The organism is Tindallia californiensis, assembly GCF_900107405.1.
GTDB classification, from domain to species: Bacteria; Bacillota; Clostridia; order Peptostreptococcales; family Tindalliaceae; genus Tindallia; species Tindallia californiensis.
The window spans coordinates 173,015-230,685 of sequence record NZ_FNPV01000002.1 but is presented as its reverse complement, the minus strand read 5'-3'; the positions used below and the strand labels follow the sequence as shown (position 1 = coordinate 230,685).

At 38.8% G+C, this 57,671-nt stretch carries 47 protein-coding genes and 1 riboswitch (2 of these 48 running past the window's edge); of the genes, 45 read left to right on the top strand and 2 right to left on the bottom strand.

The window, feature by feature from the left end:
• From csaB to BLV55_RS03200, 5 genes are all read left to right on the top strand, one after another.
• Nucleotides 1-1,021, top strand: partial view of a polysaccharide pyruvyl transferase CsaB gene (gene csaB / locus BLV55_RS03220; RefSeq protein WP_093311051.1) — the 3' portion only. Its footprint begins 53 nt before the window's first position; the window shows 1,021 of its 1,074 coding nt (coding positions 54-1,074); its start codon lies beyond the left edge, outside the window; it ends in the stop codon at nt 1,019-1,021.
• Complete coding sequence (locus BLV55_RS03215) at nt 1,021-1,737, top strand: WecB/TagA/CpsF family glycosyltransferase (RefSeq protein WP_093311048.1); 717 nt, start codon at nt 1,021-1,023, stop codon at nt 1,735-1,737. The genes csaB and BLV55_RS03215 overlap by 1 nt, the downstream gene beginning before the upstream one ends.
• Before the next feature lie 19 nt (nt 1,738-1,756).
• The gene (locus tag BLV55_RS03210) at nt 1,757-2,620 is read left to right on the top strand and encodes a YitT family protein (RefSeq protein ID WP_093311047.1); all 864 of its coding nucleotides are present in this window, start codon (nt 1,757-1,759) and stop codon (nt 2,618-2,620) included.
• Between the two features lie 144 nt (nt 2,621-2,764).
• Complete coding sequence (locus BLV55_RS03205; protein WP_093311045.1) at nt 2,765-5,887, top strand: phosphodiester glycosidase family protein; 3,123 nt, start codon at nt 2,765-2,767, stop codon at nt 5,885-5,887.
• 167 nt (nt 5,888-6,054) lie between these two features.
• Nucleotides 6,055-8,466: an ATP-binding protein gene (locus BLV55_RS03200; protein WP_093311043.1), complete on the top strand. Its 2,412-nt coding sequence runs from the start codon at nt 6,055-6,057 to the stop codon at nt 8,464-8,466.
• Nucleotides 8,467-8,508: 42 nt separating this feature from the next.
• On the opposite strand, the gene BLV55_RS03195 is transcribed toward BLV55_RS03200, so the two are convergent.
• Complete coding sequence (locus tag BLV55_RS03195; protein WP_093311042.1) at nt 8,509-9,096, bottom strand: 5-formyltetrahydrofolate cyclo-ligase; 588 nt, start codon at nt 9,094-9,096, stop codon at nt 8,509-8,511.
• 247 nt (nt 9,097-9,343) lie between these two features.
• Here BLV55_RS03195 and ftsE point away from each other — a divergent pair, with 247 nt between their 5' ends.
• The 35 genes from ftsE to pyk all read left to right on the top strand — a co-directional run bounded on the left by ftsE (nt 9,344) and on the right by pyk (nt 50,282).
• Nucleotides 9,344-10,030: a cell division ATP-binding protein FtsE gene (gene ftsE / locus BLV55_RS03190; protein WP_093311039.1), complete on the top strand. Its 687-nt coding sequence runs from the start codon at nt 9,344-9,346 to the stop codon at nt 10,028-10,030.
• The gene (gene ftsX, locus BLV55_RS03185; protein WP_093311037.1) at nt 10,020-10,916 is read left to right on the top strand and encodes a permease-like cell division protein FtsX; all 897 of its coding nucleotides are present in this window, start codon (nt 10,020-10,022) and stop codon (nt 10,914-10,916) included. Before ftsE ends, ftsX begins: the two co-directional genes overlap by 11 nt.
• 29 nt (nt 10,917-10,945) lie before the next feature.
• Nucleotides 10,946-12,073 (top strand): murein hydrolase activator EnvC family protein, encoded by a 1,128-nt coding sequence (locus BLV55_RS03180; protein WP_093311036.1) that lies wholly within the window; start codon nt 10,946-10,948, stop codon nt 12,071-12,073.
• A gap of 131 nt (nt 12,074-12,204) precedes the next feature.
• Nucleotides 12,205-13,428, top strand: coding sequence for a S41 family peptidase (locus BLV55_RS03175; protein ID WP_093311034.1), 1,224 nt, complete (start codon nt 12,205-12,207; stop codon nt 13,426-13,428).
• A 49-nt stretch (nt 13,429-13,477) separates the two neighbouring features.
• Nucleotides 13,478-15,490, top strand: a complete 2,013-nt coding sequence (uvrB, locus tag BLV55_RS03170; protein ID WP_093311031.1) for an excinuclease ABC subunit UvrB — start codon at nt 13,478-13,480, stop codon at nt 15,488-15,490.
• Nucleotides 15,491-15,525: 35 nt separating this feature from the next.
• Complete coding sequence (gene uvrA / locus BLV55_RS03165; RefSeq protein WP_093311028.1) at nt 15,526-18,384, top strand: excinuclease ABC subunit UvrA; 2,859 nt, start codon at nt 15,526-15,528, stop codon at nt 18,382-18,384.
• Between the two features lie 38 nt (nt 18,385-18,422).
• On the top strand, nt 18,423-18,638 hold the full coding sequence (locus tag BLV55_RS03160) for a twin-arginine translocase TatA/TatE family subunit (RefSeq protein WP_207646013.1): 216 nt from the start codon (nt 18,423-18,425) through the stop codon (nt 18,636-18,638).
• A gap of 120 nt (nt 18,639-18,758) precedes the next feature.
• On the top strand, nt 18,759-18,941 hold the full coding sequence (locus BLV55_RS03155) for a twin-arginine translocase TatA/TatE family subunit (RefSeq protein WP_176968234.1): 183 nt from the start codon (nt 18,759-18,761) through the stop codon (nt 18,939-18,941).
• Between the two features lie 40 nt (nt 18,942-18,981).
• Complete coding sequence (locus tag BLV55_RS03150; protein ID WP_176968233.1) at nt 18,982-19,122, top strand: twin-arginine translocase TatA/TatE family subunit; 141 nt, start codon at nt 18,982-18,984, stop codon at nt 19,120-19,122.
• 9 nt (nt 19,123-19,131) lie between these two features.
• On the top strand, nt 19,132-19,869 hold the full coding sequence (tatC, locus tag BLV55_RS03145; protein ID WP_093311018.1) for a twin-arginine translocase subunit TatC: 738 nt from the start codon (nt 19,132-19,134) through the stop codon (nt 19,867-19,869).
• A gap of 299 nt (nt 19,870-20,168) precedes the next feature.
• Nucleotides 20,169-20,741 carry a TorD/DmsD family molecular chaperone gene (locus BLV55_RS03140; RefSeq protein ID WP_093311015.1) on the top strand — a complete coding sequence of 191 codons (573 nt, stop codon included), beginning with the start codon at nt 20,169-20,171 and terminating at the stop codon, nt 20,739-20,741.
• Between the two features lie 41 nt (nt 20,742-20,782).
• The gene (locus BLV55_RS03135; protein ID WP_093311012.1) at nt 20,783-23,029 is read left to right on the top strand and encodes a molybdopterin-containing oxidoreductase family protein; all 2,247 of its coding nucleotides are present in this window, start codon (nt 20,783-20,785) and stop codon (nt 23,027-23,029) included.
• A 23-nt stretch (nt 23,030-23,052) separates the two neighbouring features.
• Nucleotides 23,053-23,910: a 4Fe-4S dicluster domain-containing protein gene (locus BLV55_RS03130; protein WP_093311010.1), complete on the top strand. Its 858-nt coding sequence runs from the start codon at nt 23,053-23,055 to the stop codon at nt 23,908-23,910.
• Between the two features lie 44 nt (nt 23,911-23,954).
• Nucleotides 23,955-25,280 carry an electron transport complex subunit RsxC gene (rsxC, locus tag BLV55_RS03125; protein ID WP_093311007.1) on the top strand — a complete coding sequence of 442 codons (1,326 nt, stop codon included), beginning with the start codon at nt 23,955-23,957 and terminating at the stop codon, nt 25,278-25,280.
• 21 nt (nt 25,281-25,301) lie between these two features.
• Nucleotides 25,302-26,243 carry an RnfABCDGE type electron transport complex subunit D gene (locus BLV55_RS03120; protein WP_093311004.1) on the top strand — a complete coding sequence of 314 codons (942 nt, stop codon included), beginning with the start codon at nt 25,302-25,304 and terminating at the stop codon, nt 26,241-26,243.
• 309 nt (nt 26,244-26,552) lie between these two features.
• Entirely contained in the window at nt 26,553-28,466 is a 1,914-nt protein-coding gene (gene uvrC / locus BLV55_RS03115; protein ID WP_093311002.1) for an excinuclease ABC subunit UvrC, read from the top strand.
• Between the two features lie 35 nt (nt 28,467-28,501).
• Entirely contained in the window at nt 28,502-28,699 is a 198-nt protein-coding gene (locus tag BLV55_RS03110) for a PspC domain-containing protein (protein WP_093310999.1), read from the top strand.
• Between the two features lie 24 nt (nt 28,700-28,723).
• Nucleotides 28,724-29,644, top strand: coding sequence for an HPr(Ser) kinase/phosphatase (gene hprK, locus BLV55_RS03105; protein WP_176968232.1), 921 nt, complete (start codon nt 28,724-28,726; stop codon nt 29,642-29,644).
• Nucleotides 29,645-29,802: 158 nt separating this feature from the next.
• Nucleotides 29,803-30,276 (top strand): NADH-quinone oxidoreductase subunit NuoE family protein, encoded by a 474-nt coding sequence (locus BLV55_RS03100; protein WP_093310994.1) that lies wholly within the window; start codon nt 29,803-29,805, stop codon nt 30,274-30,276.
• An 18-nt stretch (nt 30,277-30,294) separates the two neighbouring features.
• Nucleotides 30,295-30,669 carry a (2Fe-2S) ferredoxin domain-containing protein gene (locus BLV55_RS03095; RefSeq protein ID WP_093310992.1) on the top strand — a complete coding sequence of 125 codons (375 nt, stop codon included), beginning with the start codon at nt 30,295-30,297 and terminating at the stop codon, nt 30,667-30,669.
• A gap of 26 nt (nt 30,670-30,695) precedes the next feature.
• Nucleotides 30,696-32,492: an NADH-quinone oxidoreductase subunit NuoF gene (nuoF, locus tag BLV55_RS03090; protein WP_093310989.1), complete on the top strand. Its 1,797-nt coding sequence runs from the start codon at nt 30,696-30,698 to the stop codon at nt 32,490-32,492.
• Nucleotides 32,493-32,534: 42 nt separating this feature from the next.
• Nucleotides 32,535-35,207 carry a formate dehydrogenase subunit alpha gene (fdhF, locus tag BLV55_RS03085; RefSeq protein WP_093310987.1) on the top strand — a complete coding sequence of 891 codons (2,673 nt, stop codon included), beginning with the start codon at nt 32,535-32,537 and terminating at the stop codon, nt 35,205-35,207.
• An 86-nt stretch (nt 35,208-35,293) separates the two neighbouring features.
• Nucleotides 35,294-36,085, top strand: a complete 792-nt coding sequence (gene fdhD, locus BLV55_RS03080) for a formate dehydrogenase accessory sulfurtransferase FdhD (RefSeq protein WP_093310985.1) — start codon at nt 35,294-35,296, stop codon at nt 36,083-36,085.
• 50 nt (nt 36,086-36,135) lie between these two features.
• Nucleotides 36,136-36,585 (top strand): ferritin-like domain-containing protein, encoded by a 450-nt coding sequence (locus tag BLV55_RS03075; protein WP_242870014.1) that lies wholly within the window; start codon nt 36,136-36,138, stop codon nt 36,583-36,585.
• A 99-nt stretch (nt 36,586-36,684) separates the two neighbouring features.
• A riboswitch (molybdenum cofactor riboswitch) is annotated at nt 36,685-36,813 on the top strand.
• Nucleotides 36,814-36,883: 70 nt separating this feature from the next.
• Nucleotides 36,884-37,846: a GTP 3',8-cyclase MoaA gene (gene moaA, locus BLV55_RS03070; RefSeq protein WP_093310983.1), complete on the top strand. Its 963-nt coding sequence runs from the start codon at nt 36,884-36,886 to the stop codon at nt 37,844-37,846.
• 3 nt (nt 37,847-37,849) lie between these two features.
• Complete coding sequence (locus BLV55_RS03065) at nt 37,850-38,272, top strand: hypothetical protein (protein ID WP_176968231.1); 423 nt, start codon at nt 37,850-37,852, stop codon at nt 38,270-38,272.
• Between the two features lie 62 nt (nt 38,273-38,334).
• Nucleotides 38,335-39,258: a UDP-N-acetylmuramate dehydrogenase gene (gene murB / locus BLV55_RS03060; protein ID WP_408645566.1), complete on the top strand. Its 924-nt coding sequence runs from the start codon at nt 38,335-38,337 to the stop codon at nt 39,256-39,258.
• A 76-nt stretch (nt 39,259-39,334) separates the two neighbouring features.
• Nucleotides 39,335-40,186 carry an RNase adapter RapZ gene (gene rapZ, locus BLV55_RS03055; protein ID WP_093310975.1) on the top strand — a complete coding sequence of 284 codons (852 nt, stop codon included), beginning with the start codon at nt 39,335-39,337 and terminating at the stop codon, nt 40,184-40,186.
• A 19-nt stretch (nt 40,187-40,205) separates the two neighbouring features.
• The gene (gene yvcK / locus BLV55_RS03050; RefSeq protein ID WP_093310972.1) at nt 40,206-41,468 is read left to right on the top strand and encodes a gluconeogenesis factor YvcK family protein; all 1,263 of its coding nucleotides are present in this window, start codon (nt 40,206-40,208) and stop codon (nt 41,466-41,468) included.
• A gap of 95 nt (nt 41,469-41,563) precedes the next feature.
• Complete coding sequence (locus tag BLV55_RS03045; RefSeq protein ID WP_093311484.1) at nt 41,564-41,983, top strand: NUDIX hydrolase; 420 nt, start codon at nt 41,564-41,566, stop codon at nt 41,981-41,983.
• Between the two features lie 47 nt (nt 41,984-42,030).
• Nucleotides 42,031-42,987 carry a DNA-binding protein WhiA gene (gene whiA / locus BLV55_RS03040; protein ID WP_093310970.1) on the top strand — a complete coding sequence of 319 codons (957 nt, stop codon included), beginning with the start codon at nt 42,031-42,033 and terminating at the stop codon, nt 42,985-42,987.
• Nucleotides 42,988-43,113: 126 nt separating this feature from the next.
• A complete protein-coding gene (gene yqeB, locus BLV55_RS03035; RefSeq protein WP_176968230.1) occupies nt 43,114-43,926 on the top strand; it encodes a selenium-dependent molybdenum cofactor biosynthesis protein YqeB in 813 nt (270 codons plus the stop codon).
• Nucleotides 43,927-43,947: 21 nt separating this feature from the next.
• Complete coding sequence (locus BLV55_RS03030) at nt 43,948-47,487, top strand: DNA polymerase III subunit alpha (RefSeq protein ID WP_093310966.1); 3,540 nt, start codon at nt 43,948-43,950, stop codon at nt 47,485-47,487.
• Between the two features lie 44 nt (nt 47,488-47,531).
• A complete protein-coding gene (pfkA, locus tag BLV55_RS03025) occupies nt 47,532-48,491 on the top strand; it encodes a 6-phosphofructokinase (protein ID WP_093310963.1) in 960 nt (319 codons plus the stop codon).
• Between the two features lie 33 nt (nt 48,492-48,524).
• Nucleotides 48,525-50,282, top strand: coding sequence for a pyruvate kinase (pyk, locus tag BLV55_RS03020; RefSeq protein ID WP_093310959.1), 1,758 nt, complete (start codon nt 48,525-48,527; stop codon nt 50,280-50,282).
• 147 nt (nt 50,283-50,429) lie between these two features.
• Here the strand turns inward: pyk and BLV55_RS03015 are convergent, their stop codons facing one another.
• Entirely contained in the window at nt 50,430-51,761 is a 1,332-nt protein-coding gene (locus tag BLV55_RS03015) for a GerMN domain-containing protein (protein WP_093310957.1), read from the bottom strand.
• Between the two features lie 256 nt (nt 51,762-52,017).
• On the opposite strand from BLV55_RS03015, the gene rlmD reads away from it, so the two are divergent.
• The 5 genes from rlmD to BLV55_RS02990 form a co-directional block, all read left to right on the top strand.
• Entirely contained in the window at nt 52,018-53,370 is a 1,353-nt protein-coding gene (gene rlmD / locus BLV55_RS03010) for a 23S rRNA (uracil(1939)-C(5))-methyltransferase RlmD (protein WP_093310954.1), read from the top strand.
• Nucleotides 53,371-53,692: 322 nt separating this feature from the next.
• Nucleotides 53,693-55,072 carry a nucleotide-binding domain-containing protein gene (locus BLV55_RS03005; RefSeq protein ID WP_093310951.1) on the top strand — a complete coding sequence of 460 codons (1,380 nt, stop codon included), beginning with the start codon at nt 53,693-53,695 and terminating at the stop codon, nt 55,070-55,072.
• Nucleotides 55,073-55,089: 17 nt separating this feature from the next.
• Nucleotides 55,090-55,989, top strand: a complete 900-nt coding sequence (locus BLV55_RS03000) for an SMODS-associated NUDIX domain-containing protein (RefSeq protein ID WP_093310949.1) — start codon at nt 55,090-55,092, stop codon at nt 55,987-55,989.
• Between the two features lie 167 nt (nt 55,990-56,156).
• A complete protein-coding gene (locus BLV55_RS02995) occupies nt 56,157-57,089 on the top strand; it encodes a recombinase family protein (protein WP_093310946.1) in 933 nt (310 codons plus the stop codon).
• A gap of 53 nt (nt 57,090-57,142) precedes the next feature.
• A protein-coding gene (locus tag BLV55_RS02990) for an ADP-ribosyltransferase (protein ID WP_242870028.1) crosses the window boundary here: on the top strand, nt 57,143-57,671 show its 5' portion. Its footprint extends 146 nt past the window's final position; 529 of the gene's 675 nt are visible here — the first part of the coding sequence; its start codon is at nt 57,143-57,145; the stop codon falls past the right edge of the window.

Genomic DNA, 57,671 nt, shown 5'->3' with positions numbered 1-57,671 from the left:
AGCGATCTTGGAAGCGATTGTAGAGTCTTTTCGAGCAGAAATTCCGAGGGTTCAGCTAGCAGCACTTAGCTATAAAGCCAGTGAAACAGAAAAACGATATCAAATTGAAGCCGTTAGCCGTAATCAATTTTGGCAAGTTGTTAAAAAAATAGGCCATTCCGATGTAGTGATGAGCGGCGGTGGGTCGATTCTACAGGATATTACCAGCAGCAGGTCCTTGCTATATTATCTTGGGATTATCTTGTTAGCAAAAATGGCTGGAAAAAAAGTTGTCTTTTATGGAAATGGATTTGGCCCGATCAATCGACCGTTTAATAAGTGGTTAGCAAAGATGATCATTAATAAAGTTGATTTGATAACGCTACGTGACAATGAATCGAAAAAAGTAATGGAATCCCTTGGAATATCGAGAGCAATAACAGTAACGGCGGATGCGGCCTTTAATTTAGAAGCTCTCAATTGTCAAGAAAACCTGTCTTTTAAGGAACCGATCGTCGGTATTTCGATTAGAAACTGGAAGGGCAAAGAAAACTACTGTAGAGTAATTGCACTATGTGCTGATCAACTAGTAAAACGTGGTTATCGGATTCTTTTTCTACCAATGCATCACCCTTCTGATATAAGGATTTCTGAAGAAGTGGCATCAATGATGGAGTCACCTTCAACGATCCTCGATCATCCGATGAAGCCTAGAGAGATGATTGCGCAAATGAGTAAGCTAAACTTTCTGATAGGAATGAGACTGCATTCTCTTATCTTTGCAGCCATAGCTGGAACACCAATGGTTGGACTCTCTTATGAATCGAAAGTCTCGAGCTTTTTGAACCAGGTACGCCAACCGTGCGCTGGTTATGTGGAATCTTTAACAGAACAAGAAATAATGGAATCAATCGATTTACTCATCAAAGAACGGAAAGGTTACGTAACAAATTTGACAGAGGCAAAAAAAGAGTTAAGCATTAAGGCTCGAGAAAACGCTAAAATGCTTAGAGAATTCATGGATAAAGGAGAAAAGTGGTAATGAAATCAATCGATATAATGGGAGTTCCTGTATCAACTGTCAATCATTCGCAAATACCACTTATTATTGATGACTTTATGAATGAATGCCAGTGCAATCTTATTATGACACCTAATCCGGAAATGGTGATGGAAGCACAGAAAAATGAGGCATTAATGAAAGCACTGCATGCCTCGGACTTAGTACTAGCTGATGGAATTGGACTGGTGATTGCTTCGAAAATAAAAAGAAAAGGGATTAAGGAGCGAGTGACAGGCATTGATACAATGGATCAAATTCTTTCTTATTGTCATCTGCACAACAAGAAAATTTTTCTCTTAGGGGGAAAACCCGGAACTTGCGAACAAGCGGCACTTAATATCAATCAAAAATATGCTAATATTGAGATTGTTGGAACTCACCATGGGTATTTTGAAAATAGCGAGACAGAAGAAATGATCAAAATGATTAACCTGTCTGAAGCAGATGCTTTGTTTGCTGGTTTAGGATTTCCAAAGCAGGAAATATGGATTAGTGAAAATCAGCACCGGTTTACCTGTAAACTGGCGATGGGTGTTGGCGGAAGTCTTGATGTATATGCGGGCAATGTGAAAAGAGCTCCTCTTATCTTTCAAAAGACTGGTTTGGAATGGTTTTATCGGTTGATAAAAGAACCATGGAGGGTGAAGCGAATGGCTGTGTTGCCCCAATTTTTGTGGGAAGTATTGTGGAGATAAAGGAAAGGTAGTGATTGGCATGAAAAAAAGTTCGGCGTTACTGGAGTATTCAGTAATTACACTGGGCAGTGCAATGATGGCATTTGCCTTACATTTTTTTTTGGAACCTAATACGATTGCGCCTGGTGGCGTTACTGGATTAGCCGTTGTTATTCAAAAACTGATGGGCATTCCTATGGATATTACAAATCTGGCAATCAACGTTCCGCTATTTATTGCAGGAATAATGATTTTAGGGAAAGCCTTTGGAGCAAAGACAGCTTATGCAACCATCATGCTGTCCTTATTTTTGAGACTCTTTATTATTTTTTTTGGTGCTGATTATACGATTACTTCAGATATCCTCCTTGCAGCCATTTATGGTGGTGTAACCTTAGGAGTAGGGATTGGTTTAGTATTCAAAATGGGTGGTACGACAGGAGGGACCGATTTAGCCGGTGCGATGCTTAATCATTATATCCCTACTTTAAGCATTGCGAAACTAATGATGATACTCGATTTAATGATTGTTGCTTTTGCGGGAATGGTAGAAAAAAAGATGGAGACAGCCTTATATTCGGTAATAGCCTTATACATTGTTGTAAAACTGGCTGACTTTATTGTTGAAGACTTGAGTTATTCCAAAGCATTTTATATTATTTCTCAAAAATCCGATATCATTGGCAAGCGGATTATTGATGAGCTGGATCGAGGAGTTACTTCGATTAATTCAAAAGGAATGTACACCGGCGAAGAGAAAGAGATGCTTTTATGTGTCGTGAGTCGGGCGCAAGTGATAAAATTAAAAAAATTAGTGTATGAAGAAGATCCTTATGCTTTCATGATGGTGGCAACGATTCACGAAGTGTTGGGTGAAGGTTTCAAGGAAGTAGATTCACTGTAGGCACATAAGCGTGCCAAAAGCCCTATCTTGAAATAGAAAAGAATTTGTAAAACAACTGTAACCATATGATTGGTTCCTTTTACTATAATGGTGTAGAGCAACTGAGTAGATTAGATGATCATCAAATAAAGACGGAGGGATCAAATGAAAGCCTGGAAAAAAGTGTTATTAATCGCATCAGTGACGGGAGTATTGTTGATCAATAGCTTGATGCAACCTGTGTTTGCCAGTGGATATCTATATGAAGACAGGCAAAAAAATAATATTGGTAGTGGGGTTACTCATGAGCGAGTGCTTCGTTTCGGAGAAAACGGATGGCTGCATATGAACGTGGTTACGATAGACTTGAAAAACGATAAAAGTGAAATAGATTTACTGCAAAGTTCGCAGGGAGTATCTCATAAAGAAACACTAAGCCAGATGCTGACACAGAAAGAGAATCCTATTGCGGCTATTAACACAGACTTTTTTTATGTGACCAATCCGGACTCTCCCTTAGGGATAATGGTAAGGGATGGTCAGGTAGTTAGTAGTCCGGTAACGGTAAAGCCGTTTTCGGCATTAGGAATTACAAAAGATCGAGAAGCTATGATCGATACTTGGCAAAACAATATGTATATTTCCTCTGAGAGAGGAGGAATCTTCAGTGTTAAAGCCTATAATAAGATCACTTGGAATTATCACCAGACAACGATCATGGACCGGAACTGGGGAGAAAAAAGTCCAGGAGCATCAGACGAATATCCTGATCTAGTGGAAATTGTAGTTAAGGATGGACAGGTGCAGGAGGTAAGAAGAGGATTACCCGCTGTTACCATTCCGGAAAATGGCTATGTACTACTGGCCTCCGGTCAAGAAGGGAACGAACTTTACGAAGCCATTAAGCCTAGCGAAAAATTAACTTTCCACCCTCAGATGATACCCAGTTTGGAAGGAATTGAATTAGCTGTTGGCGGTGGCACGCCGCTGGTACGAAATGGTCAAATTGCTTCTTTTACAGAACCGGTAACAGGCAATCATCCAAGAACAGCTGTAGGAATTGATAATAGCGGATCAAAGTTACTCATGGTAACGGTGGATGGACGGCATACCTCTTATCGAGGTGTCAATGGAGAAGTGTTAGCAAGACTAATGATAGAAATGGGTAGTTTTAATGCCTTGCTAATGGACGGAGGTGGCTCTACCACGATGATGGTCAGAAGTCCAGGTGATGCGAAAGCAGCACTGGCAAATACCCCCTCTGATGGAGGACAGCGGAGAATAATCAATGCATTGGCCGTTTCTTCTGCTAGTAATGGCTATGATGATTTAGGGGGCATTGTGTTAGAGGCAAGCCAAGATGTAATCTTTAAGAGTAATGGTATTGCTTTGGAAATAAAAGGGTATGATGAAGCCTACAGGCCAGTTGCAGTTGATGTTAATCAAGCTGAGTTTCGTATACTGGAAGGCGAAGGTCGTGTAGAGTCTGGTAAATTAATACCCGATGCTTCAGGTAAATTGGTAGTTGAAGCAACCTATAGGGATAAAAAAAGCCAAATGGACTTTCGTGTCATCGATGAATTGGCCGCCATTCAAATTCATACTCCATCCTACTATATGAACAGAAATGATGAAGTGAAACTAAGGGTGGAAGGCATCGATCCGGATGGTTATCGAGCACCTTTAAGCTTTGAACAGGTAAGCTGGGAAGACAGCAACCAATTAGGAAGTTTTGAACGAAGTGTTTACAAAAGTGCTGATCGAAATGGAGTAACCGTTCTGAAGGCCAGCTACAATGGACATTCGGCGGCTATTCCGATGGCCGTAGGGTCTCAAGACACAAAACTACCAGCCTTTAGGGAGTATACCCCTGGATTTTTAGGGTATCCTGAGCAGGTAACAGGAAATGTGTCAATTGCCGGGAAAGGCAAAACAAATAATCACTCGATACAACTGGATTATGACCTGACAGGATCTGTAGAGACGACGGCGGCTTATATCACCTTTGGCAATGACTACCCTCTTCCTGCGGGCACCAGTGAAATTGGTGTTTGGGTGCATGCTGAAGAAACGGCACCACACTGGATTAGAGCTCAGGTTCAGGATGGAAGTGGCGCTAATCACACCGTTGATCTGAAGCAAGGGATAGACTGGAGCGGCTGGGAGTATGTGAGTGGGTCTTTGCCCAGAAACTTAAAAGCTCCTTTGAAACTACATCGGTTATACGTTGTGGAACCAGATCCTTTCTTTAAGACTTCAGGAACCTTATTATTTGATGGGATGGAAGCAATCGCGCCTTTAAGTTTACCCACACTAACGGCTGAAGAAACTGGAGGACAGGTAAGAGATAGAAGAAACAGATCCATAGAGAAGGCTGACAAAAAGTATGCCATTACCTCTGATCTGCAAGTAATAGCAGGTGGGACTACGATTATTAGTAAGGATCAATCTTTTGCTTCTGCTGAAGAGTCAGACACCATATTCTTAAAATTAGATGGTCATCAGCAAGGCATCAGGCAAACCAATTATCAGCAATGGCCATGGCTAAAAAACAAGCTTACAAATGTGACGGCTAAAAACATTGTTATACTAATGAATGGTCCTATTTGGGGTCCGGAAGGATTTAGAGATGAATTGGAAGCAGAACTGCTCAATGATCAACTGGTCAGTCTGGTAGATTCAGGTAAAAATGTATTTGTCTTTTATAGTCAGGGATCTAGAGGGACTGAAATACGAGAAGGAGTACGATATGTAGGTTTAGGAAAAAGTTCAGAGCATCTAATGAATCTATACCTTGAATCGAAGGAACTATTTTACAAAGCAAGCGATGATACCAGTATTGAAATACCGAATGAACAAGAGGAAAAAAAGGAAGACACCGAAGACAATAAGGAAGCCATTGATGAAACAAAAAGAGCTGTTGTGTTTTGGGTTGGACAGAACTATTATATTTCCGATAATGAACGGGTAGACCTGGATGCGGCTCCTTACATTAATGAAGACCGGTTAATGGTACCGGTAGCTCATGTTTCAAGAGCACTCGGTATTCCCAGAGAAAATGTGGGATGGGACGGCGAAAAATCGATGGCGATCATTGAAACATTAGAAGGAAATATATTACAGATGAGTATTGGAAGTTCCAAACTATATATTGATGGTGATTCTATCGAAATGGGCAGCGAAGCAGAAATAAGAAATGATCGAACTTTTGTACCTATTTCTCGCTTTGCCAGAGCGATGAATGTAGATTATATATGGAATCCTGACCGACAAACCGTTTCCTTTTAAGCAGATTAAGCAAAAAAAGAAAAACAGCATATCCTAGGTTTTTAGCATCTGTCCGGAAAAGACAGATGCTTTTTTATGCTTTTGTGAATGATTTGGTCGAAACATGGTATAAGAGAGATAAAGGGTTCGTAGGTTATGAAGGAAACATCTAAAGGAGGACTTGTTTTATGGAAAAATACAAAGTGGACTGGCGACAATTAAACAGCTTTTGTTCGATGGAAAATTTTGATTTTGAAACAACGCAAGAGTTAAGACCCTTAAAAGGTATTATTGGGCAAGATAGGGCTGTGAAATCTTTAGAGTTTGGTTTGAAAATGAATAAAAAAGGATATAATATTTATATTTCTGGCCTTAGTGGAACAGGGAGAAGCAGCTATTCTGAATCTATTGCTCGGTCTTATGCGGAGAGTATGCCTACACCGCAGGATTGGGTATACGTTTACAACTTTAAGCACCCAGATAAACCGAAGTCACTTGGCATGGAGGCAGGATTAGGTCGTCAATTTAAAAAAGACATTGAATCTATGATCGAGCAAATTCGAAATGAAATCATAACAGCTTTTCGAAGCACGGATTATGAATCGAAAAAAACAGAGCTGGTAAAAGAATATCAAAATAAAAACAAAGAAATATTGAAAAAACTTAATGAAATAGCGGCTGAATATGGGTTTATGTTCAAAGAAACAGAGCATGGACTTGTAACAATTCCCTTAGTAGAAGATCGTCCGATGAGCCAGGAAGAGTATGAAAACCTGTCAGCGGAAAAAATGGATGAGCTTCGTGAAAAATCAAACGAACTTAGTTTGAAAACCTTTGAGCATTTCAATGAGATAAAAGATCTAGAAGAGCAGCTAAGACGCAAAGTTAAAAAACTGGATGAAAAAACAGGATACGATGTCATTAATTATTACATTAAAAAACTTTTAAATCGGTATAATCACAGGAAAGAAATAAGAGAATATATTAATGAATTAGAAAGAGATATCGTTGAAAACATTCATCGGTTTAGAAAAGGGGAAGATTCTTCTCAAGAAAAAGGAAACGCCTTCTTTATTAAAAAATCGGGTGATGACCATTTTCATCTTCGTTATAAAGTGAATCTGCTGGTGGATCACAGTGAAACGAAACATGCTCCTATTATTAATGAAAACAATCCTACTTTTTACAATTTAATGGGAGCCATTGAATATAAAAATGAAATGGGAGCATTGAAAACCGATTTCACTCAAATTAAAGCAGGGTCATTGCATATGGCTAATGGTGGGTTTCTACTACTGCATACAAGAGAAATATTACTACAGCCTTATGCATGGGATACGTTGAAACGCGCCTTAAAGACTAATGAAATCAATATTGAAAACCTGTCACAACAGATGGGACTCATTGTAACATCATCACTAAAACCAGAGCCTATTCCTTTGGATATAAAAGTAATCTTGATCGGGGATGCGTATACCTATAGCTTGCTTTATGCACTGGACGAAGACTTTAAAAAACTATTTAAGATTATGGCGGATTTTGATACAGAAATGAGCCGAGATCAGGAAAATATGGAAAAAATGGCTGCCTTTATAGCAACTCACTGCGAAGAAGTAGGACTTAAGGATTTTGACCGATCGGCCGTATGCAGAGTGATTCAATACAGTTCAAGGTTGGCGGATCATCAGGAAAAGTTAACTTCTCGCTTTAGTCAGGTAGTGGAAGTGTTGTATGAAGCAGATCAATGGGCTACGGAAGACTATTCAGATACCGTAGCTGTGGAACATGTTGATAAATCCATCGAAGAGAGGATTTACAGAAACAACAAATACGAAGAAAAATTAAACGAATTATTCCAGGACGGCACCCTTTTGATGGATGTCACGGGAAATAAAACCGGTCAAATTAACGGTTTGGTTGTTATGGGCTCTGGGCAACATTCTTTTGGAAAGCCGTCACGCATCACGGTCACCACTTATCGCGGAAAACCGGGCATTATTAATATCGAACGGGAAGTGGCGAAAAGCGGTCCGATTCACTCAAAAGGAGTATATGTCCTTAGTGGATATCTAGGTAAAAAATATGCACAAGAACATCCGATTTCTCTTTCGGTGAGCATCAGTTTTGAACAAAACTATTCTATGATTGATGGAGACAGTGCATCCAGCACAGAGTTATATGGGATATTATCAAGCATTTCCAATGTTCCTATCAAACAATCGATTGCGGTTACAGGCTCTGTTAATCAAAATGGCGAAATTCAACCAATAGGAGGAGTAAACGAAAAAATTGAAGGATTTTTTGATGTGTGCAAGCGTATGAGTTTTACGGGGGACCAAGGTGTTATTATTCCTAAACAAAACATGAAAAACTTAATGCTGAAGGATGAAGTAGTAGAAGCTGTAAAAGACGGCGAGTTTCATATATATGCGATCAGTCATGTGGAAGAAGGGATTGAAATCCTTACAGGAGTTCCTGCAGGAACAGAAGATGAAAATGGAAATTATCCGGAAGGTACCATTAATGCGATGGTTCGCAACAGGTTAAAAAGAATTCATAAAGAAGACAGCAAGAAGGCTAATGATTCCAAGGATGCGTAACAGATTGAAAGTAAAGTCATGCCTAGTATCTAAGAAGGCTCTCTATGAATGAGAGCCTGTTTTTTTGCAATTGATTATTTCTGATTCGGTAATAATCCGCTGAACTGGGATGTCATGTGGTTCTCTGGGAACGCGTGGCACTAACTGAAAATCATAGACTAAGGAAATAAGGTGAGCATTTTGTCGAAGCTTTGGTAAAAATCGATCATAGTATCCAGCTCCAAATCCTATTCGATAACCCTCTCTGTCAAAAACCACACCAGGTACAATGACCAGATCAAGTATCTGTGGATCTGAAGGGCGTAAAGCCTCGGGCTTTGGTTCCAGCAAACCAAAATGAGCAACCTGAAGATCTTGAGAAGGTTCTATAAGCTCAGAAACCGTTAAATGATGGTTGGAAGGGTTGGTAACAGGGATATAAATGTGCTTATTCTGTGCTAAGAACAATTCAATAAGGGAGAAGGTCTGAACTTCATTTCTGAAATCTAGATAAATCATCATATGGTTTGCCTTTTTCCATGCTTCTGTTTGAAACAAATGGTGATGAATAGAAGTACTTTTTTGTTTCACCTGATCAACTTTTAAAGATTCTCTTTGGGCAATCATTTTTTTTCGAATCGTTTGTTTCATGAAAAAACTCCTTTCTTTGCTCGTGTCTGAATACTAGCACCTTAGATGGCTAATGTACTAGTATAAGGCTGTTAACATAGTGGACAGTCCATGTCGTTTCATCATAAAAGGAAATAAGTATCAGCAAAAACACTGATTAGCAAATCGAATGAGACATTATATTCATTTTAACAGACTTCTTGCAATTATGCCTAGGATAAGGTTATAATGAAGATTGAATCAGACTAATTTCAGGAGTGATTGCTCTTTGATCGAATTCAGTAGCATAACCAAAGTATATGATAACGGCATACACGCACTTAAAAATATTAACTTAAAAATAAATAAGGGAGAATTTTTGTTCTTGGTAGGCCCAAGTGGAGCTGGAAAATCAACGTTTATTAAACTTTTGCTACGGGAAGAGCAAGCAACATCGGGCAAAATAATTGTTGATGGAGAAGATATCACCAAATTATCTCAAAGACAAATTCCTTACCTGAGACGTAAAATAAGTGTTGTCTTTCAAGATTTCAGATTACTGGAAGATAAAACCCTTTATGAAAATGTTGCTTTTGCAATGCAAGTAACTGGTGCTTCGCCGAAAGAAATAAGAAGGCAGGTACCGATGATGTTGGGAATGGTAGGTTTAAGTGACAGAGCGAAACAGTATCCGCACCAGCTTTCTGGTGGTGAAAAACAGAGAGTTTCCATTGCGAGAGCGATTGTTAACCGGCCGATTATTCTGATAGCGGACGAGCCAACAGGAAACCTGGATCCGGATACAGCGTGGGAAGTAATGAAAGTACTAAGGCATATCAGTAGAAGAGGGACAACCATTCTGATGGCAACCCATGCAAAAGACATTGTAGATGTGATGCAGCAAAGAGTGATTGCCCTTGAGAAAGGGAATATCGTGCGGGATGTCCAGAGGGGGATTTACGGCTATGAAACTTAGATCCTTTCAGTACATACTGCAGCAAAGCTTTAAGGGAATCTGGCGCAATAAAGGGATGGGTGTTGCTTCTATCAGCTCTGTGGCGGCCTCTTTGACCATACTGGGGCTAATGATGATTTTAGTTTTGAATATGGGGCATTTGGCAAGCCTTGCTCAAACACAGTTTGATAGTATGCAGGTATACTTAGAAGACGATCTTTCCTCTCAGGAAATTGATGTCCTTGGATCTAAGATAGGTGATGTCCAAGGCGTGTCTTATGTTCATTACGAGTCGAAAGAAATGGCACTGGCCAATATGAAAGAAAGATGGGGCGAACAGGGCCATTTACTGGACTCTTTAGACAATAACCCGCTGCCTAACTCCTATATTGTACATGTCCATCATATTCGTTACTCAGACGGTGTTGTGAATGAAATAGGCCGACTGACTGGAGTGGATGAAATAAGGTATTATAGAGATATTATAGATAACCTTATCCGCATTGCAGGTCTTGTCAGGACTGTAGGCTTGATCGTAATGACGGTGTTGATTCTAATCGCCACCTTCATCATTTCGAATACGATAAAACTAACCATTAATGCCCGAAAAAGAGAGATAAGAATTATGAAAGATGTTGGCGCTACCAATTGGTTTATCAGATGGCCTTTCTTTCTGGAAGGTACCATTTTGGGTTTAGTGGGTGCCATGATTGCGGTAATCATTGTGTATGTTGGGTATCAAACTATTTTTGACATGGTAACTACAAGGTTTTTTGTTATTTTCAGCGCATACCTTCTATCCGTGGAAGAAATGATGCAACGTACGGTAATTATGTTTGCTGTTCTTGGATCTGGAGTAGGTGCGCTGGGTAGTATTATATCCCTGAGGAAACATCTTGAGATATAAGAAAATGTGCTGTAGAAGGAGGAATTCATTTGCGAAGAGTACATAAAATAACGCTGACATTACTCGTTCTGATTGCTATTGGCTTTACACAAGTGACATTCGGGAGTGAGGTTGAACAAATCAACCGCCAACTACAGGAGCTTCAAAATCAGCGACAAAGCATAGATTCGGCCATTCGAGAAAATACAAGAGAGCAGCGAAGCGTTACGGAACAATTAAACTACTTAAATGGTGAAATACAAAAAGCAGAGGAAGAAGTAAACTCTCTTAACAATCAGATTGGTGATACAGAAAATCGAATCCTTGAAACTCAATTAGCATTGGAAGAGGCCATTGAAACTATCGAGGAAAAAGAAGAACTACTAGGAAAAAGATTGGATGCAATGTATCGGAATGGAAATGCTGCCTATGCAGAAGTACTGTTTAATTCTAAAGATTTTTCTGAACTGCTGAGTAATATGGATATGGTAAAGCTTATTGTTGAAAGTGACATTGAATTGATTCAATTTATGGAAGATCAAAAGATCCTGATTGAAGATAAGAAAGCCGAACTTGAAGCAAATCGACGGTACTTAGCAGAACTGAAAAGGACTGTTGAAAATCAACGGGAGTATTTGGTAGTTACCAGAGGTGAACAACAAAGGCTTCAATCTCAGCTTGCGGAAGACAAACAGGAATTAGAAGCACAATTGGATCAGTTGGAACAGGAAGCGCGAAACTTAGAGCAGGTGCTGGTAAACCTTCAATCGGATAGGGATTATGAAGGGGGAGAAATGCGCTGGCCGGTGCCTGGCCATTCTCGCATATCGTCACCTTATGGCAATAGAATCCATCCAATCCTTGGGACGAACCGGTTTCACTCAGGTATTGATATCCCTGCTCCTACAGGAACCGATATTATCGCCGCAGGCCCGGGAACGGTAGCTTTTTCTGGCAGTCGTGGCGGTTATGGTAGAACCATTTTTATTGATCATGGTGGTGGCATTATCACTCTTTATGCTCATTGTGACCGATTGATCGTTTCTGAAGGAGAGCGGGTAACAGCAGGCCAGGTAATTGCAAAAGTGGGGAGTACAGGGATGTCAACAGGCCCTCATCTTCATTTTGAAGTTAGAAAAAATGGTAAATACGTAGATCCAATGCCATGGCTGCAATAATTTGAAGTGAGAAGCATCTCTCAAAAGAGAGGTGCTTTTTTTCTAAGCATTTCAGAGTGGTAGTCAGCTTATAAAATATGAGATACAATGATTGATAAAAGGGTAGTAATAATTTGAAAAGGGGAAATTTGATGATAAGCAAAAGAAAAGCTTTTACAACGATGGTTATACTGGTGGTTTTTACGGCATTTATAACCTTTAGTGTCAGCAATATGATGGCACTAAACATTGGGAACAAGATGATTATCAGCCATGAAATGTATCAAAAGCTTATTGAGGAAAATGACAATATGGGAAAAGTAGTCCAGTTAAAACATTTTCTTATGGAAGAGTATTATGAAGAACTGGAAGAAGAAATCCTTATTGACGGTGCTATTCATGGTATGTTTGAAGCTGTAGGAGATCCTTATACTACTTATTTAGATGCTAAAGACATGTCGGATATGTTGATGAGTACTCAAGGTGTTTATGGAGGAATTGGAATTATTGTTACAGCAGATGAAGATGGATATGTTTCCGTTGTATCTCCTATTGAAGATACTCCCGGAGAAAGAGCCGGATTAACCACAGGTGATCGGATTATTAGCGTTGATGATGAAGATGTATCAGGAAATCGGTTAGATGATGCTGTTTCGCTAATGAGAGGCGATGCAGATACAGAAGTCAAGCTGGAAATCATGAAAAGGAACCAGGAAAAAGCTGTAGAAATATCTGTTGTGCGAGAAATCATAAGAATTCAGTCTGTACGCGCGGAGATTATGGAAGATAAGATAGGTTATATACGTGTTACAAATTTCGATGAGAAAACCGCTTCTGATTTTCAATTTGAAATGGATGAATTGACAAGACAAGGAATAGATCGTGTTATTTTAGACTTAAGAAACAATCCGGGCGGGCTATTAAGTTCGGCAATACGTATGTCGGATTTATTACTGGACGAAGGCTTAATTGTATACACAGAAGATAGGCATGGCAATCGTAAAGAAGAATATGCCAGTGAAGGACATTATGAGATGGCATTAGTGGTATTGATTAATGAAGGATCTGCCAGCGCATCCGAAATACTGGCTGGTGCTTTGCAAGATCATGAAAAAGCGATCCTTGTTGGTGAACAGTCATTTGGAAAAGGACTAGTACAGGAAATGCAACAACTTCCTGATGGAACAGGGTTTAAGTTTACGGTTTCTGAATACTTTACTCCTTCTGGGCGCAGCATTCATGACAAAGGTATTGAACCAGATCATGTAGTGAGAATATCGGAAGAAGAATTGTTGGAAAGTCAGGGACAGGACTTGGAACTGCAGGATGACATTCAATTACAAAAAGCAATAGAGTTATTACAACAACGACAGTAATAGCAAGATAGCGACAGTAAATTTCTTGATGAGTAAAGGTGATTTTGATATGAAACCATTCAAAGTTTTTGCAGATTTTCAACCAATGGGCGATCAGCCTAAAGCAATAAAAAGTCTCAGTAAGGGGATTGAGGAAGGATTAAAACATCAAACACTCTTAGGGGTAACGGGCTCGGGCAAAACGTATACGATGGCAAAAGTAGTGGAACAGGTACAAAAGCCAACGCTGGTTATTGCGCATAATAAAACCCTGGCGGCTCAACTTTGCAGTGAGTTCAGAGAGTTTTTTCCAGAAAATGCGGTTGAGTATTTTGTCAGCTATTATGACTATTATCAGCCGGAAGCTTATGTGGCGCATAGCGACTTGTATATTGAGAAGGATGCATCAATCAATGATGAAATTGATAAATTGCGACATTCGGCAACCACAGCTCTTTTTGAAAGAAAAGATGTTTTAATTGTTGCGAGTGTTTCCTGTATATACGGCTTAGGAGATCCGGAAGAATATGAGGAGCTGGTAGTATCTCTTCGTGTTGGCATGGAGCGGAATCGTGATGATATTGTAAAGAAATTAATAGATATTCAATATCATCGAAATGATATTAATTTTACAAGAGGTACTTTTCGGGTAAGAGGAGATGTGTTGGAGATATTTCCAGCTTCCGCCTCTGAAAATGCACAACGTGTTGAGTTTTTTGGTGATGAAATAGATCGAATAACGGAGATAAATGTTTTAACAGGCGAAGTGATAGGATCGCGGCAGCATCTGGCAATTTTTCCGGCATCCCACTATGCGACAAGAGCCGATAAAGTGGAAAAAGCGGTAGGAAGTATAGAGAAAGAACTAGCAGATAGGATCACTTACTATAAAGACCAAGAAAAATATTTAGAGGCTCAGCGAATAGAACAAAGAACAAAATATGACATCGAAATGCTTCGTGAAATGGGCTACTGTCAAGGTATAGAAAATTATTCCAGGCATTTGACAGGAAGGCCGGCAGGTAGTCGACCCTTTACATTAATCGACTACTTTCCAGATGATTTCTTGCTGCTGATTGATGAATCCCATGTAACAATACCTCAAATCAGAGGAATGTATGGAGGCGATCGATCGCGCAAAGAATCTTTAATCGATTACGGATTTAGGTTGCCGTCGGCACTTGATAACCGGCCATTAAATTTTCCTGAATTTGAAAAAATGATCCATCAGGCTGTATATGTTAGCGCAACACCTGGTCCTTATGAAATGGAACACAGCCAAAATATAACAGAACAACTTTTAAGACCAACCGGATTAGTAGATCCACCGATTGATGTAAGGCCAGTAAAAGGTCAGATAGATGACTTGCTGGGAGAGATTCATCTTTGTATCGAGAACAATCAAAGAGTTCTGATTACCACATTAACAAAAAAAATGTCCGAAGACCTAACTCGCTATTTAACAGAAGCAAATATCAAAGTTCGTTATTTGCACTCGGATATCGATACGATGGAACGCATGGAAATTATCCGGGAGCTGCGGCTTGGAAAGTTTGATGTTTTGGTAGGGATTAATTTATTGAGAGAAGGGTTGGATCTTCCGGAAGTGGCGTTGGTGGCAATCCTGGATGCTGATAAAGAAGGCTTTTTAAGATCAGAAATATCATTAATACAAACCATTGGAAGAGCGGCTAGAAATGTTGATGGAAAAGTCATCCTTTATGGAGATAAAATAACGCCTTCGATGAAACGGGCAATAGATGAAACGGAACGTCGACGAGAAATTCAAATAAAACACAATCAAGATCATGGGATTACCCCCAAAAGCATTATGAAAAAAGTAAGAGATGTTATTGAAGCAACAAAAGTAGCGGAGGAAGTTGAAGAATATCAAACGGCTTCAAAAGGAAAAGGCAAGCCTTTGCAAGGGAAAGCAGCACAAAAACAGATCAAGCAGCTTGAGAAAGAAATGAACGAAGCCGCTAAAAATTTGGAATTTGAGAAAGCAGCAGCCCTTAGAGATGAAATCATGTGGATTAAAAACATAGAAGCGGAAAATGGCTTAATGGACAAAAAGAGATAATGAATAAAAAGAGATAAAGTGAATGAGGTGCAGATGTGGCAAAAAATGAAATCGTTATTAAAGGTGCAAGAGAGCACAATCTTAAAAATATCAATATAACCATTCCGAGAGAAAAATTGGTAGTAATGACAGGTTTATCCGGTTCAGGAAAAACATCCTTAGCATTTGATACCATTTATGCTGAAGGACAAAGACGGTATATTGAAAGCCTTTCGTCCTATGCTCGGCAATTTTTAGGACAAATGGAAAAACCGGATGTGGATTATATCGAAGGCTTAAGTCCTGCCATTTCTATTGATCAAAAAACGACCAGTAAAAATCCTCGCTCTACGGTAGGGACGGTTACGGAAATATACGATTATTATCGCTTATTATTTGCAAGAGCCGGAACGCCTCACTGTCCGGTATGTCATGAAGAAATAAGTCAAATAACCATTGAAGAAATGGTTGATCAAATAATGAATATGGAAGAAAGAACAAAAATTCAGATTCTGGCACCGGTAGTCAGAGGAAAAAAAGGTGAGCACCAAAAACAACTGGAACAAATACGAAAAGATGGATTTGTGCGTATTCGGGTCAATGGTGAAATACGCGAAATATATGAAGAGATTAAACTGAATAAAAACAAAAAACATCATATTGAAATCGTTGTGGACAGGATTGTGGTTAAACCGGGAATTGAACAAAGAGTAGCTGATTCTTTAGAGACGGCCCTTAAATTTACAGAAGGCCTTGTGCTAATAGATGTAGATAATGAAGAAGACATCCTGTATTCTACTCACTTATCCTGCCCGGAACATCACATTGGAATGGAAGAACTGAGTCCGAGGATGTTTTCTTTTAATAATCCATATGGCGCTTGTTCCGTATGTAAAGGCATTGGCCATATGAAAGAAGTGGATCCTGATTTAGTCATTCCGGACAAAAACTTAAGCATCAGAGAAGGCGCTATTGCTGCCTGGGGAAGTGCTAATGGTCAGCAATCGGAAGATGGGTACTATTTTAAGATGATAGAACAAATGGCGGCCTATTACCATATAAGCTTAGACAAACCGATTAAAGACCTTCCTGATAACTTTTTGAAAGCATTGCTGTATGGATCTGATGACGTGATTCATTTTGAATTTGAATCAAGATTTGGCGGTAAAAAGCAACACTCCTCCATTTATGAAGGTGTTATTCCGAATCTTAGCAGAAGATACAAAGAAACAAACTCGGAGTATATGAGAGACCGAATTGAATCTTTTATGAGTGAAAGCCCATGTCCATCCTGTAAAGGGGCAAGGTTACAAGATATTTCACTAGCCGTAACCGTAGGAGGCTTTAACATTAATGAAATTACATTAATGTCTGTTAAAGAGTCGGTTGACTTTTTTAATAAGCTAACGTTAAGTGATCAGAAAATGATGATTGCCAAGCAGGTTTTTAAGGAAATTAAAAACCGATTGTATTTTCTGCAAGATGTTGGATTAGACTACCTAACCCTTGCTAGAAGTGCAGGGACACTTTCAGGTGGAGAGTCCCAGAGGATCAGGTTAGCAACACAAATTGGCTCCAGTCTGGTAGGTGTTTTGTATATCCTGGATGAGCCGAGTATCGGTTTGCATCAAAGAGATAATGCCAAGCTTTTGAAAACCTTGCGCAACTTAACGGATCTTGGGAATACTGTTATTGTCGTAGAACATGATGAAGATACTATCATGAATGCTGATCATTTAGTGGATATAGGCCCCGGTGCAGGCATACATGGCGGACAACTGGTTGCTCAGGGAACCGTTAAAGAAGTTATGGAGACAGATGCGTCAATTACTGGGAAATATCTCAAAGGAGAAAGATTTATACCAGTACCTGATACCAGAAGAAAAACTGATAACGAATGCCTTCAAGTGCTTGGAGCGGCAGCAAATAATTTAAAAAACCTGGATATAACGCTCCCTTTAGGGCTTATGACCTGTGTTACAGGTGTTTCTGGTTCAGGGAAAAGCACACTGGTAAATGAAGTGCTTTATAAACGGATGGCACAAGAGTTTTATAAAAGTAGAGAAAAACCAGGTAGACATCAAGCAATTGTGGGTATGGAACATATAGATAAAGTGATTAAAGTAAGTCAAGATCCTATTGGGCGAACACCCCGCTCTAATCCGGCTACCTATACAGGTGTTTTTGATCATATTCGGGATTTATTTGCACAGACTCCGACGGCTAAAATGAGGGGATATCAAAAAGGTAGATTTAGTTTTAACCTGAAAGGTGGGCGTTGTGAGGCGTGTAAAGGTGATGGCATTATCAAGATAGAAATGCACTTTTTGCCAGATGTATACATCCCCTGTGAGGTTTGTAAAGGGAAACGATACAATAGAGAAACCCTAGAAGTAAAATATAAGGGTAAAAATATTGCGGATGTTTTGGAGATGAATGTGGAAGAGGCGCTTTTATTTTTTGAAAGCATTCCTGTTATAAAAAGAAAACTACAGACCATGATGGATGTCGGACTCAGTTATATTCAGCTAGGACAGCCATCCACCCAGTTGTCTGGCGGGGAGGCACAGCGAATAAAACTATCAACGGAGCTAGGGAAAAAACACACCGGCAAAACTTTTTATGTGCTGGATGAGCCAACGACTGGTCTTCATATAGCAGATGTTGAAACGTTAATCATTGTGTTGCAACGTTTGGTTGATGCAGGCAATACAGTAGTGGTGATTGAACATAATCTGGAGGTTATTAAAACAGCTGACTTTATTATAGATCTTGGTCCGGAAGGCGGAGCCGGTGGTGGAGAGTTGGTTATTGCTGGTACACCGGAAGAAGTTGCAGCGTGCAAAAAATCCTATACAGGAAGATTTTTAAGCGCGGTTTTGAATGAAGGTCGGGATCAGTTAAAGGCACAATGAACGAACAATGAAAGCGGAAAAAAGGAAGGAAGATGAATATGGGAAGAATAGGGTTTCAAGAACTAGCACTTGTATTTGGTCTAGCGCTATTGATTTTTGGACCGGCAAAGTTACCGGAAATTGGAAAATCTCTGGGTAAAGGGATTAGAGAGTTTAAAAGCGCTACCATAGAAAAAACTTCAGAAGAAAAAACAGAGAATAAAGCAAAGGAAGAAACTTCGGAGCCAACTGAAGATCGCGAAAATGATCAATAAGGAACTTCATTAAGTCGATTGCATCGCGAAGATAATATGATATAATGAAGCTAGAGTGAACCATTGTTAACAATAATAACAGCGTACTATTAGGGGACGACTGGAAGGTGAGGTGGAATAATGGGACGAATAGGATTTCAGGAAATTTTATTAGTATTTGGCCTGGCGCTATTGATTTTTGGACCTTCTAAACTACCGGAAATAGGAAAGTCTTTAGGGAAAGGCATTAGGGAGTTTAAGTCGGCAACCAAAGAAATGACTGATAGCGTGAGCATAGAAGATACTTCTTCAGATAAAGAATGAAGAAGCTTGAAAGCAGGTGATGAGTGTGAGGTTTGGCTTTATGGAGATTTTGTTAGTTCTTGGTTTAGTACTACTAATTCTTGGACCTGGCAGGTTTAGTCTTTTAGGAAAATCTGTAAAAAAAAGCGTGAAAGATTACAAAGATGAGTTGAAAGATGACGATACAATAAGTAGAAATTAGGTGGAGTACTTGGAGCGAGAGACAAAACATATGAGTTTAATTCAACATCTGGAAGAATTCAGAAGAAGATTGATTGTGTGCTTAATCGCTCTTTTGATAACCTCAGCTCTAAGCTTTCTTTATGTGGAAGAGATTAGGCGTCTTTTGATTCAACCAGCTGGCACTTTAGAATTGATTTATATATCGCCGCCGGAGGCCTTGATGGCAAATATAAGATTAGCAATTCTTGCAGGAATTATTTTAGCGATGCCTGTGATGGTGTATCAATTCTTGGCTTTTGTCATGCCGGCCTTGTATAAAAATGAAAAACGAATTTTATTTCCGGTTGTGTTTTTAATGCTGCTTATGTTTTCGACAGGGATATGGTTTGCCTATCGCATTGCGTTTCCTTTTGCGATTACTTTTTTTCTAAAGTTTGCATCTCAAGATTTGGTGCCGATGTTTACCATCACTCAATACATTGCTTTTGTGACACAGTTCATTCTGACCTTTGGACTGGTGTTTCAGTTGCCGTTGCTATTTGTGGTATTGGGTATGATGAATATTGTGAGTGCACCTTTTTTACGAAGAAATAGAAAGTATGTACTTCTGGTAATAGCGGTAGGCTCGGCATTAATTACACCACCGGATATTATCTCTCAATTAATGATCGGCGGTCCTTTGTGGCTGCTATACGAAATAGGCATTATCTTGGTAGCGATTATTCAAATTCGAAAAAGAAAAAAACAGGCATCAGAAAATCCTTAGGCGTTATGGCTTGATTGTTTGTGATGAAAAAAGCCTGAAGATTTTCTATGCTTGTTGTTGTGAAAAGAATAACAATAATCGCGGGTAAATTTGGAGAAAAGTTAAAGATTAAACAAAAGGAAAAGTAGTGCGAGGAGGTATGAGGAAGCGAACAATAGAAAAACATATATAAATATATCTTTTTATCAATACATGGCAAGAATGGGCATGACGGCGCTGTTTGAGAGGGAGATAGTGTGAGCGTTTTTAAGAAGAGAAAATAGTTAATCTTTTAACAAATAGATAGGGATGGTGATGAGATGATGGAAGCGGTTAATGACAGAGTTTGGCATTATTCCATTCTTTCCAGATTGATGGATGATCAGTTGAAATATGAAGACATTGAAAAGCTTGTAAGCTGCTTCAATGCTATTTCCTCAGAAAATACGGTTCCTGTTGAAAGGCTAAAGGAAAAAATGAATCAGCGACTTTTGACAAAACAAGAGGAAGACCTTGGTGTTGAATACGCTCATATCTTCATCATGCCAGAAGGCGTAAAGGCATATGAATCCGTTTATCGATCTAAAGATCAATTAGTGATGCAAGAACCATGGGAAAAAGTAAGAGCTTTTTATCTTAACCATGGATTGAAAATCGAAGGAAAAAAAAGACACCCAGAAGATCATGCCTCTGTTGAACTAGCCTTTATGGCTTTATTGTTAGAAAATAAACAAACAGAAGAAGTTCAAAAAGAGTTTCTCAATCAACATATTCTTTGTTGGATGCCTCAGCTTTTTAAGGATATAAAAAGTAATCCAAAAGCTGACTTTTATGCAACAGTAGCTGAATATGCAGATGTTTTTTTGGAACAGGAAAAGCGGAGATTTGATTGATAGCGTATCCTAACAGACTGAAAACAGGAGGGAAGAACAAGATGAATGAATCGAAGCAAAAGGAAATGAATGTTGATCGAAGAAATTTTCTTAAGCTAACCTTGGGAACTGGAGTAGCGGCAACAGCTGGACTGAGCATCCCTAAATTTGCACATGCTGAAGCGGAGCAAAGCTTGGTAGAACCACGGTCAAAAGTGGTAAACACATTTTGTAGCGTTTGTGGTGGTGGATGTGCGATCAAGGCTCACGTGGTAAACGATAGAGTGATTCATTTGGAAGGCAATCCAGATGATCAAGCAGCGCAGGGAAGGTTATGTGTTAAAGCTTATGCAGCTCCTAAAACCCTTTATGATCCCGATCGATTAAAATATCCAATGAAAAGAACCAATCCGGAAAAAGGAGAAGGAGTAGATCCGGGATTTGTTAAAATTACTTGGGAAGAAGCATTTGAAATGATTGCAGAAAACTTTAATAAATCCATTGAAACCTTTGGTCCGGAGTCTATTATCTTTTTTATGCGTAGTCAGGATTTTGCTAATCGACTAAGAAATGCCATTGGAACGCCAAATCATGTAGCTCACCAAAGCACTTGTTTTACGTCGCAGGTTGCAAGCTGGTACGCACAGCTTACGGGTGGAGGAAGACCCTATATTTACGACTTGGAGAATTGTAAATATATTATGGGCTTTGGTTTTGATGGGTTAGGTAAATCAAAAAACATGCATATTCGAAACATTACAAGAGCCTTATCCAATAATGCTAAAATGGTTATTTTAGACCCTTATATGTCTGTAACAGCCAGAAAAGCCCATGAGTGGATCCAAATTAAACCAGGAACAGATTTGGCTTTTGCTCTCGCCATGATTCATGTGATTGTTAGTGAAGGGCTTCATGATGCTGATTATGTGGAAAAGTATACATCTGGATTTGAATATTTAGAAGAGTTCTCTCGAGAATATACTCCAGAGTGGGCAGCGGAAATTACAGAAGTACCAGCAGATGATATTCGACGCATTGCGCGAGAATTTGCTACGGTAAAACCAGCTCATATTTTTACACATAAAAGAGACGCTGCCGGCCCTAATTACGCAAATAGCACACGGTTAGCTCAGGCAATTGTTATCTTAAATGCATTAGTAGGAACTATAGAGCGCGAGGGGGGGCTGCTGTTAGCTAGAAATTTCCCATCAGCTGACTTTGATGAAACCTTTCCAAGACCTGATTTTCCAGAACGTCGATCCGATCGTGTTGATGCCTGGGAGCAAAGAGAAATCATGAGTCGTTTTACAAATGGAGATTTTGCAACCGTAGCGGATGGCATCCTTAACGAAAAACCATACCCTACAAAAGCTGCTCTGGTGAGGAAGTATAATGTATTGGCTTTTCCGGAAGCAAAAAAAATGGTAGAAGCTTTCAAGAAATTAGACTTTATAGCGGTTTGTGAAATATACCCATCTGAAATGGCCATGATGGCGGATGTTGTCCTTCCGGAGCCTCATTGGTTAGAAACTTCGGGAGTTTCAACAAGAAACTTTTTCTCTAGATGGCCTCAACTGGCGGTTCGAACGCCGGTAGTTAACTTAGATTATGATACAAAAGGTTTTTCTAGCATTATTATTGAACTTGCTCAAGCTATGGGGCTGGGCCATTATTTTGAAGGTGCTTCGGGGGGAGCATGGAACAACGCCGTACTTGAGGCAGCTGGTACATCTTGGGATGAAATGAAAGATCACCCCACTGGACTATGGGGTGAAGAAAAACCCTTTGAGCCACGTGAAGAGTTTAATACCCCTTCCAGTAAAATCGAACTATACTCTACGGTAATGGAAGAAAATGGATTTGAACCTTTACCATACTGGCGCCCAAGGCGAGAAGGGCCAAACGATGAATATCCATTTAACTACCTGATCAATCGACCTCCAATGCATAAAATGACAGAATCTCAAAACAATACGCTGGTAATGGAATTGTATGGCGAAAACAACGCCATTATGAATCGGGAAACAGCGGAAAACATGGGCATTAAAGATGGAGATTTGGTTAATATAGAATCACGTGTTGGTAAAATCCAACTAAAAGCAAAGCTGACAGAAGGAATTCGTCATGATTGCGTCTGTGTTTTTCATGGGTTTGGTCACTGGAGTCGCAAGTTGAAAGTTGCCTATGGAATTGGAGCTAATGATGGTGATTTAATTCCTTCAATGACACATGAAGAAATGAAAGAACTGCATGATCCGGGAGCTGCAGCCTGTATGACAGATTTTCCGGTAAAAGTGACCAAGGCTTAAAAATAGAGAGGAGGAGATAGGAGATGAGTAATCGTAAAGACCTTACTATGCTAGTGGATCATTCTCTTTGTATTGGCTGTGAAGCATGTACAGCCGTATGTAAAAGCATCTACGATGTGACTCCTAGCATCTTTAGAACTAAGATAAAAGAGCATAGCAGTGGCCAGTATTATTCAGGAAGTTCTGTAGGAAGTATGCGGAAAGTCTATAAAAAAGATGCCTGTTTTCATTGTACGGAAGCATCTTGTGTCATGGCCTGTCCTACAAGAGCTTGCCATAAAAACGAAGATGATCTGGTGGTGATCGATGAAAGGCTATGTATTAGCTGTAACTATTGTGCGAAAAATTGTCCATACCATGCCATCAGCTATGACCGACCAAATGCCGTAGTAGATAAATGTTCTTTATGTGAATCTAGAATAAAAGAAGGTATGGAACCGTTTTGTAGTACGGTGTGTCCGACGACGGCCGTTAAGTTTGGCTCACGGGACGAAATGATTGCTTATGCAGACAGACGGATTGAAGATCTTAAAAAACAAGGATATGTTCATGCAAATCTTTATGGAGAATCTGAATTTGGCGGTCAGAGAGTATTGAACCTGTTAGATGAAACACCCCAGCAATATGGGCTGCCAGTCAATCCGGAAATTCCCATGTCGCTTCGACTCTGGAGTTCTATGCCATTGCGTCCGGCAGCTTTATTAGCCGGTGCAGCTGTTGTGGGTTTTAATTTCTTGCACTCCAGAAAATACAGTCAAAAAGCGGAAGAAGTTCGTGAAAAACATAAAATGGCACCACACTGTCATTTCGCACCAGGCATCGATGAAGATGATGATATTGAAGCTTTGGAACGGAAAAAAGAAGAAGACAGAATGAAGTAAAAAAGCGAAAACCATATGTCGACTTTAAAGAAGGGGTGAATTGAATGGAGGCCAAATCTTTTAGTGGGGGAGTCCATGTTCCGCATTATAAAAGCTATACAGATCACTTGTCTATTCAAAAAATGTCGGTTCCTAAAAAGGTGATTATACCGATGCATCAGAGCTTAGGAGCACCTTGTGAGCCACTAGTGAAAGCTGGCGACAAAGTAGAAGTGGGGCAGAAAATTGGTGATTCGGATGAAATGATCAGTGCACCTGTACACTCTAGTGTCAGTGGTACGGTTAGGGAAGTAGAAACTCTCTGGTATTGTAGCGGAGATGTTGGAAAAAGCGTTATCATTGATGTGGAAGGGGATAAACAGGAGTTTGAGCCGACGGTAAAACGTGATCCGTCAAGCATGTCGAAAGAAGAGATTATTGAAGCGATCAGAGAAGCTGGTATTGTGGGGATGGGTGGAGCGTCCTTCCCGACAAGTGTTAATATTAATGTTCGTCAGCCAGTGGATTATTTAGTATTAAATGGTGCTGAATGTGAACCCTTTTTGACCTGTGACCATCGAGCGATGGTAGAGCGGGCTGACGAGTTGATTGCCGGTGCGGAAATTATCTCAAGAGTAATCGGAGCAAAAAAATGCATGATAGGGATAGAGGTTAATAAACCGGATGCAATAGAAATGCTAAAAGAGAAAACAAAAGATAATAAACTGTTTGAAATCGTTCCGCTTGCTGTAAAATATCCTCAGGGATTCAAATCAATACTGATCAAATCAGTAACCGGAAGAGATGTTAAAAGAGGAGCACGATCAGCAGAAATTGGATGTATTGTCCGAAATATAGGAACTACCATTGCTGTTTATGAAGCCGTTGTTTATGGAAAACCGTTAATTGAAAGAATTGTTACAGTGAGTGGTCCTGACATGCATCAGCCAGGAAACTTTATGACTAAAATTGGGACACCGATAGGACATATCCTTGAACACTGTAAGATTGAAGAGGTAGAAGGATATAAAGCTGTTATTGGTGGGCCGATGACAGGACAGGCGCAGGAAACCCTGGATGCTCCTGTGATTAAAAACAGCACCGGCGTACTGTTATTACCGAATGAAATCGTACGAGAACAATTACCCTTTAGTAATTGCGTACGCTGTGGAAAATGTGTGGAGAGATGCCCGATGCGTCTTTACCCAAATCAACTGAGTATGTATGCCGAGACGGAAAATTATGAAGGATTAGAGCAGTGGAATATGATGGACTGTATGGAGTGCGGAATTTGCGTCTTTAGCTGTCCGGCGAATAGGCCGATTTTAGAGTTTATAAAAGTAGCTAAACCGGTTGTTAAAAAAAGAGAAATGGCAAAAAGAAACGCTTAACAGAAAAGGAGGAAATCCATTATGAGTCAAGCGGGAAAACTGCCGGTATCATCGGCACCCTACCTTAAAGATAATTATTTTTTAGAAACAGCGATGAGAGACGTAATGATTGCGCTGCTTCCCATTTCATTGGTATCTATTTTCTTTTATGGAGCGAATGCCATATTTTTAATAGCTATTTGCATGGCGACAGCAGCACTGACAGAAGTAGTTGTCCGTAAAATCATGGGAAAAAAACCATCTTTGTATGATGGTAGTGCTGTTCTTACAGGCCTTTTTGTAGCCCTTTTATATCAGCCGACAGCACCCTGGTTTTCGGCCGTAATGGCTACGGTGATAGGGGTAGGTGTTGCGAAAGAGCTTTCTGGCGGACTAGGTCTGAATCGTTTCAATCCAGCACTTTTTGGACGCGTATCCATGATTTTATTAACCCCTGTTTTTGCAGCATTTGCTCCTGACGCATTAACCTTAAGTTCTGTAGAAATTGTAACACAGGCATCTCCTCTAGCCTTATTGGGTAGTGGGATGGAAATGCCAAGCTATGGAGAAATGTTTATTGGATTTCAGGGTGGAGCACTTTCTGAATCTTCTCCATTAGCATTAATGGCGGGAGCAGCATACCTGAAATACCGAAAACATATCAAGCTTAGAGTGCCGCTGGTTATTTTTGCGACGGTGGTTGTTATTGCACTCGCAACAGGACAAGATCCACTTTATCACCTGTTGTCCGGTGGACTGATGATAGGGGCCTTATTTATGGCGACAGATTGGGTGACAGCGCCTATAACCTATAGTGGACGAGTTATTTTCGGACTGTGCATTGGCGTGCTGGTGATGATTTTTCGGGTGTTTTTACCACCGACAGAAGGGGTTGCTTTTTCTATCCTGATCATGAATGCTTTTGTTCCAGTTATTGATAAAGCGACCAGACACCTTGCTTTTCTTGAACCAAAGGAAGCGTGAAAAGCATAAAAAAGAATAAAAAAAGAATTCTATCCGGATCAGGGGCTCTGATCCGGAATTTTTATGATTATTCTGATAAACAGGATGCTTAGCTTCTGGTGGAGTTTTAACTCCTTCGGAAGGTTAGAATGCGTTATCGAGGGACGTAGCACTGTTTATCTACCTCTCGCAGAAGAGGGAGTCCTAGCGGTGGTAGTGATCGGACAGACAACAAGAAAGTTGGCATTATAGATAAAAAAGAGGTACAATAAAGAGAAAGCAGGTAGATTGATAATACAAAAAGTAAGCATCAGAATAAAATGAATAAAAATGGATAGAATAAATAAAGAAAGAATAAAACAAATGGGTGAAAAGGAAATGCTTAGAGAAAAATTAGATAACTTGCCAAAGCAACCTGGCGTTTATATCATGAAAAATAACAAAAAAGAAACCATTTATGTAGGAAAAGCTAGAAGTTTAAGGAATCGAGTGAGACAGTATTTTACAACAGCTGGACAAGCAACACCAAAAGTACGGGCGATGATGCAACACGTAACTGATTTTGAAACAATCATAACAGATACAGAAGTAGAGGCGCTGATTCTTGAGTGTAACCTGATCAAAGAAAATAGACCTAAATACAATGTGTTGTTAAGAGATGACAAAAGCTATCCTTACATCAAAATCACAAATAAAGAATTCTTTCCACGAGTCTTTAAAACACGGCAAATCATGAAAGATGGATCAAGGTATTTTGGTCCCTATACAGACGTAGGTGCTTTGAACGAAACGTTGGAATTGATAAGGCAGCTTTTTCCAATAAAAAGATGCAATAAAAAGATCAGCCAAAATTCAGGAAAAATTGATCGACCTTGTTTAAATTTTCACCTAAGACAATGTCTTGGACCTTGCCAGGGAAAGACTCATAAAGAAGAGTATCAAGAAATGATCCGCCAGGTAACACTGCTTCTGGATGGGAAAGAAAACAAGCTACTTAACGAATTGGAGCAGAAAATGAGGCAGGCTGCAGAAGAAATGCAATTTGAAAAAGCAGCCCTTTTTAGAGATCAGTGGACAGCACTTAAAAAAGTGACAGAAAAGCAAAAAATGGATCGAGGAAATGAATTAGACCAAGATGTTATTGCATTAGTGCGAGGAAATCACGAAAGTTGTGTTCAGGTTTTTTCTGTTCGTGATGGGAAAATTATCAACCAACATCATCACTTTCTGAAAGGTGAAGAGCAGGAAGAGAGTTCGAAAATTTTAGCTTCTTTTTTGAAACTTTATTACGACAACGCTCCTTATATACCTATTGAGCTATTGATGGCGGAAGAACCTGCTGATAAAGAGTTAATTGAACATTGGCTTACAGAAAAGAAAGGTCGAAAAGCAACTATCAAAACACCACAACGTGGCGAAAAAAGAAAACTGGTTGAACTAGTTCAAAAAAATGCAAATATATTAATAGAGCAACGTGAAAAATCAAGGCAAAAAAAGGAATCTGAAAGAATTCAGGCACTTCATGAAATAGCTGGCATGATTAATTTACAGCAACCACCTATGTTAATCGAAGCAATTGATATTTCAACAACAGCAGGAACAGAGCCGGTAGGGGTTATGGTAGTGTTTAAGGATGGAATCTCTAATAAAAGTGGGTATAGAAGATTTAAAATAAGAAATATTACCACCCCTGATGACCCAGGGAGCATTTATGAAGTTGTTAAAAGGCGATTTAAAAGAGGCTTAAACGAAGCTCAGGAAATTGCCGACGGAAACAAAGAAATGGATACATCAAGCTTTGCTTACTTTCCAGATTTATTACTAGTGGATGGTGGTGTAGGTCAGATTTCAGCTGCCTTAAGAGCGTTGGAAGAATGTAATGTTACTATACCTGTTGCGGGAATGGTGAAGGATGATAGGCATCGTACCAGTGCTTTGCTATATGAAGGTACAAAATATGATCTAAGAGCTTACAAGGAAGTCTGGCGGCTGCTATCAAAAATACAAGATGAAGTCCATCGTTTTGCCATCGAATTTCATCGCCAGAGAAGAAGTAAAGTATTGACAGAGTCAGAGTTGGACAGCATTGTGGGTATTGGTGAAAAAAGTAGGCGCCGATTATTGGAGCATTTTAAGGGGATTCAAAATCTAAAAAAGGCAACCTATGACGAAATTAAAGCCGTTGAAGGAATTAACACTAAGCAGGCTGAAGCTGTGCATTATTATTTTCACAAAAATGGTTAGAAGGATTAAAAGGATTATAAGGAGGTAATGTAAAGATGAAACGTCTTTATTTATCCCGTACAAATAAAAAAATATCTGGCGTTTGTGGTGGTATTGCCGAATACTTTAATATTGACCCTACGTTAGTGCGTCTAATATGGGTTGTTTTCACCGTGTTTAGCATGGGGTTTGGTGGTATTATTGCCTATATCATTGCGTTGGCTATTATTCCTGAGCCTCCAATATCGGAATGATTTGATAAAAAAAGGAGGGGCATTATGCCAATACCAGTTACTCAACTAATAAAAGATCAACAGCTAGAAGACCTAAATCCAGATGTTTCGTCAGAATCTTGTATTACTACCAGCGAGCTGGTTCGACCTGGTATTCAGCTTGCTGGCTACTTCGATTATTTTGCCTATGAGCGCATATTAATCTTAGGGAAAGTAGAACACTATTACCTGCAAACCTTACCGGAAGATCTTAGAAATAGCCGGTTTGATAAAATCATGTCATACCCTATTCCCTGTATGCTGGTTAGTAGAAGCATGGGCTTGCCTGTAGAACTGCTGAAAATTGCCAGTGAACATAAGCGGAAAATAGTGGGAAGTCATCTGAACACAACAAAACTTATTTCCCGGCTGATGAATTATTTGGAATTTCATTTAGCCGAAACGGTACAAATCCATGGTGTTTTGATGGATGTTTATGGTGTAGGGGTAGCTATTACAGGTAAGAGCGGTATTGGAAAAAGTGAGACAGCTATCGAATTAGTTAAAAAAGGACATTTACTAGTAGCTGATGATACCATAGAAGTTAAAAAAATTGGACATGACTACCTCGTAGGAGCAGCCCCGGATTTGACGAAAAACATGATAGAAGTCAGAGGAATTGGCATTTTAGACGTTAAAAGTCTTTATGGGGTTGGTGCAATAAAAAATCAAACGGGGATCGACCTTGTGGTACACCTGGAAGAATGGGATCATCAAAAAAGCTATGATCGTTTGGGGTTAGATGAATCTTGTCGGAAAATACTGGATGTGGACGTGGAAGAAGTGGTGATACCGGTAAAACCAGCTAGGAATTTATCTTTGATGGTTGAAGTGGCTGCAAGAAACCATCGACAAAAAATGATGGGTTATCATGCAGCTCAGGCCTTTAGTGAACGGTTAACAGAGTACATGAAAAAAGATAAATGACAAGATTATTTTAATTTGTTGTTTATTTTTTAACATGAAATCCTCATCTTATGATATAATATTGAAAAATTGGCATTATTGCCAGTGGATAAGTCAGACTATACTGACAACATCATGCATTATGGAATTTTAAGCTAATAATGAAGGAGGGTAACGAAATGCCAAAAGAAACCATGACAGCAGAGAACTTTCAAAAATTGGATGAGCTGATTATCCGTGAAAAAGAAACAAAAGGAGCCTTGATACAAGTGCTTCAAAAAGCCCAGGATATCTTTGGATATTTACCATTAGAGGTACAGCAAAAGATATCAAAAGGCTTAAAAATACCTATGAGCGAAATATATGGAGTAGTTACGTTTTATTCACAGTTTAACCTGGAACCTAAAGGTGACTATTTGATTTCTGTTTGCATGGGAACTGCTTGTTATGTGCGAAATGCACAACCAATTCTTGATGAGATTTCGAAGTTTACTGGAATAAAATCAGGTGAAACAACTCCGGATGGAAAATTTAGTCTTTTAGCTTGTCGCTGTATAGGAGCTTGTGGGCTGGCGCCTATTATAACAATTAATGAAGATGTATACGGAAGACTTGTGGTGGAAGATGTAAAAGAAATCATGGAGAAATATTAATCATGAAGGAGGATTGTCATGAAAACGATTGCTGAATTGGAAGCTATTCGTAAAAAAGCACAGGAAGATGTAAAGCTTCGAAGTGGTAGTGGTGATATCAGAGTGGTGGTAGGAATGGCGACCTGTGGGATAGCAGCTGGTGCTAGACCGGTTATGATGGCGATGATTGATGAAATTAATAAGCGAAATCTTCAAAATGTTACAGTAACTCAAACGGGGTGCATTGGTGCTTGCAGGCTTGAACCAATGTTGGAAGTTTATGAAGGCGATGATAAAACAACCTATGTTAAGCTGACAGCTGATTTAGCAAGACAAATAGTAGCGGAGCATTTGGTGAATGGCAAAGTGCTGAAAAGTCAGACGATTGGCATTTTTGAAAAAGAAGAAGCTTAAAATAAATATGGTAAGGAGGGCAAAATATGGAGTTGTACAGATCTCATGTGCTGGTTTGTGGCGGTACTGGATGCGTTTCCTCAGATGCTTTTAAGATCATAGATCTTTTTAATAAAGAGCTGGAGAAACATGGAATAGAGAAAGAAGTAAAAGTTGTTCAGACTGGTTGTTTTGGGCTTTGTGAAGCTGGGCCTATTGTTATTGTATATCCGGAAGGTTCTTTTTATAGCCAGGTGAAGTTAGATGACGTTCCTAAAATTACAGAGGAGCACCTGGTAAAGGGGAGAATTGTACAAGAATTAATCTATAAAGAGCCTGGTAAAAAAGAAGCAAGTGACAGCATTAATAATATGGGCTTTTACAAAAAACAACAACGGGTTGCGCTTCGAAACTGTGGAGTTATTAATCCGGAGATTCTTGAAGAATACATTGCTTACGATGGATATGCAGCCATGGCAAAAGTATTGACTGAAATGACTCCGGAGCAAGTAGTAGAAGAAATCAAGAATTCTGGACTGAGGGGTCGTGGTGGTGGTGGTTTCCCAACAGGATTAAAATGGGATTTCACACGAAAAGCGGAAGGCGATACGAAGTATGTGGCTTGTAATGCTGACGAGGGAGACCCGGGAGCATTTATGGATCGATCTGTCCTAGAAGGAGATCCTCATACGCTGGTAGAAGCCATGGCAATTGCAGCCTATGCCGTAGGAGCTGAATATGGTTTTGTATATGTTCGAGCGGAATATCCGATTGCTGTAAAAAGGCTTCAGATTGCAATAGACCAGGCAAGAGAAAATGGTTTGCTTGGAAAAGATATTTTTGAATCAGGATTTAATTTTGATATGGAGATTCGTGAAGGAGCAGGAGCCTTTGTTTGTGGTGAAGAAACAGCACTTATTCGATCTATTGAGGGTGGAAGAGGAATGCCGAAAGTAAGACCTCCCTTCCCAGCTGTCAAAGGTATTTTTGATAAGCCTACATTATTAAATAATGTAGAAACTTTTGCGAATGTACCACAAATCATTCTAAAAGGTGCCGATTGGTTTGCGAGTATAGGCACAGAAAAATCAAAAGGTACCAAGGTTTTTGCATTAGGAGGAAAAATAAACAACACCGGACTTCTGGAAATACCAATGGGAACCACTTTGAGAGAAACTATCTTTGAAGTTGGTGGAGGTATTCCGAATGGTAAAGCATTTAAAGCGGTTCAAACTGGTGGACCATCCGGCGGATGTATTCCGGAAGCACATTTAGATACACCGATTGATTTTGACAATTTAATTCAATTAGGATCTATGATGGGTTCTGGTGGAATGATTGTTATGGATGAAGATAACTGTATGGTTGACGTAGCGCGGTTTTTCTTAGACTTTACAGAAGAAGAGTCCTGTGGAAAATGTACACCTTGTCGAGAAGGAACAAAAAGAATGCATGAGTTATTGGATAAAATTACAGAAGGAAAAGGAACTCTTGCAGATGTAGACAAACTAGAGTCTTTGGCAAAAACCATTAAAAGTGCATCCTTATGTGGACTTGGACAAACAGCTCCTAATCCGGTCTTGTCTACCATTAAGTATTTTAGAAATGAGTATGAAGCACATGTCAATGACAAAAAATGTCCGGCAGGTGTTTGTCAAGCCTTGCTCCAGTTTCTGGTCATACCGGAAAAATGCAAAAAATGTGGAATTTGCGCCGCAAAATGTCCTGTGGATTGTATCAGTGGCGTGAAAGGGAAAGAAGTATACTTGATTGACCAGGAAAAATGTATTAAATGTGGAGCATGTTTGGAAGCCTGTCCGTTTGATGCCATTAAAAAAGGATAAGGTTAAATAGGTACTGACAAGTAAAGGAGGATGAGGATCAGGATGATAAATCTTACTATTAACGGTTTTGAAGTAGAAGTAGAGCAAGGAGCTACGATACTTCAAGCTGCCGAAAAAATTGGAATAAAAATCCCGACATTTTGTTATGATGACCGATTTAAGCCTCATGGATCATGTCGGATTTGCGTTGTAGAAGTGGAAGGTGCCCGCTCATTGATGACGGCATGCTGCATCCCTGCTACAGATGGAATGATAGTTCAGACAGAAAGCGAAGCGGTTGTAGAAGCTAGAAGAGAGATACTTGACTTAATTCTTGCAAACCATCCGTTGGATTGTCTTACTTGTGAAAAGGCTGGTAGATGTACTTTACAAGATCTCTGTTATCAATATGATATAGAAGAAACTTCTTATGATGGCGCAAGAAAAAGCTATGAAAAAGATGTTTCGAATGAGTTCTATACAGCTGATCAGACCAAATGCATCTTATGCGGAAAATGCGTATACATGTGTTCTCAGGTCCAAAACACAGATGCACTCTGTTTTGTGGATCGAGGTTTTGAAACTCATGTGGGAACTCCTTTTGAGCAAGGAATTTCAGAATCCACATGCGTTTCTTGTGGAAACTGTGTATCCGTATGTCCGGTGGGTGCCCTTATGCCAAAACGACGAGAAAAGTACAGGTACTGGGAAGTGGATAAAGTACAGACAACCTGCTCTTACTGTGGTGTTGGATGTCAAATGGAACTTCTGGTTAAGGACAACAAAATCATGGAAGTATTGCCGGTAACAGGACATTGCAACGAAGGATTGTTGTGTGTTAAAGGTAGATTTTCTTTTGACTTTGTTAGTCATTCAGACCGTCTCCAAAAACCACTTATTCGAAAAAATGGAGAGCTTACAGAAGCTAGCTGGGACGAAGCATATAACCTTATAACAAGTAAAATCAAAGAAATTAAAGAAAGTGACGGCCCAGACGCTGTTGCAGGTTTTTCTTCTGCTCGTGGCTTGACAGAAGATAATTATTTGATGACAAAAATGATGCGTGCGGCTATCGGGACCAACAATGTGGACCATTGTGCCCGCCTCTGACATTCCTCTACGGTTGCAGGTCTTGCAACGACATTAGGAAGCGGAGCGATGACGAACAGCATTGCCGATATCCAAACGGCGGATACCATGTTTATTACTGGATCAAATACAACGGAAAATCATCCGGTGATCGGAGCTCAGTTAAAACGTGCCATAAAAGCTGGCAAAAAATTAATAGTGGCTGATCCTCGAGAAATTGAAATGGCAGAATATGCCGACGTTTTCTTGAAAATAAAACCTGGGACAAGTGTCGCTTTGCACAATGCCATGATGAACGTTATTCTTGAAGAAGGACTGGAAGACAAAGCGTATATTCAGAATACAACAGAAGGTTTTGATGAACTGAAAAAAGTTGTTGAAAAATACACACCAGAATACGTAGCAGAAATATGCGAAGTCGATGCGGAAGATATACGAAAAGCAGCTCGCTTATATGGTGAAGCAGGTACAGCTACCATTATCTATTGTATGGGAATTACTCAGCATGTGACAGGAACAGAAAGTGTTATGACATTGTCGAACCTGGCAATGCTAACGGGTAATCTGGGTAAAGCTGGTGGTGGCGTGAATCCACTTCGTGGTCAGAATAATGTTCAGGGCGCTTGTGATATGGGAGCGCTTCCTAATGTATTTACTGGATATCAGCCAGTAACGAATGAGACGATTGTAAAGAAATTTGAAGATGCGTGGGGAGTTAAGCTATCAGATAAACCAGGTCTGACGATCACCGATACGGTTAAAGCCATTGAAGAAGATCGAGTAAAAATGCTCTACGTATTCGGTGAAAACCCAATGGTTTCTGATCCGGACACCCATCATGTTGAAAAAGCATTAAAGAAAGCATTTGTGGTCGTTCAGGATCTTTTCCTGACAGAAACAGCCGAGCTTGCTGATGTTGTGTTACCAGCAGCCGCTTTTGCTGAAAAAGATGGAACCTTTGTCAATACAGAAAGAAGGGTTCAACGTGTTAGAAAAGCTGTTGATGCACCTGGAGAAGCAAAGCCAGACTGGGTAATCTTTATGGAGATAATGAACAGGCTAGGCTATGAAAAACAGTATGACAGTGCAGAAGAAGTGTTTGAAGAAATTCGCCAGGTAACGCCACAGTATGCGGGCATTAGCTATGAAAGACTTGAAGAAAAAGGTATTGCATGGCCATGCCCAACAGAAGAACATCCGGGGACTCCCATTCTGCATATTGGAAAACCAGCAAGAGGAACTGGACTTCTGAAAGCCATAGAATTTGTTGAATCCAGCGAACTAGGTGATCCAGAATATCCATTGGTGCTTACAACTGGCCGAATTCTTTACCAGTATCATACTCGCAGCATGACTGGCAAAACCGATGGTATTAATAAAATAGCACCAGAATCTTATATCGAAATCAATCCAGCACTGGCTGCTCAAAAGGGCATTGAAGAGGGAGATTTTGTAAGAGTAAAATCCCGTCGTGGTGAAGTGAAAATCAAAGCAAAAATAACGGATCGGGTGGAAGAAAATGTTTTATTTATACCATTCCACTGGTCAGAAGGTGCGAATGTACTGACTAATGGTGAGGAGTTTGATAAATTCAGTAAAATACCAGGACTTAAAGTAACGGGTATTACCATTGAAAAATTAGCATAAAGAAAGGCAGTCGTGCTAAATTAGGAGTTAGCACGACTGCTTTAAAGATTTTCTGTGGTTAGCAGCGTTTAAAGGAGTAATGTTTAATGAGCGCCATATCAAAAAAAGTCAATATTATTCGAGTGCGCGACAATAGTGGTGAAGAAGTAGAGGATCAAGTAGCAAAAGAAAAACCCTTTACCCTCTATATCAATGATGAAGAATTTGTAACCCTTCTATGCTCAGGAGAAGATCTGGAGTACCTAATGATTGGGTTTTTATACTCAGAAGGCCTCATTAAAACCATGGAAGATATTGAAAGCATAAGGATAGAGGACGCAATGGGTTATGGACATATTACTATATCCGAACAAGTGTTTTCTAAAATGAAAATTCATGGAAAAAGAACATTGACCAGTGGCTGTGGAAAAGGGACTGTGTTCTATGATGTGTTGGATTCATTAACCGCAAAACCGGTAAAAGATCAGTTTCACGTAGAGGCAAAGCATATTTTGGAACTCTCGAATACATTTAATAAACAATCAGTTCTTTTTAAGGAAACGGGAGGCGTTCATGCCTGTGCTTTATGCGATGGAAAACAAATGCTTATTTTTCATGAAGATATAGGGAGACACAATGCATTGGATAAAACAATCGGTCATGCGATGAAAGACAATATATCATTGCAAGGAAAATGGCTCTTAACTAGTGGGAGAATTTCATCAGAAATGTTGATTAAAACAGCTAAGCAAGGAATAGCTATGATTGTATCCAGATCGGCGCCTACTGATTTGTCCGTTGAGGTAGCAGAACAAATGAACATAACCTTAGTGGGTTTTGCCAGAGGAAATAGAATGAATGTTTATGCACACTCAGATCGGGTAACATATTCTAAGTAATGGAGTGGCATCAGGCAAATAAGATGAAAACTTGATGGAGGTGGAGCGAAGTGAAAAATTATAAAGAGATATTAAAAATGGCTGTTGAAAACGAAGTGGAGGCCCATGAGTTTTACAAAGATGCGGCAGAAAAAATAGAGGATAAAACATTAAAATCTACCTTTAAGGAATTAGCAGAAGAAGAAAAAAAACATGAAATGATATTGAAATCTTACTTTGATAAAAAGCAGGATGAAATGAAGTTTGATGAAACAAAAGATTACAAAGTTGCCGAAACCGTTGAAGAACAAAAACTTTCTACAGATATGAGCTTTAAGGATGCGATTGCGCTTGCTATGAAAAAAGAACAAGAGGCAATGGATATGTACCAACAGTTTGCGAATGCAAGTGAAGAAGAACAACAAAAACAAACCTTTTTAGAATTAGTAAAAATGGAAAAAGGCCATAAAACGCGATTGGAAGATATCTATACAAACGCTGCTTTTGCAGAAGTCTGGTAATTCATCTGTAAAAGGTGCTAACCTATTGTGGATAGCACCTTTTAGTGGATATGTATACATTTGGCATGAGATATGTTATAATATTTACAATAATGTAGACAAGTTAATATTTTCCGAGCTGTTTATTTCTAAGGATGTTTTTCGAACGTCTATGAAAATCAGCCAAGGGTATAAAAAGAAATTTTTATGCCTCCCGCGATTGGAAAGGAAAAAATGCTGACTTCTAACAAGACACCTTTCCTGGCCGTCTTGTTTTTTTGTCTAAAAATAATAACTTAAATGAGTTAGGAGGGACGTAATGGCCGATCAGTATCAACGTAAAATTAACTATATGCGAATATCCATTACGGATCTTTGTAACATGAGATGTTTATACTGTATGCCGGAAGAGGGAATACAGAAAAAATCACATAAAAATATGATGAGCTATGAGGAAATGATAACTCTTGTTAAAGCCAGTGTTCCGTTAGGAATAAACAAGCTGCGCATTACGGGTGGGGAACCTTTGGTGAGGAGAGGGGTTGTTGACTTAATTTATTCATTAGCAGCCATAGAAGGCATTAATGAGATAACAATGACCACCAATGGAAGCCTTTTGGAAGAAATGGCAGAACCTTTGAAAAAAGCTGGGCTAACTCGGTTTAACATTAGCATTGATTCGTTAAAGGAAGAAAGATACAAGGAAATAACCAGAGGCGGAGAACTGAAAAAAGTGATGAATGGCATCGATAAAGTAATAGATTTGGGCATGATGCCGGTCAAGTTAAATACGGTTATGATTGGCGGATATAACGAAGACGAGTTGGATGATTTTGCAAACTTAACCTATGATCACCCGATAGATGTTCGTTTTATTGAGCTTATGCCAGTAGGGCAAGCAAGTCACTGGGCTAAAACAAGATTTATTTCAAATGAGACGCTTAGAAATAGGCTGGGACTTTTGCATCCCCTAAAAGGAAATTCAGGAAGTCCGGCAAAATATTATCAATTAGCTGGAGCGAAAGGAAAGATAGGGTTTATCAATCCTATCAGTGATCATTTTTGTGGCGAGTGTAATCGAATTCGTCTGACCAGTGATGGGAAATTAAAGCCATGCTTGCATTCGAATGTAGAGTTTGACGTATTGATGGCTTTAAGAAAAGATCCTCAAAATATTGAAAATTTTATTAGATCAGCCATTGATGCAAAGCCGGAGCGTCATCATTTAAATCAGGAAAACGCTATCTATAGTGAACGCAATATGTTCCAAATAGGAGGATGAATGGTGATCTGTGTAGTGAGTATATGGATAAAAGATCCTATGGTTGGCTGGTGTGAAAAATCATCTGTCCGGACGGAAGAAATCTGTGCAGGGTCAAAAGAGTCAGACATTACATTACAGTCATTACAAGATAGAGAAAAGCAAAAAAATGATTTACTACAAGGGTTTTGTCATCAGCGATTTAAGCCCAATATCATTCTTAGCAACATAAACGATGCTTATCGAAGGCCTGGCACTAAATTTCTTATAGGAAATGCCGGGCTTTTTGTTTTAGAAAAAAAAGCACAATGTCATCCAGACTGCCCTAAATACAAAAATACGCATGAAATATGCGACTGGAAAAAACAAATAATTTACGCCAAACCCTTCAATCAAAATCATATAAAAGTAAAGGATCCAATCAACCTGCTGATTGACCGATCATAAGGAAAAGTCTATAATGTTTATGACAGTCATTTAATAACTGATCATAACTATTGATTGCAGGAGTGAGATGTTTGAATAAAGCTAGATGGTTAACAAAGTTAGAAGAACAGTTTCCTGCTGAGCGGTTCAGACGAAACGAGCCAATGAGTCAGCATACCTCTTTTCAAATAGGAGGAAAGGCTGATGTTCTAATCATGCCTACTTCTAAACAGGAAATAATACACATTATTCGTTTTTGTAATAAGCATAACATTCCTTTAACCGTCATTGGAAAAGGGAGTAACTTGCTGGTAATGGATGCTGGAATTGAAGGGATCGTTATGAAAATTGGCAGCTGTATGAAAGCTCTTCAATTTTCAGATGAATACGTATATGCAGAAGCAGGCATTAGTCTTAATTGCCTTGCGAAAAAAATACAAGAAATGTCACTGGTGGGATTTGAATTCGCTTCAGGTATTCCGGGAACATTGGGAGGCGCTCTGACGATGAATGCGGGAGCCTATGGTGGCGAAATGAAAAATATTTTATCTGAATGCACCACTGTGAGCCTTGAGGGAAAAATAAATACCATCGATCATCCAGATATGAAAATGGGATATCGAAGTAGCCGGATACAGGCAACGGGAGAAATTATTGTGGAAGCAGTATTGAAGCTTCAAAGAGGAGACCGGGAGGAAATAAAGAATATAACCAATGATTATTGGAAAAGAAGGTTAACAAAGCAACCCTATGACTTACCTAGCGCAGGAAGTGTATTTAAGCGGCCGGAAGGATTTTTTGCTGGAAAACTGATAGAAGATTGCGGATTAAAAGGATGCACTGTGGGAAGAGCTAAAGTTTCAGAATTGCATGCTGGATTTATTGTAAATATGGGTGGGGCAACAGCTTCCGATGTCCTTACCCTAATGGAAATGATTAAAAACAAAGTAAGAGAAAAGTACGAGGTTGAACTAGAATCTGAACTAAGAGTTATTGGACGTTCATAACAGAAAACCTGGGTAAACCTGGTTGGTTTACCGAGACGTTAACGGTGGGAGTTATCAATAAAATGGAGTGTGAACAATGAAATTCGTAGTTATTACAGGTGTTTCAGGTGCAGGGAAAAGTTTAACGGTTAAGTTTATGGAAGATCTGGGTTTTTATTGTGTTGATAATCTGCCGCCTGCATTAATTCCTAAGTTTGCAGAGCTATGTGATAAAAAAAGAGGAATGGTTGGACAGATTGCTATGGTGATGGATATTCGAGGAGGTCTGTTTTTTGAAGATCTATTTCCAAGCCTGACGGCTTTTCGTAAGCTTGGTTATGAATATGATATCTTGTTTTTAGATGCCAGCGATGATGTTCTGATTAAGCGATTCAAGGAAACGAGGCGTGTCCATCCCTTATCTCAAAATGGATCCATCGAACAAGGCTTAAAAAAAGAAAGAGAAGAACTTCAATCTCTAAGAGAAATGGCATCCACTATTCTGGACACATCACGATTAACTCCGGGTCAGTTAAAAGAAGAATTAAGGCATATTTATCAAGAGGGAGATTTAGATAATTATTTTTTATTGAATATTACTTCTTTTGGTTTTAAGTACGGAATTCCCTTAGATGCCGATCTTGTGATGGACGTACGATTTCTTCAAAACCCTTACTATGACGATAGGCTTAGGGATTTAACGGGAAAAGACTCTGAAGTTCAGGAATATGTGATGAAAGATAGTAATGCAACGATTTTTGTTGAAAAATTAGAAAGCATGTTACGGTTTCTTTTGCCTAACTATATGAAAGAAGGCAAACACCAACTAGTATTAGCTATTGGTTGTACAGGAGGGAAGCATCGTTCTGTTACCATGGCGTTAGAACTTGAAAACCGCCTTCAAAAAGGTGATTTTAGAACCATTGTAAACCATCGAGACATCGATTAAAGAGGGTTGAGGGTATTACATGAAGTGGATTCACTGGTTAAAGCCAGGGTTGCAGCTAAAAAGATGGATTTTGATAGGCGTCCTAGGCCTGCTTTTAATTTCGATTCCAGCAGGTCATATTGTTGTATATTTTTTTGATATTCACTGGATGATAATGGTTTTATTCGGAGTTGCAGGCTGTTTTTTATTCGGTGTAGCTTTTAAGCGAGGGTTTACTTCTTTATTAAAAAACCTTCAAACAACTCCCTTTACTCAGGGTGTGCATAGAAACAGCAAACATATTCAGCGTATGATTTATGATAAACAAGTCTTAGCAAAAGGGCGAAAAGTAGTTGTGATTGGTGGTGGTACTGGCCTGTCTATCCTCTTGAGAGGGCTGAAGCAAATGACATCAAATATTACGGCCGTAGTTACGGTTGCTGATGATGGGGGTGGGTCTGGAATTCTTCGAGAGGATTTGGGGATGCTCCCGCCTGGTGATATAAGAAGCTGTATTTTAGCCCTGTCTGAAATGGAGCCAACCATGGAAAACTTGTTACAATATCGCTTTCAAGAAGGTTCGTTAAAAGGACAAAGCTTTGGAAATCTATTTATTGCTTCTATGAATGGGATCAGCGGAAGCTTTGAAGAAGCTATTAAGAAAATGAATGAAGTACTGGCTGTTAAAGGTCAGGTTTACCCAGTAACCTTAGAAAACATCACCTTATATGCTCAGCTTAAAAATGGTAAAATTATTAAAGGTGAATCTAAAATTCCTGAAAAGAGTTTAGAAGAAGATAGTCCCATTGATTTTGTGTTTTTAAGACCTAAAAAAGCGTCCACTTTGCCGGAAATTCTTAACGCCATTCAGGAAGCCGATGCTATTGTTCTTGGTCCGGGTAGCTTGTATACCAGTATTATTCCCAATCTTTTGATTAACCCTGTTGCTGAATCCATTAATAAATCAAAAGCGACTACCTTTTATCTACCAAATATTATGACGCAGCCAGGCGAAACGGATCAATTTAGTGTGAGGCATCATGTGGAAGCACTCTTAAAAAACACCGGCCTTAAAAGGATTGACTATGTCATTGCAAACAAAGAAAAAGTTCCGGTACAAATTGAAGAAAAATATGCGCTGGAAGGGGCAAAAATGGTTTTGCCTGATGAAAATGATAAGGTTGCATTAAAAGAACAGCAGATTCATTTAGTGGAAGAAGATCTGGTGGAAATTAAAAACGACTATGTTAGGCACGATGCCTATAAAACATCTAAATTCATTGAATATTACTTGTCGAACTAACGTATCCTCATAGCAGGTGCTTTTGGTAAGATACATGAAGATGACAGAGTGAAATTTACAGGAATGCCAGAGTGCTTCCTCAGCGAGGTGAAAAAATGCGATATGAAACCAGTGCGGGTGGTGTGGTGATATGCGGGAATGCCGTTTTACTACTAAAAAAATACAATGGAGACTGGGTGCTTCCGAAAGGCAAAGTAGAAAAAAAAGAAACGATACGGGAAGCAGCTTATCGAGAAGTATATGAAGAGTCATTAGTGAAAGCGGAAATCATTAAATACCTGGGCTCTATTCATTATGTGTATCAAGCAGGATGGGCAAAAAATGAAAAAATATATAAAACAGTGCATTGGTTTTTGATGAAATCAAAAATGTTAAGATGCTCTCCCTTAAAAAAAGAAGGATTTATTGACGCAAGATTTGTACATAGAGATAGAGTATTGGAAATGGTTAAATACTCTGATGAGCAAAAAATGATATTAAAAGCATTGTTAAACGATGTTGAAACAGTAAAGTGAAAATCAACTTGTTGGTTTATTTTGGTAAAAGAAAGTAGGGATTATAAATGTCTTTTTCTACGGATACAAAAGAAGAGTTGGCCAGAATAATCCCAGATAAGCGATGTTGCCAATTGGCAGAATTGTCCGGAATTATCGGTGCCATCGGTTCGATAGATTTGAAAGGAAGACAGGGTTTATCGGTTAGCTTAACAACAGAAAACCCTTCTACTGCTCGGAAGATTTTCAAAATGATTAAATCAACATTTTTTATTCATACAGAAATTCAGGTGACCAAAGCAAATCGTTTTCGTAAAAACAAGCAATATAGGTTAATCGTACAGAATACAGAAGCCAGCAAAAAGGTTCTTCAGAATACAGAGTTAATTAAAATTGAAAATGGCTGTATTTCATTACAATATGATAATCCAGTCAAACTGTTAAAAGATGAAGCATGCAAAAGAGCATTTTTGCGAGGAGCCTTTTTAGCTAGTGGTTCTCTCAGCTCACCAGAAAAAAACTATCACCTTGAGTATGTTTCTGATAGAGCTCAGCATCTTCAGCATATACAGCAGCTTTTAAAAAAATATGGTATCGAAGGCCGAATTATTGAGCGGAAAGGTTATCATGTGCTCTATATAAAAGAAGGAGAACAAATCGTTGACTTACTTAATATTATAGGAGCTCATAATGCGTTGCTAACCCTTGAAAACATTCGGATCTTAAAACAAATGAGAAATGATATTAATCGTATTGTTAATTGCGAAACAGCCAATTTAAGTAAGACAGTGCAAGCTTCGATGAAACAGGTAGAAATGATAAAGTATATTGATCAGCGAATTGGCATGGAACAATTACCGGAAACGCTTAAAAACATTGCCTTCATAAGACTTAAATATCCCGAGGCCAGCTTAAAAGAGTTGGGCGAAAAAATAGATCCACCGATAGGAAAGTCTGGTGTGAATCATCGATTTAGAAAGTTGGAGCAGATTGAAAAAAAGTTAAGAAATGGAAAAAAGAAATAAGAAAAATTTATCGTTCCTTTCATCCTATTTATGCTTCAACTTATAATAGAAATAGAGTATAATGGTAGAGAATACCAAGCGCCGCAGCTATATGATAGTCATGATCAAAGAAGGGGAGTGGATGGTATGTTGCGGGATATCGTTGCCATACGTGGTGGCGGAGAAGTTGGAACAGCAATAGCACATAAGCTTCGCAGAAGTGGATTTAAAGTATTTATCATTGAGAATAACAACCCGTTCTCCATTCGTCGGACTGTTTCTTATGCCCAGGCTGTATTTGACAATGAAATGATGGTACAGGGAATTAAAGGCATAAAAGTGGAAAATGTGGAAGGTATATTAGAAGTCTGGAAAAATAAACAAATACCGATTATTATTGATTCTGAATGCGAGGTCTTAAAAGAAATACCTGTTGATATTCTTGTAGATGCGATTATGGCAAAAAAGAATTTAGGGACACATCGGGACATGGCAGCTATTACGATTGCAACCGGACCTGGTTTTACGGCAGGGCAAGACGTGGATATTGTGATTGAAACAAAAGTAGGTCATGACCAGGGTCGTATCATTTTTGAAGGAATGGCAGAGCCAGAAACAAGTATGCCTGGTGAAAGTGATGGTTTTGAATATAATAAGGTTCAAAACTCGCCTTCTGACGGTATTGTTAAAACTTTTGCAGAGATTGGCGATCAGGTTTCCAAAGGACAGAAACTAGCCGAAATAGCAGGACATATCATACGTGCCCAGCAGCATGGGATGTTGCGTGGAATTGTAAAAGAAGGTAGTCGGGTCTGGAAAGACCAAAAGATTCTGGAGATTGATCCGGAAGTTAGCGAAGAACAATGTTACAGACTATCTCAAAGGTCTCGTGATGTGGCCGGTAGTGTTTTGGAAGCTATTATGTACCTTAAAAATGAAAAGAAAATTAATATCGATTAACAAAGAAAAAAGGTGATCTTTATGTTTACACACCTTCATTTGCATACGGAATACAGCCTTCTGGATGGATTTGCTACTATTCGCGAGTTGATGGACAGAGTTAAAGAGCTAGATATGAAGGCTGTTGCCATTACAGATCACGGCACCATGTTTGGTGTCGTTGATTTTTATAGAGAGGCTAAAAAAAGAAATATTCATCCGGTAATTGGTTGTGAAGTATATACAGCAGCAAGAAGGTTGGAAGATAAGGACCCTGCTCAGGATAAAGAACAGGGTCATTTAGTATTGCTAGCTAAAAACAATGAAGGCTATCAAAATTTGATGAAAATTGTTTCTTACGGATATCTAAAAGGATTTTATTACAAACCAAGAATCGATTATGAATTACTGAAGAAGCATTCAAAAGGTCTAATCTGTTTAAGTGCCTGCTTGGCAGGTGACATTCAGCAGTTGCTTTTATCGCAGCAATATGAAAAAGCTAAAGAGCTGGCTGTTTTTTTGAAGAATCTTTTTGGAGAAAACCATTTTTATCTGGAGCTTCAAGATCATGGCCTGGAAGAACAAAAGATCGTTAATCAAGAAATCATACGGTTGAGTCATGATACAGATATACCCTTAGTCGCTACTAATGATGTACACTATATTCGTAAAGAAGATGCAGAAGCTCACGATATACTGCTGTGTATCCAAACAGGAAAAAATCAAGATGACGAAGCTCGGATGAGATTTCCTAACGATAACTTTTATCTTAAATCCTATGATGAAATGGCGTCTATATTTTCTGAAATACCAGAAGCTATTGAAAATACAGTTAAAATCGCTGAAAGATGCCAAGTGGAATTTGATTTCGACACCATTCATTTACCTGAATATAAACCGCCTGAGGGCATTGAACTGGATGAATATTTGAAAAAAATATGCTGGGAAGGCTTATACGATCGATATGCTGATCCGGATAAAGCCATTTGTGAGCGGTTACAACATGAGCTAAATACTATTCGCAATATGGGATATACGGAGTATTTTTTAATTGTCTGGGATTTTATCCGGTTTGCTAAAGAAAAAGGAATTCCCGTTGGTCCGGGAAGAGGAAGTGCTGCCGGAAGTCTTGTCTCTTATGCCTTAGGTATTACAGATGTTGACCCTCTTAAGTACGGATTAATATTTGAACGGTTCTTAAATCCGGAAAGAGTATCCATGCCAGATATAGATATTGACTTTTGTTATGAACGAAGAGAAGAAGTCATCCAATACGTCATTGAAAAGTATGGAGAAGATAAAGTTGCACAAATCATAACTTTTGGAACAATGGCTGCCAGAGCAGCCATCAGGGATGTAGGAAGGGTTATTAATATGGCTTACGCAGAAGTGGATCAGATTGCTAAAATGATCCCAATGGCCATAGGCATGACTATTGATAAAGCCCTGGAACAAAATGCACAGTTAAAGCAGTTAACGAAAGAAAATCAAAGAGCTGCTTACTTAATTAAAATGGCAAGAAAGCTTGAAGGAATGCCTAGACATGCTTCTACGCATGCGGCTGGTGTGGTTATTTCCAGAGAATCCTTAGAAGAATATGTGCCTCTCTATATGCATGAAAACAGTATCACTACCCAGTTTCCTATGGGGACTTTAGAAGAATTAGGGCTGTTAAAAATGGATTTTCTTGGTCTTAGAACCCTGACGGTTATTCAGGATGCCCTGGCCAATATTTCTTTTAGTGGTGGAGAACCACCGGATTTTAGCCGTATGGATTTTGATGACCAGCAGGTATATGATTTAATTAGTCGAGGGGAAACTTTGGGCGTGTTTCAACTGGAAAGTGCTGGAATGATTCAGTTTATGAAAGAATTAAAGCCATCAGGTTTTGAAGACATTATTGCTGGCATTTCTCTGTTCAGACCAGGACCGATGGACTCCATTCCCAAATATATCCGTAACAAGAAAAACCCGAAAGCAGTCCAGTACATTCATGAATCAATGGAATCCATTCTGGATGTTACGTACGGGTGCCTGGTTTATCAGGAGCAGGTAATGCAGGTAGTTCGGGACCTAGCCGGTTATAGCTATGGGAGAAGCGATCTCGTTCGCCGGGCAATGAGTAAAAAGAAAATGGACGTTATGGAAGAAGAACGGAAAAACTTCATCTATGGTAAAAAAAGAGATGACGGAACCACGGAGATTGATGGTTGTATTTCAAGAGGAATACCGGAAAAAGCAGCGAATCAAATCTATGATGAAATGATCGATTTTGCTAACTATGCGTTCAACAAATCTCATGCTGCTGCCTATGCTGTCCTGGCCTATCAAACAGCTTACTTGAAATGTCATTACCCGCTGGAATTCATGGCAGCATTAATGACAAGTGTTATGGGGAACTCAGCTAAAATTGCGGAATATATGCAGGATTGTAAACGAATGAAAATTGAAGTTTTGCCACCGGATGTTAATCAAAGCATGTCTTATTTTTCGGTTAATGGAAAAAACATAAGATTTGGTATGTCCGCCATCAAAAATGTGGGCAAACAAATGATTCAACAAATGGTTCATCTAAGAAATAAAGAAGGAGCCTTTCGAGGATTCTCCGACTTTTGCGAAAAATTGCATTCGCGAGATCTAAATAAACGAGCCCTTGAAAGCCTTATTAAAGCAGGTGCTTTTGACAGTTTTGGTTATGTCCGTGCCCAGCTAATAGCCGTGTATGAACAAGTGATGGGAAGTGCATCAAAAAGAAAAAAAGAAAATTTAGAAGGACAGCTTAACTTGTTTAATCTTGACTTGGCAGATCATAATGAACCTATGGCTGAAAACTATCCTTCAGTGGAAGAATTTGCTTTACCAATAAAACTTAGCATGGAAAAAGAAGTGCTGGGATTATATCTCAGTGGGCACCCTTTATCAGAGCATCAGGATATTTTGGAAAATTATATGACAGCCAATACAGCAGATTTTATTAAAATGGTAGAAGATCCTATGACGACTCCCTTAAAAGACCGTCAAAATATTATTATTGGTGGAATGATACTATCACGCAGCATGAAAACCACCAAAAACAATCAAATGATGGCGATTATCCAGCTGGAAGATCTTTATGGTACTGTAGAATGTATTGTTTTTCCGAAAGTTCTTGATCAATGTCTCTCTTTAGTACAGGAAGACGAAATCGTTGTTATAGATGGTATGTTAGATTGTCGGGATGAGGAAGCACCAAAGGTATTGGTTAACCAATTGGCACCTTTAGCCAAAGCAACGGAATGGAAAGGGAAAGCTTTCCAAAATAAAAATAACAATCAACCAAAACAACCGGTGAGCCATAGAAAAAAAAGCGAAGAACCTTTGCTATGGATTAAGGTGCAAGATACGAGCCAACTTACTCTCATAGAACAAGTGAAACCGTTGCTTAGAGAGTATCATGGAGATATACCTGTGGTGGTTTATATTGAGAATACAAAAAAGAGATTTCGAGCAGAGTCAGCCTTATGGGTAAAACAAGATGCTTATCTCATAAAAATGCTTCGTCGGGTTTTTGGAGAACAGTCTGTAAAAATGACTGGAATATAGGAGAAATCAAATCTCAACAGACTTACTGGAACGGAGGAGATGTAATGAAAACCATAGGAGTACTTACCAGCGGTGGAGATGCACCAGGAATGAATGCGGCTATTCGTGCTGTTGTCCGAAATGGAATTTACAATAATTGTAAAGTGTACGGAATAGAGCAAGGATATGAAGGGTTGATCAATGCTCGGTTAAAAGAAATGACCCTTTCCTCGGTAGCGGATATTATTCATCGGGGTGGCACTTTTTTGCGGACGGCAAGGTCGGAAGAGTTCAGAACAGAAAATGGGTTGAAAAAAGCAAAAAATGTATTAGATGTTTTTGGCATAGAAGGGTTAGTCGTTATAGGTGGAGATGGATCGATTGCTGGAGCACAAAAGCTAAATGAAATCGGCATAACGGCTATTGGTGTGCCAGGTACTATTGATAACGATTTGGAATATACGGATCACAGCATTGGTTTTGATACGGCCATCAACACCGTGGTGGAAGCTATTAGCAAAATAAGAGATACTTCCAGTTCTCATGGTCGGGTCAATATAGTAGAAGTGATGGGAAGGCATTGTGGAGATATTGCTTTGTACTGCGGCTTGGCAGGAGGAGCTGAGAGTATTATTTTGCCAGAAATACCCAATAGTGTTGATAGTGTTTGTCAAAAGATTATTCGCGGAAAAAATCGTGGAAAGCTGCATAGTTTGATTCTGATGGCAGAAGGTGCTGGCAGTGCGGTCGAGATAGCAAAAGAAATTGAAGAAAAAACCAGCATGGAAACCCGCGCAACGATTCTAGGGCATATTCAGCGTGGAGGGAATCCGACAGCTTTTGATCGAATCCTGGCGAGTAAGTTAGGGGCAAAAGCAGTGGATCTTATATTAGAAGGTAAGAAAGGACTTACAGTGGGTATGAAGTGTAATGAAGTAGTAGCTATCGAAATAGAAAAAGCGCTTGCCATGAAAAAGAAGCTGGATATGGAGACTTATGATTTGGCAGGTATTTTGTCTATCTAGAGAAAAGAAGTAAGACTGAAGGAGGCAGGGTGAATGAAAAAAACCAAAATTGTATGTACGATTGGACCAGCTAGTGAAAGAAAAGATGTTTTTGAAGCATTAGTCAATAGTGGTTTAAATGTGGCTCGGCTGAACTTTTCTCATGGTACGCATCAGGAGCATCAAGCTCGAATCGATGTGATTAAAGAAGTACGGCGTGAAATAAGAAAACCTATTGCAATCCTTTTGGATACAAAGGGACCAGAAATTCGTACGGGAAGCTTTCAAGAACCATCAGTTCAATTGGAAGAAGGACAAGAATACATTCTAACTACCAGAGAAGTTGAAGGAACAAAAGAAATATGCAGCGTTAGCTACAAAGCGTTAGCACAAGATGTAAAGCCTGGTGATACAATTTTGATTGATGACGGACTAGTTTCCCTGCGAGTAAAAGAAATCAAAGATCAGACAGATATTTACTGTCGAGTGGAAAATGCAGGAGAAGTTAAAAATCATAAAGGTGTCAATGTACCGAGTGTTAAGATAAACTTACCAGCAATTACGGATAAGGATAAAGCAGATATAGAGTTTGGTATTAAAAATGGAATCGACTTTATCGCAGCTTCTTTTGTCAGGAAAGCCAGGGATGTGCTGGCTATCAGAGAAATATTAGAAGAAAACAATGCTGAAAAAATAAAAATCATATCTAAAATAGAAAACCAGGAAGGGATAGACAACCTGGCTGAAATCATAGAAGCCAGTGATGGCATTATGGTGGCGAGAGGTGATTTAGGAGTAGAAATACCGACAGAAGAAATACCATTAGCACAAAAAGACATGATTCGAAGATGTAATCGTGTTGGAAAGCCAGTGATCACAGCAACACAAATGCTGGATTCTATGATACGAAACCCAAGACCTACCAGAGCAGAAGCAACAGACGTAGCCAATGCCATTTTGGATGGAACAGATGCCATTATGCTTTCTGGGGAAACAGCAGCAGGTAAATACCCTGTAGAAGCTGTTCAAATGATGACTCAGATCGCTATGCGTACAGAAGCTTCCATTAACTATCGTGACTTAATGAGACAAAAAGCTAATGATAAAGAAACCAGTATGACAGATGCTATTAGTGATGCGACTACCCATATAGCAATGGATTTAGATGCAGCTGCTATTATTACAGCCACCTCATCTGGTCATACGGCCCGAATGGTATCAAAGTTCAGACCCTCTCAGCTGGTGATTGCCGCAACAACAGATCGTCAAGTGACACGTCAGCTGGCTCTAAGCTGGGGTACCTATGCTGTTTTAACAGAATACCTTGAGTCTACCGATGATATCATAGATACTTCAATAGCAAAAGCCTTAGAATGCAATTTGATTGAAAGAGGAGACCTTGTGGTGATTACGGCTGGTGTACCCGTAGGCATTGCAGGTACAACAAACCTTATTAAAGCCCACATTGTAGGAGAAGTCATCGTAAACGGAACAGGAATTGGCAGTGAAAGCTATACAGGTACAGTGAAAATCCTGACAGAAGATCCATCCAGCTGGGAAAAACTTAAAGAAGGAGACGTCTTGGTAAGTGAGTTTACAGATGCGGAAATGGTTCCTGTTATGGAAAAAGCAGGAGCATTAATAGTCGAGGCTGGTGGTTTGACAAGTCATGCGGCTGTTATTGGACTCAATATACACACACCAACAGTCGTTGGTGCTCATGACGCTACAAAAACCTTAAAAGATGGCGATATAGTGACGGTCGATACAGCTCGTGGACAAATATATAGTGGAAGAACAAAAGTTCTGTAATTTTTTCTTAACATAATATTAACTTGTTGGTAATATAAAAGGGAAAGAATAATGTTATGATTAATTCGTAACACATCCTCTCCCTTTTTTATGAATACAGACATTTTGTCTGGAGAGCCTGCCTTAAAGGTCGGCTCTTTTTCTTGTCTAGTTTTCCGGATTAATATACGAAGGAATCGACAGTGGTAACTCTTGATTTATTTCAGCTGGCAAATGAACTGGCTCACCTTCCGTTAGGAATTCCACAAAATTAATGTCCGGTAAAGATCCTACTGTTAACAAGATACTGTCTATCATCATTTTTCCATGAACAGGATGTTGCGTGATATATTCCTTGAAGGCAGGATTGAAATTCAGTAGTAATCGATCCTCTGAAATTTCATGATCCAACAACTCAACAAAATGCGGTATCGTTGGCTGAACACGGTGATGATAGAAATCATGCTGATTTTGGTATTTCAATTTTTCTAATAAAAGAACAATTTCGGTCTGATCTGTATATACAGGGAAAAGTAAAGCTCTCCCTTCTGTTCCTACAAAAGCAGGAAAATAAGAAGTTCTCTGAGAAGGATAAAACCTTTCACTCGTATTTAATCCTTTGAATCCTTCAGCGATGATCTGATTATCAAAGTAAAATTGTATTTCGTGAACCTCATTAATAGAACCCAAAGACTCTATAAGGCTATGAGCGGCTGTACTGGCAATGGAAGGATCTACACTATATGGTTCTGACGGACTAGTAAGATAAAGGCTGGTGACACCGGCAGAAAGATGGATACGAGGCACTCTTGGGATAGGTGAGCCAGGGGCTAACCCAAGATGATCAGCAGGTCCTTGTTCCAACTGAGTGACAGTTTCTCTTAAAGTCGTATTGGTTCTTGGAACAAAACGTGTGATAGGAATAAGGTGCTCATGCTCTTCTTCTGGAAAATAAAGTGTTAAAGCCGTTGTATTAGGCGGTGCATCCCATACAGCTGATGAATAAGCTTTGATAGAAGAAAAGGATAAAGGAATTTCCTTTGGTGGTATCAAATCACTGGAGTCAGCTGATAAAAATCGAACTTGAAGCCTATAGTCCCCATCAGGTGTTTGAAAAGCCTCAGGAAACAAATGGATCGATCCGGATAAAGCATGGGAATTTTCATGTTGGTCTATCTGGATATCGGCATGGAAGGATTCATCTGACACATCCCTTATTTTCTGGTCGTTTTGTAATATAGAGATCTTTAATAAACCAGAAGAAGTAGGATGGAGATCTTCCGGCACATGGCTTAAATCAATCGTGAACTCAATAAGATGTTCAGAGGCGCTTAACTCTTGATGTTCTAAAGAATAAGGCAGATCTAATTCTTTCTCCGAATCTGGAGCATCGGAAGATAAGTCTAAGTCTAAATCTATGCTATCCATATAAAGAGGCAATCCAGCCCCAACAAAGGCAAGCGCAAGAATCAGCAAGAATGATGATATAATCTTTCGCATCGAAGCCACTCACTTTCTAAAAAAGGATTTTAGTTTCTAGTGGAGTTATAACTCCATCAGAAGGTTAAAATTTATTTGTTCAACGAGGGACATATCACGACTTAACACCCTTTTGTAGAAGCGGAAGTCTTAGCGGTGATAGTTATCGGATAAATTACTGAGAGGAACATTAATAATTATATGATATCATAATGATAGGAACAAGCAAGAAAAGGAAAAAAATTATTACCAGGCATAAAGGGAAAGGAAGAAAAAGATGTTAAAAGAACAAGAAATATATACGGTCACAATAGAAGATCTGACTCATCAGGGAGAAGGCGTTGGAAAAGTTGAAGGCTTTCCACTATTTGTACAGGGAACCATACCAGGTGATCTGGCAAAAGTGAGAATGGACAAAAAAAGAAAAAATTTTGGTCATGCATCTCTTGTAGAGCTCATCAAACCGTCCGAGGATCGAGTTGAGTCAGTTTGTCCCTATCATCATCACTGCGGAGGATGTCAAACATTAACGCTTAGCTACGAAGCACAATTAAAATATAAAGACAAAAAAGTGCGGGACACCATTCAAAGAATCGGAAAAATAAACAAGGAAATAAGACCAATCTTAGGAATGAAAGAGCCTTATCGATATCGAAACAAAGCACAGTTTCCCATTGGCCTGGAAGAAGGTGAAGCCGTTATTGGTTTTTTTCAGCGAGGAAGTCATGATATCGTTAGTATCGATGATTGTAAGATACAACATCCTTTTAATAAAGAGATCATTAAAACGCTGAAAAAGTATATCAGGGAAAATAAGGTTTCTATCTATAACGAAAAAACAGAAAAAGGCTTGTTACGTCATTTAGTGACAAAGGTAGGATTTCAATCAGAAGAACAAATGATTATTTTAGTGATTAATGGAGAGAGTCTGCCTAAGGAAAAAGAACTAATTGACCGAATAACCCAGGCATTCCCTCGTGTTAAAAGCATCGTGATCAACAAAAATACAAAAAAAACCAATGTAATAATGGGTTCGAAAAACAGAGTGCTTTATGGGCAGGAATATATGGTGGATACTCTCTGTAATCTAGAATTTCAAATTTCTCCCCATGCATTCTATCAGGTAAACCCAATCCAAACAGAAATTCTCTATGAGCAAGTAGTTGAAATGACAGCTTTGGAAGGGAACGAGACAGTTTTGGATGTATACTGTGGAATTGGAACCATCTCGCTTTTGATGGCAAGAACAGCAGAAAAAGTAATAGGTGTTGAAAATGTAGAAGCGGCCGTACAAGATGCTAAAATAAACGCTAAAAGAAACCATATTACAAATGCAGAATTTCATGCAGCCGATGCGGAGGTTTTTATTCCTGAGCTAGCATTGCAAAAAGCAAAACCAGAAGTAGTCGTAGTTGATCCTCCCAGGAAAGGTTGCGATGAAGCTGTTTTGGAAGCAATAGTAACCTTATCCCCTCAAAAAATAGTTTATGTTTCATGCAACCCTTCGACCTTGGCCAGAGACCTAAAATACTTGGATAATAAGGGATACCAGGTAGAAATAATCCAACCGGTAGATCTTTTTCCAAACACAGTGCATGTCGAGTGTGTTGTCTTGATGTCAAGGGTATAGAAATAGAGTGTATTTAAAACATTTATAAATCAAGGGTTTCCAAGTATAGTTAATTTTTCTAGATGATTTTCTAGAGTTGATAATGCTTAGAAACCCTCATTTTTCTTGTTTAGGGTAACATATCAACTACCTTTAAGGTGATAGGGTAGAGTTGACAGATTAGATGAATTAGGAGGGTTGTGGAGATAAGATAGATGTGAAAATAGGCTAATCATCATGATTAAAGTATGATAAGATTATAGTTAGCTTAGAGTGTTGAAATAGAACTAGAAAAGTATTTATAAAAAACCTGTTGCAGTTGGAATTTAAGGGGGGAGATATCATGTATGATTGTTCGAAAGAATTTAATAAGTTCTATCGTAGGGAAGTTGTGCTTCCAGCAACAGAACAGAGTGAACTTAGGGAAAAACGAAAGTTGAATATAAAGCGATTGAAGGATGGCTTATTAGAATACAATAATGAAAAAGGCAAAGACTATAAGGTTGCAGAGGACAGGATACAAGGCAGTATGGCTATGTACACTACTGTTCAAAATGACAAAAATGATTATGACATTGATGTTGGTATAGTGTTTGAATCAAATAATCTTAACAACCTGGGACCTCTTGCTACCAGGAATATGGTTGCAGATGCACTAAAGAGAAAGACAAAACAATTTGCAGAATATCCGGATGTAAAGACAAGTTGTGTTCGTTTGAATTATACATCGACAGGCTACCATGTGGACTTTGCAATTTTTAAAAGATATAAGGAAGATTCAGAGGATAAGGACTATATTTATGAACATGCAGGCGGTGAGTGGTCAGACAGACATTTGAATGCACTAGAAAAATGGTTTATCGGAGAAATAAAGGACAAGGGCGATAATCTCCGAAAGGTTATACGACTATCTAAGATGTTTTGTAAATCACGAGAATATTGGAAAAATATGCCAAGTGGATTAATTCAAACAGTTCTATGTGATGAAAAATTTGCTGCAGAGTACTCACGTCTAGATGAACTCTTTTATCATACTATGCAAGCAATTGTTGACCGCATTAATGGCAGTACTGAGGTTGAGGCTCCGGTTGACAATGGGAGGGCATTGGTTACTCGTGATGTTGATCGCTATAGAATGAATAATTGGAAAAACCGTCTTGAGTCTAATTTAAAAGTGTTAGACGTATTGTTCGATGCGGGGTGTACTTATAATAAAGCGGTAAAAGCATGGAATAAATTCTTTAATCATTCTTATTGGGAAAAATTAGAGGAGAAAGTAATAAGCGAAAGCTATAGTGTTCGTAAATCTCAAATATTTAATGATACGGAAGAATTTATTGAAGATTTATACCCTGTATATGAGCAATATGATGTAACGATTGACTGCAAAGTATCTGGTAATGGTTTTAGATTGATGTCAATTTTTGAATACTTGGATAAGTATGCCACATCTTTTAAAAGGTTTATTCCGTATAACTTTTCTGTGAAATGCAAGATTGGGTACACCAACTGTCCATCTTATGACAAGATTCTATGGAAGGTACTAAATGTGGGAAGTGAAGCTGAGTTACGCAATGAAATCCGTGGTCAAATTCAAGATAGAGGAAAAGAAATAACAGAAAATTCCAAATTTCACGGACCGCATTATATTGAATGTTATTTAATAAAGAATGGAGTATGTGTGGCGATAGGTCATGTGAATGTTCCAATTGGAGTAAGTTGAGAGGGGGCTGATTTCAAATGAAAATAATAAAGATGCTATTTTTGCTTCTAATCTCAGTTGGTGCTGCTACATGTGCAATTTTATCTGAACTAAAGTCAATTCCGGTAGGCCCTATGCTTGGCAGTTTGATTTCGGGCATATCAATTCCATATCTTATTCCGAGCATTATTGATTTAACTGATAATGAGAACTGGAAATCATCTCAGCGAAAATTAAATAGGGCTGGTATTCTGCAAAAAAATACTATTATCAGGATTTCATTTGCTTACTTATTTAGAATAAAAGTTGATGGGAAGTACTTGTTAGTACGGAATGGTCGAACAAAGAAATATCAGCCAGTAGGTGGGGCGTACAAATTTACCCAAGAAGAGGCGAACTATCTGAGAGATAATATCCCAGTTGAAAATGATGACAGAATTCCAGTAGACAGAATCACAAAGCGCGACTATAGATTGCTGGTAAAAAATGAATACTTGAGGAAGTTTGTTCGAAGGTTTAATAAGACGCAGCATCGGGAAAATATATCAAATCTTAGTAGGGAGTTTGTCGAAGAGATGTTTTCAACTGAGATTTTGGATAAAAGTGCATTTGGTGCGTTATCGTATAAATTCTGTGGTAGGCATATGACTAATGTTGAGTATGGTAGTGTATTTAACCATTATGAATTGCTTTTGGCGGATATTATTGAGGTTCAATTGTCAGATGCGCAAGAACAATTGTTCAAAAACCTCATGGGGGTAGACTGTAACAAGTATCGCTTTGCAACTGCCGATGAGATTAAATCACTTGGTGTGAAGTTTAGAACTAATGACCTTGAAGACGATATTGCTAATCATACACCTAAAATTCTGAGTGAAAACACAGACAAATTAATGAGGCGTAACAAACACAAAGAGACAATAACAGTTCAGCCATAGAAGTCAATTTAATCATTAATATAAGATCCAATTTTTGGGTAGTTGGAATATGTTATATAAGGAAGATGCTGTATTTCTAAAAGTTCCAAAGTATATTTCATACCACCAAAACCTCTAAAGCGTGAAAAAGAGTATGGAGTTAATCGATAAATGTAAGGGGGTACAATATGTCAGGTAACCCACGAGTACATTTCATACCACCCAAACCTCCAAAGAGAGAAAGAAGAGTAGGTATATACTGTAGAGTCAGTAGTAATAGTTCTGAACAACTAAAAAGCCTTTCTGCACAGGTATCTGCTCTTACCAGATTAACTGCGGCCACACCACAATGGCTTCTTGTTGATGTTTATATGGACATAGCATCCAGTAAATCAGGTTCTTCTCGTAAAGAATTTGATCGTATGCTTCAAGAATGTAAGTCCCGTAATCTAGACATTATATTAACTAAGAGTATTAGTAGATTTGGCAGGGATACAGTGGATACACTTGAAGCCTTAAATCAGCTAAAGACATTAGGAGTGCGTGTAATATTTGAGCAAGAAGACTTAGATACTGCAAATACAGATAGTGAACTCATGATTTCTATCATCGAAGCTATAGCACAAGCCGAAAATGAATCAAGAAGCGATAATATAAAATGGGGTATTAAACAAAGAGCGGCACAAGGAACATCAAAGCTATATAACCGTAAATGTTATGGTTATAAAAATGATGTTGATGGTAGCCTAATTATCGATGATGAAGAGGCTAAAAATGTTCAGCTAATATTTGACTTATACCTTCAAGGTAAAAGTATTATAGGAATAATTGAAGAATTGGAAAGACTTGAAATTAAATCACCAACAGGAAAAGATAAGTGGAGTAAAAGAACTATTGATGTTATGCTGAGCAACGAAAAATATATAGGAATAGTTAGATTATTAAATTCAGGGAAGAATGAAGTTCATTATGTATCCGAAAATAATAATCCACCTATTATAATCGGTGAGATGTTTAAGGCAATACAGATTGAAAAAGCAAGTAGAAGTAATGTAGTTAAGGATGGAAATGAGAAGAAAAGAAAAGGTACTAAATATAGCTCAAAAAAATGTAAAGAATAATAAGTTTGTAAAGAAAATCTGAAAGCAATAAGGGTGGTAGTTCTGTGTATATTATGAAAACTATAAATAAAAGAAGATATGGAGAATTACATTGGACTATAAGGAATAAAGATCAATATATTGAATTTAAAAATGAAAAGGAAGCTCGCGATTGGGGGATGAGACATTATTCGAAGTGGGCAGATACATATAAAAAAATGATGGAACTTGCTGGTAATACAATTAAAAATAACCTTTGTACCGCTCCTATAGAATGCTATTGTGGTTATTCTTACCGACAAATAAATGATTATTTAAGGAATGGTGCAGACAGTGATGAGCATTTATATAGAGAAATGGCGGATATTTTATCGATTATTTTGTGTAGTGCTCCAAGAATTCCTTGTGATGTAATATTATATAGATTGGTAAGTGATGAGTTCATTGGAAATCTTATAGAAGAAAACAAAAGAGATAGACCAACACCTATTCAAGAAAAGGGGTTTATGAGCACAAGTTTAATTAAGGATATTGTAAAGCAAAGTGAAGCATATGCATCAGAGAATAATTTGCTAAAAATATATGTAAAAAAAGAAACCATCG

Coding starts and splice junctions, on each gene's coding strand:
- BLV55_RS03095 (WP_093310992.1), top strand. CDS start 30,295: ATGAAAACGATTGCTGAATTGGAAGCTATTCGTAAAAAAGCACAGGAA.
- rapZ (WP_093310975.1), top strand. CDS start 39,335: ATGAAATTCGTAGTTATTACAGGTGTTTCAGGTGCAGGGAAAAGTTTA.
- nuoF (WP_093310989.1), top strand. CDS start 30,696: ATGGAGTTGTACAGATCTCATGTGCTGGTTTGTGGCGGTACTGGATGC.
- BLV55_RS03150 (WP_176968233.1), top strand. CDS start 18,982: ATGGAGATTTTGTTAGTTCTTGGTTTAGTACTACTAATTCTTGGACCT.
- BLV55_RS03210 (WP_093311047.1), top strand. CDS start 1,757: ATGAAAAAAAGTTCGGCGTTACTGGAGTATTCAGTAATTACACTGGGC.
- BLV55_RS03175 (WP_093311034.1), top strand. CDS start 12,205: ATGATAAGCAAAAGAAAAGCTTTTACAACGATGGTTATACTGGTGGTT.
- BLV55_RS03045 (WP_093311484.1), top strand. CDS start 41,564: ATGCGATATGAAACCAGTGCGGGTGGTGTGGTGATATGCGGGAATGCC.
- BLV55_RS03215 (WP_093311048.1), top strand. CDS start 1,021: ATGAAATCAATCGATATAATGGGAGTTCCTGTATCAACTGTCAATCAT.
- uvrC (WP_093311002.1), top strand. CDS start 26,553: ATGGATAGAATAAATAAAGAAAGAATAAAACAAATGGGTGAAAAGGAA.
- ftsX (WP_093311037.1), top strand. CDS start 10,020: ATGAAACTTAGATCCTTTCAGTACATACTGCAGCAAAGCTTTAAGGGA.
- BLV55_RS03120 (WP_093311004.1), top strand. CDS start 25,302: ATGAGTCAAGCGGGAAAACTGCCGGTATCATCGGCACCCTACCTTAAA.
- BLV55_RS02995 (WP_093310946.1), top strand. CDS start 56,157: ATGTCAGGTAACCCACGAGTACATTTCATACCACCCAAACCTCCAAAG.
- fdhD (WP_093310985.1), top strand. CDS start 35,294: ATGAGCGCCATATCAAAAAAAGTCAATATTATTCGAGTGCGCGACAAT.
- BLV55_RS03110 (WP_093310999.1), top strand. CDS start 28,502: ATGAAACGTCTTTATTTATCCCGTACAAATAAAAAAATATCTGGCGTT.
- BLV55_RS03005 (WP_093310951.1), top strand. CDS start 53,693: ATGTATGATTGTTCGAAAGAATTTAATAAGTTCTATCGTAGGGAAGTT.
- BLV55_RS03155 (WP_176968234.1), top strand. CDS start 18,759: ATGGGACGAATAGGATTTCAGGAAATTTTATTAGTATTTGGCCTGGCG.
- BLV55_RS03140 (WP_093311015.1), top strand. CDS start 20,169: ATGATGGAAGCGGTTAATGACAGAGTTTGGCATTATTCCATTCTTTCC.
- rlmD (WP_093310954.1), top strand. CDS start 52,018: ATGTTAAAAGAACAAGAAATATATACGGTCACAATAGAAGATCTGACT.
- uvrB (WP_093311031.1), top strand. CDS start 13,478: ATGAAACCATTCAAAGTTTTTGCAGATTTTCAACCAATGGGCGATCAG.
- BLV55_RS03030 (WP_093310966.1), top strand. CDS start 43,948: ATGTTTACACACCTTCATTTGCATACGGAATACAGCCTTCTGGATGGA.
- moaA (WP_093310983.1), top strand. CDS start 36,884: ATGGCCGATCAGTATCAACGTAAAATTAACTATATGCGAATATCCATT.
- pfkA (WP_093310963.1), top strand. CDS start 47,532: ATGAAAACCATAGGAGTACTTACCAGCGGTGGAGATGCACCAGGAATG.
- BLV55_RS03200 (WP_093311043.1), top strand. CDS start 6,055: ATGGAAAAATACAAAGTGGACTGGCGACAATTAAACAGCTTTTGTTCG.
- pyk (WP_093310959.1), top strand. CDS start 48,525: ATGAAAAAAACCAAAATTGTATGTACGATTGGACCAGCTAGTGAAAGA.
- BLV55_RS03160 (WP_207646013.1), top strand. CDS start 18,423: ATGGGAAGAATAGGGTTTCAAGAACTAGCACTTGTATTTGGTCTAGCG.
- whiA (WP_093310970.1), top strand. CDS start 42,031: ATGTCTTTTTCTACGGATACAAAAGAAGAGTTGGCCAGAATAATCCCA.
- BLV55_RS03000 (WP_093310949.1), top strand. CDS start 55,090: ATGAAAATAATAAAGATGCTATTTTTGCTTCTAATCTCAGTTGGTGCT.
- hprK (WP_176968232.1), top strand. CDS start 28,724: ATGCCAATACCAGTTACTCAACTAATAAAAGATCAACAGCTAGAAGAC.
- BLV55_RS03205 (WP_093311045.1), top strand. CDS start 2,765: ATGAAAGCCTGGAAAAAAGTGTTATTAATCGCATCAGTGACGGGAGTA.
- rsxC (WP_093311007.1), top strand. CDS start 23,955: ATGGAGGCCAAATCTTTTAGTGGGGGAGTCCATGTTCCGCATTATAAA.
- BLV55_RS03135 (WP_093311012.1), top strand. CDS start 20,783: ATGAATGAATCGAAGCAAAAGGAAATGAATGTTGATCGAAGAAATTTT.
- BLV55_RS03100 (WP_093310994.1), top strand. CDS start 29,803: ATGCCAAAAGAAACCATGACAGCAGAGAACTTTCAAAAATTGGATGAG.
- BLV55_RS03130 (WP_093311010.1), top strand. CDS start 23,053: ATGAGTAATCGTAAAGACCTTACTATGCTAGTGGATCATTCTCTTTGT.
- BLV55_RS03015 (WP_093310957.1), bottom strand. CDS start 51,761: ATGCGAAAGATTATATCATCATTCTTGCTGATTCTTGCGCTTGCCTTT.
- BLV55_RS03195 (WP_093311042.1), bottom strand. CDS start 9,096: ATGAAACAAACGATTCGAAAAAAAATGATTGCCCAAAGAGAATCTTTA.
- yvcK (WP_093310972.1), top strand. CDS start 40,206: ATGAAGTGGATTCACTGGTTAAAGCCAGGGTTGCAGCTAAAAAGATGG.
- yqeB (WP_176968230.1), top strand. CDS start 43,114: ATGTTGCGGGATATCGTTGCCATACGTGGTGGCGGAGAAGTTGGAACA.